The organism is Singulisphaera sp. GP187, assembly GCF_900129635.1.
Classification (GTDB): Bacteria; Planctomycetota; Planctomycetia; order Isosphaerales; family Isosphaeraceae; genus Singulisphaera.
Genome location: NZ_FSRB01000003.1, coordinates 980,417 through 1,038,087 on the forward strand (window position 1 = coordinate 980,417; position 57,671 = coordinate 1,038,087).

41 protein-coding genes (1 of these 41 cut by a window edge) are annotated in these 57,671 nt (G+C 62.6%); 16 read left to right on the top strand and 25 right to left on the bottom strand.

Translation table 11 applies throughout. The annotated features are described in order from the left end of the window. A protein-coding gene (locus BUS42_RS39920; RefSeq protein ID WP_159452359.1) for an FG-GAP-like repeat-containing protein crosses the window boundary here: on the bottom strand, positions 1-1,984 show its 5' end (the start). The gene continues 5,399 nt to the left of window position 1, outside the view; the window shows 1,984 of its 7,383 coding nt (coding positions 1-1,984); it begins with the start codon at positions 1,982-1,984; the stop codon falls past the left edge of the window. A 1,141-nt stretch (positions 1,985-3,125) separates the two neighbouring features. Beyond that, on the bottom strand, positions 3,126-4,061 hold the full coding sequence (gene ribF / locus BUS42_RS39935; protein ID WP_074317186.1) for a riboflavin biosynthesis protein RibF: 936 nt from the start codon (positions 4,059-4,061) through the stop codon (positions 3,126-3,128). Positions 4,062-4,273: 212 nt separating this feature from the next. Here ribF and BUS42_RS39940 point away from each other — a divergent pair, with 212 nt between their 5' ends. The 3 genes from BUS42_RS39940 (at position 4,274) to BUS42_RS39950 (ending at position 6,254) form a co-directional block, all read left to right on the top strand. Continuing rightward, the gene (locus BUS42_RS39940; RefSeq protein ID WP_074317188.1) at positions 4,274-5,425 is read left to right on the top strand and encodes a Gfo/Idh/MocA family oxidoreductase; all 1,152 of its coding nucleotides are present in this window, start codon (positions 4,274-4,276) and stop codon (positions 5,423-5,425) included. Positions 5,426-5,575: 150 nt separating this feature from the next. After that, positions 5,576-5,845, top strand: a complete 270-nt coding sequence (locus BUS42_RS39945; RefSeq protein WP_074317190.1) for a ribbon-helix-helix domain-containing protein — start codon at positions 5,576-5,578, stop codon at positions 5,843-5,845. Then, positions 5,838-6,254: a PIN domain-containing protein gene (locus BUS42_RS39950; RefSeq protein WP_074317192.1), complete on the top strand. Its 417-nt coding sequence runs from the start codon at positions 5,838-5,840 to the stop codon at positions 6,252-6,254. Before BUS42_RS39945 ends, BUS42_RS39950 begins: the two co-directional genes overlap by 8 nt. A gap of 610 nt (positions 6,255-6,864) precedes the next feature. Here the strand turns inward: BUS42_RS39950 and BUS42_RS39955 are convergent. The 3 genes from BUS42_RS39955 to BUS42_RS39965 form a co-directional block, all read right to left on the bottom strand. After that, a complete protein-coding gene (locus BUS42_RS39955) occupies positions 6,865-7,887 on the bottom strand; it encodes a hypothetical protein (protein ID WP_074317194.1) in 1,023 nt (340 codons plus the stop codon). A 64-nt stretch (positions 7,888-7,951) separates the two neighbouring features. Further along, positions 7,952-9,847, bottom strand: coding sequence for a hypothetical protein (locus BUS42_RS39960; RefSeq protein WP_074317197.1), 1,896 nt, complete (start codon positions 9,845-9,847; stop codon positions 7,952-7,954). Positions 9,848-9,902: 55 nt separating this feature from the next. Further along, positions 9,903-10,889, bottom strand: a complete 987-nt coding sequence (locus BUS42_RS39965; RefSeq protein ID WP_143206692.1) for an AAA family ATPase — start codon at positions 10,887-10,889, stop codon at positions 9,903-9,905. Between the two features lie 218 nt (positions 10,890-11,107). On the opposite strand from BUS42_RS39965, the gene BUS42_RS39970 reads away from it, so the two are divergent. Further along, positions 11,108-11,881 carry a DUF502 domain-containing protein gene (locus tag BUS42_RS39970; RefSeq protein WP_074317199.1) on the top strand — a complete coding sequence of 258 codons (774 nt, stop codon included), beginning with the start codon at positions 11,108-11,110 and terminating at the stop codon, positions 11,879-11,881. 361 nt (positions 11,882-12,242) lie between these two features. Here the strand turns inward: BUS42_RS39970 and groL are convergent, their stop codons facing one another. From groL to BUS42_RS39990, 4 genes are all read right to left on the bottom strand, one after another. After that, complete coding sequence (gene groL, locus BUS42_RS39975) at positions 12,243-13,871, bottom strand: chaperonin GroEL (RefSeq protein WP_074317201.1); 1,629 nt, start codon at positions 13,869-13,871, stop codon at positions 12,243-12,245. 80 nt (positions 13,872-13,951) lie between these two features. Beyond that, positions 13,952-14,242, bottom strand: a complete 291-nt coding sequence (gene groES / locus BUS42_RS39980; protein ID WP_074317203.1) for a co-chaperone GroES — start codon at positions 14,240-14,242, stop codon at positions 13,952-13,954. 283 nt (positions 14,243-14,525) lie between these two features. Further along, entirely contained in the window at positions 14,526-15,551 is a 1,026-nt protein-coding gene (locus BUS42_RS39985) for a membrane dipeptidase (protein WP_074317205.1), read from the bottom strand. Positions 15,552-15,688: 137 nt separating this feature from the next. After that, entirely contained in the window at positions 15,689-17,221 is a 1,533-nt protein-coding gene (locus BUS42_RS39990; RefSeq protein ID WP_074317208.1) for a hypothetical protein, read from the bottom strand. Positions 17,222-17,462: 241 nt separating this feature from the next. Between BUS42_RS39990 and BUS42_RS39995 the strand changes: the two genes are divergently transcribed. From BUS42_RS39995 to BUS42_RS40005, 3 genes are all read left to right on the top strand, one after another. After that, complete coding sequence (locus BUS42_RS39995; protein WP_074317211.1) at positions 17,463-18,323, top strand: tetratricopeptide repeat protein; 861 nt, start codon at positions 17,463-17,465, stop codon at positions 18,321-18,323. 234 nt (positions 18,324-18,557) lie between these two features. After that, entirely contained in the window at positions 18,558-19,700 is a 1,143-nt protein-coding gene (locus tag BUS42_RS40000) for a hypothetical protein (RefSeq protein WP_074317213.1), read from the top strand. Positions 19,701-20,112: 412 nt separating this feature from the next. Next, entirely contained in the window at positions 20,113-21,414 is a 1,302-nt protein-coding gene (locus BUS42_RS40005; RefSeq protein ID WP_254054102.1) for a spinster family MFS transporter, read from the top strand. A 190-nt stretch (positions 21,415-21,604) separates the two neighbouring features. Here BUS42_RS40005 and BUS42_RS40010 read toward each other — a convergent pair whose 3' ends face one another. Together BUS42_RS40010 and BUS42_RS40015 are read right to left on the bottom strand one after the other, a co-directional pair. Then, positions 21,605-22,858 carry an IS630 family transposase gene (locus BUS42_RS40010; RefSeq protein WP_074317216.1) on the bottom strand — a complete coding sequence of 418 codons (1,254 nt, stop codon included), beginning with the start codon at positions 22,856-22,858 and terminating at the stop codon, positions 21,605-21,607. A gap of 1,043 nt (positions 22,859-23,901) precedes the next feature. Then, entirely contained in the window at positions 23,902-25,653 is a 1,752-nt protein-coding gene (locus BUS42_RS40015; protein ID WP_083670021.1) for an IS1634 family transposase, read from the bottom strand. A gap of 442 nt (positions 25,654-26,095) precedes the next feature. Here BUS42_RS40015 and BUS42_RS40020 point away from each other — a divergent pair, with 442 nt between their 5' ends. From BUS42_RS40020 to BUS42_RS40035, 4 genes are all read left to right on the top strand, one after another. Next, a complete protein-coding gene (locus BUS42_RS40020) occupies positions 26,096-26,386 on the top strand; it encodes a hypothetical protein (RefSeq protein WP_074317217.1) in 291 nt (96 codons plus the stop codon). 211 nt (positions 26,387-26,597) lie between these two features. Continuing rightward, positions 26,598-26,957 carry a hypothetical protein gene (locus BUS42_RS40025; RefSeq protein ID WP_074317219.1) on the top strand — a complete coding sequence of 120 codons (360 nt, stop codon included), beginning with the start codon at positions 26,598-26,600 and terminating at the stop codon, positions 26,955-26,957. Then, complete coding sequence (locus tag BUS42_RS40030; RefSeq protein ID WP_074317221.1) at positions 26,957-27,247, top strand: hypothetical protein; 291 nt, start codon at positions 26,957-26,959, stop codon at positions 27,245-27,247. The genes BUS42_RS40025 and BUS42_RS40030 overlap by 1 nt, the downstream gene beginning before the upstream one ends. 375 nt (positions 27,248-27,622) lie before the next feature. After that, positions 27,623-29,641 (top strand): recombinase family protein, encoded by a 2,019-nt coding sequence (locus BUS42_RS40035; RefSeq protein ID WP_074317223.1) that lies wholly within the window; start codon positions 27,623-27,625, stop codon positions 29,639-29,641. 350 nt (positions 29,642-29,991) lie between these two features. On the opposite strand, the gene BUS42_RS40040 is transcribed toward BUS42_RS40035, so the two are convergent. The 5 genes from BUS42_RS40040 to BUS42_RS40065 all read right to left on the bottom strand — a co-directional run bounded on the left by BUS42_RS40040 (position 29,992) and on the right by BUS42_RS40065 (position 35,137). Continuing rightward, positions 29,992-31,041 carry an IS630 family transposase gene (locus BUS42_RS40040; protein ID WP_074311863.1) on the bottom strand — a complete coding sequence of 350 codons (1,050 nt, stop codon included), beginning with the start codon at positions 31,039-31,041 and terminating at the stop codon, positions 29,992-29,994. Positions 31,042-31,124: 83 nt separating this feature from the next. Further along, the gene (locus BUS42_RS40045) at positions 31,125-31,568 is read right to left on the bottom strand and encodes a hypothetical protein (RefSeq protein WP_074317226.1); all 444 of its coding nucleotides are present in this window, start codon (positions 31,566-31,568) and stop codon (positions 31,125-31,127) included. A 769-nt stretch (positions 31,569-32,337) separates the two neighbouring features. Further along, positions 32,338-33,039, bottom strand: a complete 702-nt coding sequence (locus tag BUS42_RS40050; protein WP_074317229.1) for a Shedu immune nuclease family protein — start codon at positions 33,037-33,039, stop codon at positions 32,338-32,340. 12 nt (positions 33,040-33,051) lie between these two features. After that, entirely contained in the window at positions 33,052-33,327 is a 276-nt protein-coding gene (locus BUS42_RS40055; RefSeq protein WP_074317231.1) for a hypothetical protein, read from the bottom strand. A 238-nt stretch (positions 33,328-33,565) separates the two neighbouring features. After that, the gene (locus BUS42_RS40065) at positions 33,566-35,137 is read right to left on the bottom strand and encodes a HEAT repeat domain-containing protein (RefSeq protein WP_254054103.1); all 1,572 of its coding nucleotides are present in this window, start codon (positions 35,135-35,137) and stop codon (positions 33,566-33,568) included. Positions 35,138-35,426: 289 nt separating this feature from the next. On the opposite strand from BUS42_RS40065, the gene BUS42_RS40070 reads away from it, so the two are divergent. Together BUS42_RS40070 and BUS42_RS40075 are read left to right on the top strand one after the other, a co-directional pair. Continuing rightward, positions 35,427-36,266, top strand: a complete 840-nt coding sequence (locus BUS42_RS40070) for a hypothetical protein (RefSeq protein ID WP_074317236.1) — start codon at positions 35,427-35,429, stop codon at positions 36,264-36,266. Between the two features lie 116 nt (positions 36,267-36,382). Further along, positions 36,383-37,006 (top strand): hypothetical protein, encoded by a 624-nt coding sequence (locus BUS42_RS40075; protein ID WP_074317238.1) that lies wholly within the window; start codon positions 36,383-36,385, stop codon positions 37,004-37,006. Positions 37,007-37,038: 32 nt separating this feature from the next. On the opposite strand, the gene BUS42_RS40080 is transcribed toward BUS42_RS40075, so the two are convergent. Continuing rightward, positions 37,039-41,121 carry an AsmA-like C-terminal region-containing protein gene (locus BUS42_RS40080; RefSeq protein WP_074317240.1) on the bottom strand — a complete coding sequence of 1,361 codons (4,083 nt, stop codon included), beginning with the start codon at positions 41,119-41,121 and terminating at the stop codon, positions 37,039-37,041. A 321-nt stretch (positions 41,122-41,442) separates the two neighbouring features. Here BUS42_RS40080 and BUS42_RS40085 point away from each other — a divergent pair, with 321 nt between their 5' ends. After that, complete coding sequence (locus BUS42_RS40085; protein ID WP_074317242.1) at positions 41,443-42,261, top strand: FkbM family methyltransferase; 819 nt, start codon at positions 41,443-41,445, stop codon at positions 42,259-42,261. A 77-nt stretch (positions 42,262-42,338) separates the two neighbouring features. Here BUS42_RS40085 and BUS42_RS40090 read toward each other — a convergent pair whose 3' ends face one another. From BUS42_RS40090 to BUS42_RS44030, 4 genes are all read right to left on the bottom strand, one after another. Beyond that, a complete protein-coding gene (locus tag BUS42_RS40090; RefSeq protein ID WP_074317245.1) occupies positions 42,339-43,247 on the bottom strand; it encodes a PP2C family protein-serine/threonine phosphatase in 909 nt (302 codons plus the stop codon). 545 nt (positions 43,248-43,792) lie between these two features. Next, complete coding sequence (locus BUS42_RS40095) at positions 43,793-45,373, bottom strand: GMC oxidoreductase (protein WP_074317247.1); 1,581 nt, start codon at positions 45,371-45,373, stop codon at positions 43,793-43,795. A 51-nt stretch (positions 45,374-45,424) separates the two neighbouring features. After that, the gene (locus tag BUS42_RS40100) at positions 45,425-46,813 is read right to left on the bottom strand and encodes a metallophosphoesterase family protein (RefSeq protein ID WP_074317254.1); all 1,389 of its coding nucleotides are present in this window, start codon (positions 46,811-46,813) and stop codon (positions 45,425-45,427) included. Positions 46,814-46,911: 98 nt separating this feature from the next. Next, a complete protein-coding gene (locus tag BUS42_RS44030) occupies positions 46,912-48,642 on the bottom strand; it encodes an alpha/beta fold hydrolase (protein WP_074317256.1) in 1,731 nt (576 codons plus the stop codon). A 734-nt stretch (positions 48,643-49,376) separates the two neighbouring features. On the opposite strand from BUS42_RS44030, the gene BUS42_RS40110 reads away from it, so the two are divergent. Then, a complete protein-coding gene (locus tag BUS42_RS40110) occupies positions 49,377-50,111 on the top strand; it encodes a glycoside hydrolase family 25 protein (RefSeq protein WP_074317258.1) in 735 nt (244 codons plus the stop codon). A gap of 457 nt (positions 50,112-50,568) precedes the next feature. Here BUS42_RS40110 and BUS42_RS40120 read toward each other — a convergent pair whose 3' ends face one another. From BUS42_RS40120 to BUS42_RS40135, 4 genes are all read right to left on the bottom strand, one after another. Beyond that, positions 50,569-51,054 carry an MEKHLA domain-containing protein gene (locus tag BUS42_RS40120; RefSeq protein ID WP_074317262.1) on the bottom strand — a complete coding sequence of 162 codons (486 nt, stop codon included), beginning with the start codon at positions 51,052-51,054 and terminating at the stop codon, positions 50,569-50,571. Positions 51,055-51,492: 438 nt separating this feature from the next. Next, entirely contained in the window at positions 51,493-54,657 is a 3,165-nt protein-coding gene (locus tag BUS42_RS40125; RefSeq protein ID WP_074317264.1) for an efflux RND transporter permease subunit, read from the bottom strand. A 362-nt stretch (positions 54,658-55,019) separates the two neighbouring features. After that, positions 55,020-56,342, bottom strand: coding sequence for an efflux RND transporter periplasmic adaptor subunit (locus BUS42_RS40130; RefSeq protein WP_074317266.1), 1,323 nt, complete (start codon positions 56,340-56,342; stop codon positions 55,020-55,022). After that, positions 56,332-56,964 (bottom strand): TetR/AcrR family transcriptional regulator, encoded by a 633-nt coding sequence (locus BUS42_RS40135; RefSeq protein WP_074317268.1) that lies wholly within the window; start codon positions 56,962-56,964, stop codon positions 56,332-56,334. The genes BUS42_RS40130 and BUS42_RS40135 overlap by 11 nt, the downstream gene beginning before the upstream one ends. A 213-nt stretch (positions 56,965-57,177) precedes the next feature. On the opposite strand from BUS42_RS40135, the gene BUS42_RS40140 reads away from it, so the two are divergent. Continuing rightward, positions 57,178-57,636, top strand: a complete 459-nt coding sequence (locus tag BUS42_RS40140) for a protein tyrosine phosphatase family protein (protein ID WP_074317269.1) — start codon at positions 57,178-57,180, stop codon at positions 57,634-57,636. The last annotated feature ends 35 nt before the right edge of the window (positions 57,637-57,671 follow it).

Here is a 57,671-nt window from a genome sequence, read left to right on the forward strand (position 1 = left end):
CCACACCGGTCGTGGGGTCGACGAGCCCCCGGATCGCGATCGGGGTCACCTGCTGCGCATCGAGGCCGGAGCGGGCCATCGAGAGCACCCTCAGCGAGGAGGGGTCGTAGGTGAACGTGGTGACCCGGCCCGTCGCGTCGTGGCTCGCGGTCATCAGGCCGTTGTCGTCGTAGGCGAAGGTCGAGACCGAGGAGGTCAGCGGGCCGGCGCCGTCGGGGTCGACCTGGGTGATCGACGTCAGCCGGCGGCCGATATAGCCGTAGGTGGTCACTCGGCCGGCGTAGTCGCGCATCGCCTGCAACAGGCCGCCGCTGTAGGTGTAGGTGGCGACCCGGCCGTAGGGATCGGTGGCCTGCCCGAGCTCTCCGGCTACACCGTCGCCGTCGCCGTCGACATAGGCATAGGTCGTCGCGTTGCCGTTGCGATCGACGCGCGCCGTGAGGAGGCCGCTGGCGTTGAATTCGCTCCGGCCGCCATCCTTGTGCGTCAGGACCCATCCGCCCGCTCCCGCGTGAGCCAGCCGCGAGGAGCTCCCCTCCGGGGTGATGTAGCCGCCCGCCCCGTCGTCGGCGAACCAGCCGGCGGTGGCGTCGCCGCGGATCAGCGCCACGCCGCCGGCGGCGGGGACGATCCGGTCGAGGTCGCCGATCCACCACCGATTGCCGTACGGGCTGTCGATCCGGTTGAAGATCTCCCTCGCGCCGGTGATCGTGTAGGTGGAGAGCTCTGAGCCGAAGGAGGCCTCGAGGTCGATCGCGTAGTCATAGTGGCCGGTGGGCAGCGCCGAGGCGTTGACCTGCATCACGAAGAGGACGGTCTGGCCGGGGACCAGGCCGGCGGTGCTGTAGTGGATCGGGGTGCCGACGATGCCGCCGAAGTTGAGCGTGGCCACGATCTTGTCGGGGACGGGGCCACTGTCCGGTAGAGTCCACTCGACGGAGACGATCGGATGGGGATTGGTGTGGTTCGAGTAGTCCGGTCGGGGGGCCTCGCAGAAGGGCTGGCCGTTGCCCGAGGGAGAGTAGTCCATCTGCCCGGTCTGCGGGTTGATGCCGGGGGTAGGACAGGGGGGGGCACCAATGTTAATCGGCGGCTGGTCGTAGGGCGACATCGGGCCCATGGGCCCATTGTCGCGATCGCGGTTGTTGTCCGTCGTCGGCCGGCCGCGGTTGCTATCGTTGTCGGCGATGGTGACCGTCGCCGGATTGCCGACCACGGTGTAGCCATAGCTGGGCCGCGGCTTGAGGGTCACCTTGACCGTCTCGTCTAACTCCTTCAAGGTGTCGTGCTTGGGAGTGACGTCGATCGTGACGCTGGTCTGCCCGACCGGAATGGTCACGGTGCCCGCCAGCGCGGTGTAATCGGTGCCGGCCGTCGCGGTCCCGCTGACGGTATACTCGACGGTCAGCGAGCTCGAGGTGTCGCCGGTGCGCGTGATCGTGAACCGGCCCTTGTCCGGATTGGCCTGGGTCGTGTTATCGGGCTCCGCCGCTTTGGGGTCGGTTGCCTCAATGCGGACTTGCGCCGGCTGTGGCTCCGACGTATCATTATCGTGGATCGTGACCGAGAAGCTCGGGGCGCTCGGTTGGACTAAATAGTCGTTGGGGCGATGCTCGATCGACAGCACGACAGTCTCGTCGTCCTCGTCCAATGCGTCATCGATCGGGGTGATCTCTACATATGCATCACTCGAACCGCCAGGAATGGTGACGCTACGTGCTATGGATTGGTAGTCCAAGCCCTCCGTCGCGGTACCGCTGATGGTATAATAAATCGTTACCGGGCCTTCTCCATTGACGATCCAAAAATGGAAGGCGGCGGTGTCGGCTGGCCCGGTTTGCGTCTCAGAGCCGTTGCTGTAGGGGCCGTAGTCTACCGTCGGCACCGTCAAGAGTTGCCGGACCTCCAAGGCCTGGATCAGGGGAGGAAGGCCATGGCGCGATCGGTCAATACGGCGGGAAGCCGGGCGGCGGGGGCGTCGCACAGTGCAGTCCTCACGTGGGGGGAGCCCAGCCCGGCGGCGCACAAGGGCGGCCCGGGGGTGGGACACGAGGGGCCATTTAGATTCGGTTATCGTCGATGAGGGAAATATTCGAGAGGTAGCCATATCATCAGGGGACCATCCCGGCTTGCACTGCCGGGATGGTCTTCGGACGATGCGGCTCCGCATCAAGGTCGGAGTTTAGGTGTGTCCCACGAGGGATTGCAAGATCCTCCCCGGTAGATTCGCCCTGATTTGGCCGAAATCGGGTGGGAAGCCGATTTGAAATGATGACCTAGTAGTTTCTTACATAATGCGCTTACGTCATTTATTGAACACCTCGAGTCGAGTGAAAAAAAATCCTTCGCCATCCCTGGGAAAAATCATCGTCTTCGCCGGGCAGACCGTCGTCCTTCCACCGGCAACCCCAGGCACGACGGATGCTCACCCTCAAGCCGGCGAGGACGGCCGCTGGCGGGGACTCGGCGCGATGAGCAGGTGTGCCCCGGCCGACGCCAACTTGCTCGGAAAAATCAAAATGGGACGGAGCGAATTTAGACCGGAGTTCCTGACCGATTTTTGACGCAACCTGCTTTTCGTGAAAGACTTCACTGCAGTTTCAACTTCAAATTGTAGCCAAAAACAATTTACAGGAACCCTTGACGCCACTCGGGGTGACTCGTAATCCTTCAGTATGGTACACAAACCACACACTGTTCATGTCGCCAAAATCACGAGCACCGTCAAAGGTGTCACCTCTACCAACTATTACCTCCGACGCACATTTCGACAGGACGGCAAGGTCAAACACGAGACCCTCGGCAATCTCTCCGATCTACCGGTTCCGATCATCGAGATGATCAGCCGTTCCCTCAAGGGCGAGACCTTCGTCCCCGCTGCAGACACCTTCCGCACGCTTCGCACCCGCCCTCATGGCCATGTCGAAGCGCCGTATAGGCGTCTGACCACTCCTTTACCACGACCGGGGATGATCCTCGCCTAAACCGAGCCGCGGACGCAGCGCAGTCAGCGTTCTGGCCTCGTCGGGCATCACGGCACCTCAATTTGCAAGCACTGACTCCGCTGCGCTGCGTGCGCGGCTCGGTTCAAATAACGCTCAGTCCGTCCGTGTTTTCGGTGGTGATCACTCTGGCTCCCCACAGATCCGCCGCGTCTGCTCGACGTCGGCCCGGATCTGGGCGAGCAGTTCTTCCAGGTTGGCGAAGGGGCGGGTGGAGCGGAGTTGCTGGAGGATGTCGAGCTCGACGGTCTGGCCGTAGAGGTCGCCCTCGAAGTCGATGATATGGGCCTCGACCTTGCGGATCTGCTCGCCAAACGTGACGTTGGGTCCGATGTGGCAAGCGACGGGCCAGGTTCTCGGCTGGCCCTCAAGGTGGGCCAGGGCGGCATAGACACCGTCGGCCGGGATCAGGGTATCGACTTCGTCGAGGTTGGCGGTCGGAAACCCGAGCCCGGCGCCTCGGCCCGCGCCATGGGTTACGAGTCCTCGGATGCGATGGGGGCGACCCAGGAGATGGGCGGCCTCATCGGCGCGTCCCTCTTGCAAGCAGCGGCGGATCCGCGACGAGGAGACGAGTTGATTGTCGACCTTGGTCGACCCCGCCATCGAAAAGTCGAGGCCCGCCGATTCGCACCAGCTCGCGAGGAGCGCGGCATCGCCGCCTCGATCGCGACCGAAGGCGAAGTTGGGGCCTTCGACCATCCCTCGTGCGCCGAATTGTCCGACGATCACGCAGTCGAAAAACTCGCGAGCCGTCAGGCCGAGCAGCCAAGGACCGGTCTTGAAGACGCCGACCTCGTGGGCCCCCGCCTCTTTCAAGAGCGCGACCTTGCGTTCGATCCAGACCAGCGGGATCGGGGCTTGTTCGGGACGGAGGAGGGCGACGGGGTGGGGATCGAACGTCAGGGCGATGGCGTCGGTTCCCGCGGCCTCGGCCTTGGCACGCAACTGACGGAGCAGATGCAGGTGGCCGCGATGCACGCCGTCGAAATTACCGACCGCGAGGTAGGCGCCCCGAAACCGCGTGGCGACCTCGGCGAAGTTCTCGAGCGTGATCACCGACACAAATCCTCTGCCATGTGGCGTTTCGGACACAAGCTCGCATGCGATACGGCGACCGCCGTGCCCGGGCTTAGCCATTATCACCGCGGCCGATCGGTCCGGTCAATCCCGCCTGGTTCGGCCCATGTCAACCTCGGGGCGTCTCGGCTATGATGAGGACCATCAGACCGAGGCGGCGAACCCGGGTTCAAGCGGATGCACATGAAACGATGAACTTCCTGATCTTGGGAGATGGGGCCGAGGAACAGGCCTGGGCCAACGCGATCGAGCGCCAGGCCGAGCATCAGCTCTGGGCCGCCTTCCCCGGCTTCGATGAGTTCGCGGACGTGACCCGACCACGCGACTTCGACGATGCGCTCGCATTGGCCGGGGTCGAGGCCGTGCTTGTGGGGGGGGATTTCGAGGTCCGGGTCGAGTGGCTCCGTCGAGTCGCCGCGGTCGGGCTCCCCGCGATCTGCCTCCATCCCCCGGGCGACGACTCCGAGGCCTATTACCAGGTCGCCCTCAGTCGGGCAGAGACCGGCGCGGTGCTCGTTCCCGACCTCCCCGCGCGGCTCCATCCCGGGGTCGCTCACCTTCGCCGCGCCCTCGAGAACCGCGAGCTTGGCGTCTTCCGAGGGATCCGCCACGAGTCGTCGGCCGGACCCGGCGACGGCGATCTCACCCGCCACGTCTTCTCGCGAACCGTCGACCTGGTTCGGTCCCTGCTCGGCGAGGTCGAGGCCGTGACCGGCACCGGCGATCCCCCCGGCCAATGGCCCGACCAGAGCCTTGTCGTCCAGCTTCGCGGCCCCGAAGCACGCCGCGCTGAGGTTCGGATCGTGGCCGGCCCGGCCGAGCCCGCGCGGCTGATCGTCTCGGGCGATCAAGGGTCGCTCACCCTGGAATATGAGTCGACTCTGACAGGACAGGCCCGCCTCATCCGCCGTAATTCGGGCGGCGAGGAGCGCGTGACCGAACTCGACCGTTGGGATCCGCACGCCGCGATCCTGGCGGTCCTCGAGCGCTTGATGGCCGGGAGCGACGCCCGCCCGAACCTGCTCGACGGCACCCGGGCCATGGAACTCGCCGAGGCCACCACCCGCAGCCTCAGACGCGGGCGGACCGTCGACCTCCACTATGAGGAGATCAGCGAGGCCAACAACTTCAAGAGCGTCATGACCTCCACCGGCTGCATGCTCCTGCTCGGGATCATGGTCGCCTTACCCGCCGCCCTCACGGGCCCGGCCCTGGGCTGGAACTGGACCTTGTACATCGCCTATGCGATCCCGCCGCTCCTGGTCCTCTTCATGCTCATGCAATCGCTCCGATTCGCAGTCCGGGAGTCGAAGCCACCGGCGACGGAATCCAAGGACGGTTGAGCGAAATGGGAATTGGCACGCCGTCTCTCCAGTCATTAATGAATTCTAGAAAGAGAGCAACGGCGTCCGGATTGTGGCATGCGTGCATAGCGACGGCTTGGCAAATCTTGCCGATCGTGACAATCTAGACGTTTGAAGGGAGCCGCCACCATGACCATCCAGTTGCCCAAAGAACTCGAATCCTCGATCGAAGCCGCCGTCCATAGCGGGCGTTTCTCATCGTTCGACGAAGCGATGGCCGAAGCCGCCCGCTTGTTGCTGCGTGACCTTGAGAACCGCCCCCAGCACGGATCCGCCGATTTTGACGACGATCCGGTGATCGGTTCAATGCGCGAAGCCGCCGGCGAAATGGACGAAATCGTCGCTGACGCCTACCGCAAGCGGGGCGAAGAGAATTGGCGGGACTTACCCGTTGAATAAGGCCCTGATCGACACGGATATTTTCTCCGAACTCGGCAAAGGAATCGACCCCGCTGTCATCGGCAACGGCAGGACATACCGCCGTTCCTTCGGGCATTACTCGATTTCCTCAATCACCGTCATGGAAATCGTCCGGGGTTTCCAGCGAACGCTCTCTACCCGCAGGCTCCAAACCTTCCTTGCGTCCATCGCGGCGCAAGAAATCCTCCCCTTCGATCAGCCCGCTGCTGAGTTAGCTGGCCGTATCGCTGGCGACTTGGAACGCGCCGGGCAGTCCATTGGCACCGCTGACCCGATGATCGCTGCCATTGCCCTCAATCGCGGCCTGGAGCTGGTGACGGGCAATACCGCCCATTTCCAGCGCATCCAGCAGCTTGGCTATCCACTCACCCTGATCAACTGGCGATAACACGCCAGCAGGCGTGCCGTTGCCTGCCTCAGGCAACCCGGCTTTGCCGGCCGAGTGCTAACGCTCCGCTTCGCCACGGTCGCCTGCGGTGACGGTTTGCAGCCCCAAAACGACCGCTGGAGCGGTCGGCGCCGGGCGAACGGCCCGCCTGTGTGTAGGTCGCTGCGCTCCCGCCATGGTTACCCAGTTCGCACAGCTATGCGTGCTGGCGATCCTACGCGGTTTACCTCTCGCCAGTCTTGACGGAAAACTGAAGGCAGCCGCCAACGCCGTTGGCGTCAACCTCTATCCAGTGCCCTGAACTCGGACTGCTGATCCGCCACGACAGTTTAGTCCTTGAGGGTGAGCGATCACCAACTCACGCCAACCCGTCGGCCAATCGGCCAATCGGCCAATCGGCCAATCGGCCAATCGGCCTGGTGGACGATGCCCAATGGGAATATGCGGCGGTGTTAACCTTGGAGAGACGGCTTCAGACCGCCGTCCCTCGAGGTGGTGGGTGGCAGGTTGAAGTCTGTCCTTCGAGAAAAGGCGTGGTGGGCCGTGCCCACCCTACAAGAAAGCATACGTCCTAGGTGATTGGTGATTGCCATTCCTGGGGGAGGAACAATCAGGACGACTTATCGGCTGCCGCGGGGACGCTGCCGGGGACTTCACCGAAGCTGTCGAGGCTCTTGCGAAGCGCGGGGGCGAGGGCGTCGAACCGTTTGGATTCGAGGGTGTATTTCACCTCGTAGTCGAACCGGCCGCCACGGAATCGGCGTTCGAGAATCGTCATCGAGAACGGGCCGCGCTGGGTGCGAACCACGGTCTCCAGCGCGTCGAGCTTCCCCTGCTTGACGACTTCGCACGAGAGGACTTCGCAATTGGGCTCGACCTTGCGGAGTTGATCGGGCACTTCCTTGACCAGCGTCTGGAGATCCAGAGCGCCGTGCGGCTGCGCCACGACGAGGGCGTTGTCGGACCAGATCCCCGTGGCCGGCCCATTGGCGAAGAAGAGGGCCACTTCGCTGGGGGCGAGTACCGGCCGCCAGGCTTCAGGCAGGTCGATTGCAAACTTGAACTCACGCTGAACCCAGCGGTTGGTCGCTTTTTCGAGCAGGTCGGCCCCGGTGTTGGGCGCGGAGAGCTCGATCGAGGCGACCAAGGCATCGAAAAGCGGCCGGGCGGTCGCGTAGGTGGCGTCGTCCACGTTGAGCGTAAACGTATACATTTGCCGATTCGCCAAGATCCGCACGCTGAGCTCGCGCCAGAGGCCCCCCGAGCGCGGCCGGAACTCCCAGATGGTCTCGAGCCGGTCCCGCTTCGGGTCCTTGTCTTTGACGACTTCGTTGCGCGCGAGCTTGCGGCCGGCCGGTCCCGCGCGTTTGGCGTTGCCGTCGATCCGGGTCCGGTACTCGTCGAGGTTCTCGGGGGCCAGGCCGAGCTCGCAGGCCACCACGCCCGGGCGCTCGGGATCGTCCTGGCGGATCAAGGCGACAAAGACGCGGTCTTCCTCCTCGCGAGCGGCGATCGGCCAATCCTTGGGGATCAGTGCCTTGACGCCGTACTTGGGCGCCTCGAAGGCGACCGTCGCCGTTCCTGGTTGGTCGGCCAAGGCCAGCAGCGCGAGCAGCGGGATCAACGTCGTCATCTCGGCGGTCCTCGCAGTCCGGGTCAGTGGTCGGTGGGATGCGGCCGATCGATCGATCCATCCATCAGGAATCGCGGATGAAGTCGGCCGCGAATGAGCGGACGGTCTTACCGTTGAGCACGTGGAACCGGCGGAGTTGCTCGATGAGCTGGCCGCCGAACCGGTGGAGCGGGAGCGGGACGATCTTGCGACCGTAACGCCGGGCCAGCCGTCGCCAGGAGGCCAGCGGCGGCCGCTCGCTCACGACCGCGACGTGGCGTTCCTTGCTATGCAGGAAGGCCCCGGCAAGGAGGCGTTCCTCGAGCGTGTCGGCGAAGTTGAGCCGCGGGTCGTCCCAGATGTCGACGATCGGGCGCGGAGGGAACAGGAAGAAAGCACCGCCGTACTCGGCCTGGGCGATCCCGGGGCCGATCATGTTCTTCATGTGGTCGGTGGCGTAGAACGCCAGCGTCGATTCCGCGGAGTGCTCGGCGTACCAGGTGGCGCGATTGGTGTAGATCTGTGGATCGGCCGGCACGTCGAACAGGAAGACGACCACCTCGATCGTCCCCCGGCTCGGCGGGATCACCTTGACATAGAGGTCGCCGGTGTGCCAGTTCCTGAGGGTCTCGCGGATGTCGATCCCGTCCATCACGCTCGAGGTGAACTTCTCCGACCGGGCGAGGTCGGCCCCGAGGATGGCCCGGGCCTGGTCGCGGACGTGGCGGTGGAAGCTCTCGATCCGATCGTCTTCCGGGGGCCACGAGCACATCCCAAACGGGTTCCAGCGCTGCTTCCACGCTTGTCGGTCGCGTTCAGGCGGGCGCGGGCGTAACTCGCAGGACCGCCAGCTCAGGGCTTGCCCCGACAGCCGACTGACCATCCGCGCGGTGCCCCAGCCCGGCACGTCCGCCTGGTCGACTCCCATCCGCAACAACCCGCCGGTCTCGGACGACGAGCCGGACTCCGATCGCGTCACCTTGGCGTTCGCGGTCATGTAGGGATATTCACGTGCCGTCTCGGCCAGCGCCAGGGCGAAATCATCGCCGGCCGTCTGCTTCGCCGCGATGATCAGCGAGTAGAGGTCGGGGGTCAGCCGACGCTCGATCAGCGAGAGGTTGCGCACGTAACGGAAGAAAATCGAGAGCAACTGGGGCGTCACCCGTTGCGCCACCTTGGGCAACTGCACCTTCAAGCGGTCGCGGGCCTGGAGCACCATCTCCTTGACGCCATCGACCGAGAGATTATCGTCGGGCTCGAGCTCGCGACGGCCCCGCTCATAGAGACCAGTCAGGAACGGCAACTCGCCGAGCAGAAAAATCAAGGTCGCCGGGTCGGCGGCGAAGGTCTGGACCGGCGAGAAGAAGGGGTCGGGCTCCGGCGTCTCGAGGCCGCGTACGTAGGCATCCCGAATCCAGGGCCAGTCCAGCAGGGACGTGACGAACAGGATCGAGCGATGCCTCGCTTCCAAAGCGCGAAGCTCGCTGGCCATCCAGGCGATCCGGTCGGCGTGCTGGCCGGGGGAGGGGGGTGGGATCGCGGGCAACATGGCCGCCGCGAAGCCCTCGGGGCTAACCCGTTTCAGGGCGTACGGGTCGGGGAAGACCCCGGTCTTCGCCTCGAAACGAGGCGTCTCCATGTCGATGAACGCCCGCGCGATGCGCTCGCCGATCGCCACCCGAAGCGCGGCGATCACCCCTTGGCAGGGGTCGATCGGCACATAGCTAAATCCCTGAGTGGCGTCGTCGGGATCGGCGTCGAGTTGCGCCACGACCGAGATGGCGGGGAGCCGCTCGATGGCCTCCTCGACGTCATCCTGAAACGAAGGGGGCAGCGGCACCGCCACGCAGTCGTAGTGGCGATTGAGCAACTCCTCGCGGACCCGGATGGCGAAGTCGCCCGAGCCGTGGATGATCGGCAGCACGCGCACGCGCGGGCCGATCCGCAGGAAGTCTTCGGACGTGGGTCTGGGTGGCGTCATGGTCGGCGAGCTGGCTCAAAATTCCAGAGGGTGAGCAGGCCCACCCCGCATCGAATCAAAAATCCTCGTCTTCGTCCTCTTCCTCGTCATCCTCGTCATCATCATCCGCATCGGGGTGGAGCGGATCCTCGGGACCGAAGAAGAGGTCGCCAAGGCCCATCGGCGCGTGCTGGCCCCCCATCGCGCGGCGCTTGCGGCGGGCGAGGTCCTCGAGGTCGGCGGCTTCCTCTCCCAGAACGCAAACGAGGGCCTCGCGCCAGGCTTCGTCCCGGCCGAGGGGGTGCGTGGGGTCCTGGGCCATCCGCTTCAGGGCGTAGCGGAGCAGGTTGATGCCGTCGCGCGGTGAGAAGTCGAGCTTGAGGGCGTGCGCCTGCTGGAGGAACTCGACGGTCAGGGCGAGCAGTTCGACCTGGGCGAACGGCAGGTGATACTTGAGGATCTCCATCTCATCGTCACGATTCGGGAAGCCCAAGCTCAGGGTCGGCTGGAGCCGCGAGAGGATGTAGTCGGGGACCTCGTAGGTGGACTCATCCTCGTTCATCGTGACGCAGGCCCGAAAGTCGGGGTGGGCGGGAATCATCACCCCGGCCACGACGCTCTCGACGTAGCGGCGGTGATCGAGCAGGGGCGCCAGGCTCGCCCACGACTTCTCGTTCATCCGGTTCCCCTCGTCGAGCACGCAGACACCACCGGTCAGCATGGCCGAGACCAAGGGGGACGCGTGGTAGGCGATCTTGCCGCTCTCGGCAAGGACCGGAGTGATCAGGAGGTCCTCGGGCCGGGTGTCGGCCGTGCACTGGTTGATGTAGAGCGGTTGCTGGCGGCGCTGGGCGGCGGCCATCGCCAGTGTCGTCTTGCCGATCCCAGGGGGGCCGAGCAAGCGCGGCGAGAGGGGTCGGTCGCGCGGATCGACCACCAGCCAGCAAGCCAGCAGTTGGTGGAGGATCGCGTCCTGGCCAATCCAGCCCTGCTCGGTGGTGTCGGGATTGCTCAGGTGGAGCGTCACGCCCCCGATCTCGACCGTTTTCGTCTGATCAGACATCACATCTCGGTCCGGTTTCCGTATTGGTCTCGAGGGCCCGGTTCGAGCCACAACGCGAGCGACCACCACGTTGGATCCAGTGTAACCATTCGAGGCCCACCGGGCGAGCGCCCGCCCAACGCGGTTGAGTTCGCGTGGCCCGATTGTCAAGCGAGGTCGGGGCGACTAACTTGTCACCATAGTCCGAGCAAATCGTCCTGATCCCGGAGCCGAGACTTATGCCCGTTCCCCCGCTGCCTGAAGCCAAGAACGACCACCTCAATGAGATTGGGGCAATGCAGGCGATGGTCAAGGCGATCCGGACGCGCGTCCTCACCGGCCTCATTCTGGCCCTACCGATTGCCCTGACCCTCTGGATCGTCTACTGGCTCTATTCGACGATCCAGGGGATTGTTCTGCTCCCAACGGGCAGGCTCACCGCCAAACTGTTTCAAAATGGCCCGCCGCCGTTCTGGTGGGAGAACGTGGTCGCCCCTTTTCTCGGGGTCGTCGTCGTCCTTTGCTTCCTCTATGTTCTGGGACTGCTCGTCCACTCGTCCTTGCTCCGCGCAGTCGATTGGGTTCTGCTCCGGGTACCGGTCGTCACCACGATCTACAAGGCGCTGACGAACGTGGCCCAGTCGCTGAGCAACCAGATGCAGAGCAGCCCGTCGAAGCGGGTGGTCCTGGTCGAGTTCCCCCACCCCGGGATGCGGGCCCTCGCGTTTGTGACGAACACGCTGACCGACCCGACCACCAACCAGACGATCCTCTGCGTCTGCGTCCTGACCGGGGTCATGCCTCCGGCCGGGTTTACCTTGCATGTTCCCGAAGAGTCGGTGACCAACCTCGACTGGTCGGTGAACCAGGCCTTGCAGGCGATCCTCTCGGGCGGGATGACCTCGCCGGGGGTCATTCATTTCTCCAACGGGCTCCACGTCGCCGCGACCGGTGGCCCACTCATCGACCCTCACGGAAATCCGATCGAGCCGGAGCACGCTGCTGAGAACTGAAGGCTCCGACGACGATTTCCAGCGGCTGGCCGCGATGGGAGATCTGTCTCCATTTTCGATTTCCAGGCGAGCGGGGAGTGTGAGCTCCCTTTCGTTGGGTCGACTCCATCGCGCTTCCCCTGACAGGGAGCGATAAGCTCCCCTCCCTGGGACCGCGGGCGACCCGCCCGCGGTCCCAGGAAGCTCCTGCCGGGGTGCAACAGGGAGCGGCTTCGCCGAGAGGGACAGGGAGCGATAAGCTCCCCGCTCACCGTTGAGGTGAGCGGGCTGGAATCAAACAAAAAAAGGGGAGCCGGACGAATCCGGCTCCCCTTTCTGCATTCGGTATTGTCGACCCTGCTTGGTGAAGCAGGGGTTCGGCTCAATACATGTCGTCGTAACCGCCGTGGCCGCCGCCGGCCGCGGGCTTCTTGTCTTCGGGGGCGTCGGCGATGAGGGCGTCGGAGGTCAGCAGCAGGATGCTGACGCTCGCGGCGTTCTGCAGGGCCGAGCGGGTGACCTTGGTCGGGTCGATGATGCCGGCCTTGACCAGGTCGGTGTACTCGTCCTTGAGGGCGTCGTAGCCAAAGTTGCCTTTGCCTTCGGCGACCTTGCTGACGACCACGCCACCGTCTTGCCCAGCGTTCTGAGCGATCTGGTGGATCGGAGCCGAGCAGGCGCGGACGATGATCTGGTAGCCGGTCTCTTCGTCGGGGTTGAGGCCGGTCGACTTGACCGTCTTGGCGGCGCGAAGCAGGGCGACTCCGCCACCGGGGAGGATCCCTTCTTCCAGGGCGGCGCGAGTGGCGTGGAGGGCGTCCTCAACGCGCGCCTTCTTCTCCTTCATCTCGCTCTCGGTCGCCGCGCCAACGTTGATCTTGGCGACGCCGCCGGCGAGCTTCGCCAGCCGCTCTTCGAGCTTCTCACGATCGTAGTCGCTCTTGGTCTCGGCGATCTCACGGCGGATCGCTTCGATCCGGCCCTTGATCGCGTCGCTCGTGCCCGAGCCTTCGATGATCGTCGTGTTGTCCTTGTCGACCTGGACCTTTTTGGCCTGGCCGAGGTCGGTCAACGCAACGTTCTCGAGCTCGAGGCCGAGGGCCTCGAAGATCGGCTTGCCACCGGTCAGGACGGCAATGTCTTCGAGCATCGCCTTGCGGCGATCACCGTAACCGGGGGCCTTCACGGCCGCGCACCGGAAGGTGCCACGAAGCTTGTTGATGACCAGGGTCGCCAACGCTTCGCCTTCGAGGTCTTCGGCGATGATCAAGAGGGGCTTGCCCGTCTGGGCGACCTTCTCGAGCACCGGGACGAGGTCCTTGACCGACGAGATCTTCTTCTCGTAGATCAGGACGTAGGCGTCTTCAAGGACCGCCTCCATCGTGGTCGGGTTGGTGACGAAGTAGGGGCTCAGGTAACCCCGATCGAACTGCATCCCCTCGACCCACTCGACCTCGGTCTTGAGCGACTTGCCCTCTTCGACCGTGATCACGCCGTCTTTGCCGACCTTCTCGGTCGCTTCGGCGATCATCTTGCCGACCTCGGTGTCGAAGTTCGACGCCACGGTGGCCACCTGCTCGGTTTCCTTGGTGCTGGAAACCTTGGTGCTCAGCTTGTGGAGTTCTTCAACGATGTCGGACACGGCCTTGTCCATCCCGCGCTTCATGAGCATCGGGTTGACGCCGGCGACAACGGCCCGGAGGCCTTCGTTGTAGATCGCTTCGGCCATCACGGTCGCGGTGGTGGTGCCGTCGCCGGCCACGTCAGAGGTCTTGCTGGCGACCTCCTTCACCATCTTCGCGCCCATGTCTTCATACTTGTCTTCCAGCTCGATCTCTTTGGCGACGGTGACGCCGTCCTTGGTGACCGTGGGCGAGCCGAACGACTTCTGAATGATGACGTTACGGCCGCGGGGGCCGAGGGTCACCTTGACCGCGCGGGCCAGCTTCGCCACACCGCGCTGCATCGCTTGCCGGGCGTCCTGATCGAACGCGATCATCTTGGCAGCCATGAATCAGTCACTCCCTCTCAGGATATTTCGATTGGATTGGGTCACAGGTCTAGGAGGTGGGTGCTTCCGCGGTCCGTCAGTCAGTCAATGACCGCCAGGATGTCGTCTTCACGCATCAGGAGAACCTTCTGGTCCCCTTCAATCTTGAACTCGTCCCCCGCGTAGGACGTGAACAGGACCTGATCGCCGACCTTGACCTGCAGCTCGCGGCGTTTGCCGTCCTTGGTGATCCGCCCATCTCCCACGGCGAGGACCTTCCCCTTCTGCGGCTTGTCCTTGGCGGTGTCGGGCAGCACGATCCCCCCGGCGGTCGTCCCCTTCGCTTCTTCTCGCTCGACCACCACGCGATCGCCCAACGGCTTGAGATTCATCGGTCCGGTCTCCTTGCAGTGCAACCTAAAGCCTCGGGCAACCCCGAGAACCCTCGCAACCGACACATCCGCCCACTAAAGCAGGCGAATGCAGGCGCTAGATGACATGCCCGGGAGTATGCAAGCGACGTGCCTTCAGAAAAATCGATTCTCAACTCATTGATGACCAATGAGTTAGGACGTCCGCCCCAGGATTCGACTCGCCGCTTGGTCTGCCGATCGAGACACCCTGGCCACGGCTGGCTGCCATTTAGGCAGGGACCTCGGTGAGGCGGGCACGGGTTCAGTCCCTCGGCGTTGCGCTCACGACCCGGGTCAGCAGGCCCCACGCGTTCCCCTGGATCAGCGCGGTGGCGGTGTCCGCGTCGAACGAGGCGGTGAGCCAGGCGACGATCTCGGCGACAGTCCCCAGCCTCGGCAGGGTCTGGTCCACCCCGAGGAAGTCGGTGCCGATGGCGATTCCGTCAGGGCCGGGTCGGCCCTGGAACGGGATCGACGCGGTGGTCTCGATCACCGCCTTGATCTGGTCGGCCGCGGTGAAGAAAGGGGGACTGACGCTGATCCCGACCACTCCCCCCAACGCCCGGAGCCGGGTCAGATTCTCGAGGGTGATGGCTCGAGGACTGTCATAGGCCGCGTGCCACAACGTGCCGTGGCTGTAGACCGGGAGCAACCGCGCGGCGCGTTCCGGGTCGGCCTCGAACCAGGCGAGCACCTCGGAGGCCGCCCTCGGGTTGAGATGGGCCAGGTCGAACACCGGGCGGGGGCCGCTCGGCGCGGCGGCCAGGTCGGCGAGGGTCTGAAGAAAGGTGCGTCCGAGGTCGGTGAGCCCGCGCTCGTCGCCGGGGGCCGACGACCCGGCCAGCACGCTGGTCGCCGTGTAGACCGGCTGAAACAGCCGGACCCCGCGTTCGAACAGGCGAGGCAGGCGGCCGAGATCCTCCGGGCCGCGCACCAAGGCATCGAAGCCCTCGATGCCGATCAGGCCCCAGCAGAGGCCCTCCGGATCATCGAGGCAGCGGGCCAGATCCTCGGGGCCGATCAACAGCCGGCCCGGAAATTCCGCCTCGATCCGCGTGAGCAAGGCGTCAAGAGCCCCCCAGGGATCGGTCTGGCTCGCCCAGTCCTCGGCCTTGCGGTAACAGGAGAGGATCGCAACCCAGGTCCCTTGCAAGTACCCCTCGGACTGACCCAGGCGACCGAGCACGCCCGGGTAGAGCGCGGGGTCGAAGACGGTCGTCTCCTGCGCGTACTGCAAGATCCAGTCGGTATGGAGGTCGATCAGGCGCGGAGGGGTCTTCGATTTCATCGTCTTTCCTGATCGGAGCGGAGCGGGCGAAACGGGCAACGGGCGTCACGTCGTTCTCAATCAGATCGAACGGTGGGGCACTTGGTCAACTCCGAAGGAATCCTCAGAGGCTACCCTCGTGCCCAGTTCCGATCGGCTTACTGCGCCGCGCTCGACGGATTCACGAACGTCTCGAGCGGCACGCGTTCGAGGAATTGCTTGACGACACTCCGAAGCCCGTCCCAGCGGACGACGTCGCGCGTCACCTTGGTCTCGTTCCGGCCGACCCAGGCGACCGGCGGGGCGTCCGCGAGCAGCGGGTTGCCGAGCCGGCCGGGCCAGACGGCGCCCACACGGTGCGACGGGAGGGTCCCCCAGAACGCGCGGACCGTGGTTCCGGCCGACCGAGCGGGATCGTCCTTCGCGGAGAGGCTGGCCGCGAGCGCGGGCTTGCCCCACCCGAACAGAAGGGTCGACCCGCGCTGGGCTAGCACGATCGGCTGATCGAGCACCATGCCGAGGAGTTGCCCCTCCTCGTCGCGCGGCGCGAGCTTCGATCCCGTGGCGACCGACACCACGCGCGGAACGAATTGCGTGGCGAGCCGCTCGGCGATCTGAGCGTCGGCGACGTGGACGGCCAGGACGATCGCGGCGACGTCCCCGTTCGGACCGGACGTGGCAAAGGCGGTGACCCCCCGAACCTGGGGAAAGAGGTCGACCTCGGGCTTCACCCCGGTGCCGAAGGAGAGCAAGTTCAGCCGCGTCCGCAACGGCGCGACCGACTCGTTCCCCGGCGCGGCGCGTTCGACGCGATCGGCCCAGGCAAACCGCGCATCCCAGGCTTGCGGACTCGAGTCAATCGAGAAGACGCTGGCCGCCATCACCTCCGAGGCCGGAATCCAGTCGAGCCAACTGGGCTCGATGATCGAGTTGCCGAGTGGAATCGTCAGTTCCCCCGTCATCGCGACTTCAACCGCCTCCCCCTCGATCCCGGCTCTTCCCTCCAGGCTTCGCCAACCGCTTGCCCGGATCGCTTCGAGGATCCGACGCCCCGTGGCCGACCCCGCCAACGGGAGCGCCTCGGGGTTGAAGTTGACAACCCAGCCGGATGCCGTCTCGGAGGGTTCGGCGTCCCGGATGACATTGACGGCAGCCAAGGCCGACGGGAGGTCGGCCCGCGAGCCCGCGATCGCCACTTTGCCCGGAATCCGCAGGGCAAGGGGGGCACCCGGCCGGCCGAGACGGTCGACCCGCATGTCAAGATAAGGAGAATCGGGACCGCCGTCGGTCAGGGTCATCGCGGTGGTCAGTGCGGCCAGGGCCCCGTCGTCCTTGGGGGCGACGACATACCAGCGGAGGTGTCCGGCTTCCGGGTCGAGCCCCAGGCCAATCTGCGCGCCGTCAAATCGGCGAAACTCGCGGATCATCCCCGGATTGAGCGCGGCGATCGCGGCCTCGCTCGCCTTGGCGAACCCTTGAAAGTCGCGTGTCGCCCGTTTCCAGGCCGCCAGCGCCGCGGCGGGGTGGGGGACGCGCGCCCCTTTGAAGAGCGCGAGCAGCCGTTGGAGCTCTCGGTCGGGATGCACCAGCCGGATCGTCAGGACCTCGGTCGGCTCGGCCGCCTGCGTCAAACTCGCGCCGACGCTGAGACTGGCGCTCATGATGAGAATGACTATTGCCTTGTAGGCCATCACCGCTCCTGGGTGGCGAACGCGGGTTCGCCTTGGTTTTTTACGAGATGGGGCCGGCGCGATCAGGATGGCATCGACCGCCCTTTTTTTTCCCTTCACGACCACCATCCTGCAATCGGCGTCCGTCGCTCCCGCCGCGGTCGGGCGCGCGACGCCGGTGACTTGATCCCAGAATTCCGGACAGCGTTCAAGACCGCTTCACACTTATTCCCCGCCGCTCTGACTTGGTAGACTGGGATTCATGAGCACAAACACGCCTTACGTCATCGACACCACTCCCGAGACCTTCGAGAAGGACGTGATCGAGCGTTCCTCGGAACAGCCGGTGGTGGTCGACTTCTGGGCCGAGTGGTGCGCCCCTTGCCGCACGCTCGGACCGATCCTCGAGCGGCTGGCGGCGGAATACGACGGGAAGTTCCTCCTGGTGAAAGCCAACACCGAGGAATTGACCCAGGTCGCCTCCGCCTTCGGCGTCCGCTCGATCCCCGCCGTCTTCGGCCTGGTGGATGGCCGGGTGCGAGACTCGTTTGTGGGGGTCTTGTCCGAATCCGCGATCCGAGCGTTCCTCGACCGCCTGATGCCGACGCCGGCGGAAGCCGCGATCAAAGAGGCGAAAGCGCTGGAGTCGACCGATAGCCAGGCCGCAGAGGCCAAGTATCGCACGGCCCTCGAAGCGCTCCCCAACGACCCGGTGATCAAGATCGGGCTGGCTCGGACGTTGCTTGCCCAAGCTCGTCTGGACGAGGGGCGAGCGCTGATCGCCGACCTTGAGCGCCGGGGATTCCTCGAGCCGGAAGCCGAGAAAGTCAAGGCCGAGCTCACCCTCCGCGGTCAAGGCCAGGCGACGGGTGGGGTCGAGGCAGCCCGCGCCGCGGTGGAGGCCAACTCCAAGGATCTCGCCCTCAAGCTCGCGCTGGCGGAAGCGCTTGCCGCCGACGGTCAATATGAAGCGGCGCTCGACCTCTGCCTCGAGTTGGTCGAGCGCGACCGCAAGGGAGTCGGGGAACCGGCCCGAAAGACCATGCTCGCGGTGTTCCAACTCCTCGGGTCTGCGGAGATCGTGGGCGACTATCAGCGGAAATTGGCCACCGTCCTCTTCTGATCTGACCCGCCGCGTACGCGTCGGCAACCGGCGGATTGCTCTTGAGCCAAAATCCATCCTTTGCTAAGGTTCGTTTCGCCCGGTCCCCTGACCTGCGCAACCGGTCAACTCAAAGGATGGGAATCGCCCGATTGGCGTGCCATCCGCCTCGATCGACGTCGCTCGAACGGATCCGACTCGACTAAACTTGACTTGAACTTGCCCCGACGCCAGCCCGGCAAGGAGGCCACTGGCATGGACCGCCGCTCGGCCATGTTCCTGACGCTTCTGGGAGGCCTCGTCCCCCGGGGCCTACTTGCGCAATCCCCCAAGCGACGCACCTCGCCCGCTTCGACCAAGGGCCGCGGCACGGCCCTGGAACCGGCTCCGCTGAGGCGGTCGCGCACCGATGATCAACTCGACACCGATCCGGCGGAGGAGGAGGTTCCTCCCAACCTGCCCGCCGAACCGGGCCAACAGTGGCGAAATTATGATATCTCCCACTACACCAGCTTGGCCCACAATCAAAACAGCCCTCAAAACGCCATCATCGAATGGATCTTCCGGCGGACGACCCAGGCGGAGTGGCACGGCGACAAGATCGCCGTTCTGAGCGCCAGTCGAACCCAGGTGCGCGCCTACAACAACGCCAATGTCCTCAAGAAGGTCGATGAGGTCATCGAGCGGTTCACCAACGCCGAGCACGACATCCTCTCGATCCGGGTGCGGTTCGTCGCGGCCGTCGACAGCCGCTGGCGGTATGCGGTCTACTCACGGCTGACCCCCGTCGGCAGCGGCCCTCAAGGGCAGCAAGTCTGGACCCTGAAGTCAGAGGATTCCGCTTTCGCCCTGACCCAGATGCAGGTCTACCAGGGATTCAAGCTCCTCACCGACCAAAAGGTCGACCTGGTGAACGGTCAGACTCTGGTGGTCAAGACTTCCGAGTCGCGCGGCTATACCGGCGGACTCCAGCGTGAGAGCGCAGCGGGGCTCGGCTATCAGCCGCGCACCGAGCAACTCGAGGAAGGGGTCACGCTCAAGCTCAGCCCACTACTCACCTACGATGGGGACACGCTCGACGCCGCCATCGAGCTCACGGCCAATACGGTCAAGAACTTCCATCGCACCCGGGTCATCGCCCCGCGCGAGGTCGGACCGAGCGAGCTCACCATTGACGTCCCCGAGGTCACCGAGTCCCGCCTGAATCAGACGGTCAAAAGCTGGCCCCTGAAGCAAACCTTGCTGATCTCGGCGGGGATCCAGCCGGGCATCCTCCAATCGAAGAGCGGCCTGTTCAACCTCCGAATTCCCGGCACCGTGCCAACCGGCACCGAGTTGCTCGTCTTCCTCGATGCCGAGGCCCAGGGACGCCCGGCCTCCGCCCGCGACCGTGAATAATCCAGGCTCCCGCTCGACGCTCGCTTCCTTGCCGATCACCCGCCCCCCTCAAGGCTCGGGTTCGCCTCGGCAAGGGGGCGACGAACTGTTAACCTTTTCTTGCTTCTGAACCAACTCGTGCCCCGCTCCTCGCCGTCACTCATTGCTTTGCCTCGGAACTGAGGGAAATTCCGTCCCCTTTGGCTTCCGGGTCCTCGAAGCAAGAACCGGCATTCGCTCCGGGGGCATCCGGTCTCGCCACTCGGTGATGATGCGGGTATAACCAACGTGTCACCCATGAGCCCGTCCCTTGAGAGGCCCCCGCGTCATCATGCAGTCTCCCATGTCTGGCCCGGCGGTGGCTTCCGATCAGCACTCTGGCATCGTTCCAACCCAGACGGGAGCGAGATTCGCCCTCTGGGTGCTGTTCAGCATGAACCTGCTGAACTACATCGACCGCTACTCGTTCTTCGCGGTCGGCACCCACGTCAAAGACGCGTTGGAGATCAACGACTTCCGGCTCGGGTTGCTCAACTCATCGTTCATGATCGTCTATACGATCGCCTCCCCCCTGGTCGGCTGGTTTGGCGACCGGTATAGCCGTCGGATCATGCTCGCACTCGGAGTCGGGCTCTGGAGCGTGGCGACGGTCGGGACCGCCTTCTCGCAATCTTATCAGCAGATGTTCTTTTGGCGTTCTCTCCTCGGCGTCGGTGAGGCGACCTACGGGGTCATTGCCCCCGCGCTGCTGGCCGACCTGTTCCCGCCGAAGGAGCGAGGGCGGGTGATGGGCCTGTACTTCCTGGCCTTACCGCTCGGCGGCGCGCTCGGGTATGGAATCGGCGGCTGGGTGGCCGATGCCTGGCACTGGCGGGCCGCGTTCTGGGTGGTTGGTCTACCAGGGCTGCTGGTGGCACTTCTCGGCCTGGTGATTCGCGATCCCGGGCGTGGTGCCTCGGAAGGGAAGACGCACGCCGGGAAAGCCGACCGCCCGAAAATTCGCGACTACCTCGCTCTGTTCCGGAACCGGACGTTCCTCTGGAACACGGCCGGGATGGCGGCCGTCACGTTTGCCAGCGGGGGCTACGCCGCCTGGGGTTCGACGTTCTACCAGACGGTCCGAGGGATGTCCGCCAAGTCGGCCGGGCTCTGGATCGGCGGTCTGACCGCAATCGCCGGGCTGCTCGGGATCGCGTGCGGAACCTGGTTCGCCGACTTCCTGTTCAAGTTCACCCGCCGCGCCTACCTGCTGATGGCCACCTTCGCCGTCCTGATCGCGACGCCATTCGCCTTGATGGGGATCCTCGACCCCGAGTTAACCACCTCGCTCAGCCTCCTGTTCGTCGCGATGGTGATGTTGGCCTCGGTGCTCGGCCCATGCAATGCGGTCACCGCCAACGTCGTCCCCTCGAACCAGCGGGCCGCGGGATATGCGCTGAGCATTTTCTTGATCCACCTCCTGGGCGACATCAGCTCCCCGATCCTCATCGGCACCGTCTCCGACATGTTCGGTAACCCGAGCGTTGCCTCCTCGGCTCTCGGCGAACTGTTCGCGAGCCTCGGCGCCAAGCCGGTCCGCGAGAGCAACCTGATCGTCGGAATGCTTTCCGTCGTCCCGGTCATGATCCTCGGCAGCCTCTTCTTCTACTTCGGCTCGCGTCATCTCCCCGAAGACCAGGCGCGGGCCCAACAATTCTCCTCCGACGATTCGGCGGACCTGATCCTCGGCCACTGACCGCTCCCGCGCAGTGCAAACGCCTCCCTGACCGCCTCACTGGCTTCGCTCGCCGGCAAGGCGAGCGGGGAGCCTCAATTCTCTGTCTGGGAGAATCGGACTTCGACATCCTCATTTGACTAGACCGACTTTTCGTTTTTGAAGGCTAATGAAGAGGCCAACATCCCGGGGCCTCCCATCTTCTCTGTTTTTACGCCGCTGACTTCATCAGCGGACGACCCGTGTAGGTCCAGCGAAACGGCTTCGCGAATACCTTGTTGAAATAGGTAAGGAAGTTCAACAGCTTTGATTGCAGATCATTCACCGACGTGAACGAACCGCGACGAATCACCTTTCGCATGATCACTCCGAAGATCACCTCGATCTGGTTCAGCCACGAGCTGTGCTTCGGAAGATATACAAATCGAATCCGATGACTTGTGTCCGACAAGAACGCTTGCCGGCTCGCCACCGACTTCAGCACCCCACGTTTACCTTTTTTGCCCAATTCCAGGGGGATTTCACACGCCACGGCAATCTGATTCACCAGGCTTTCCGTGCAATGAATGTTCAAGTTGTCCGCTATAAATACCCACGATCCCTCCGGGTCCAGAGTCAACGTCTGCTCGATGTGACGGACGAAGTCCGCCTCGGTTCGCGTCGGGCCAATCGTTTGAGTGAGCATCTTTCCGGTCGTTACTTCGAAGTTGCCGATCAGGCATAACGTCCCGTGTCGGATATACTCAAACTCGATCCGTTCGCACTTCTCTGCGATCATCCCCTTGGTGGGAGCGATCCGCTCCAGCGCCTGGAGACCGGTCATCTCATCAATGCAAACGGTGTGGGTCGCATCGTTCCGCTCCCGCTCCGACGCCATGAGGTACGTGACACAGACCGTCTTGACTTGCTCCTCAAAACGTTGAGGATCCTTCTCCGTGGTGTTGAGCCAATACCGGCTCTTGTGGGGCTGCAAGGCGGCCTCATCCAGGTAACGGCTCACCTGGGACGATGAGATCGATACCACAATGCCGCGTTTGACGACCTCATCGGCCAGTTCCCGAGCGGTCCAGTGGGTGATCGGTCGGCCCGACTTCTCAGGCGGCTCACAAGCGATCGCCAAGATCTGGGTGACCTGCTCTGGGGTGAACTTGCTGGGGGCGCCGGGGCGTGGTTCGTCGGTGAGGACGGCTTCAATCGCATGGCGCAGTTTGGCGCGAGTCTCGCAGCATTCGATGTTGATCAGTTTCTCCCAAGCGTTGGCCCAGCGTCGTCGCCAGCGTCCGACCTGGCGGTGGACCAGACCGACCGCCTCGGCGATCTCTTGATTGCGAAGGCCGTCGAAGCCCATCAGGATGATCGAGGCGCGTTGCCGGAGTCGCGAGGGTGCCGTGGTGGCACGGGACAAAGTCCGAAGGATTTCCTGCTGGCACTCGGTAATGGTGATCTTGGCCGCCTGGCCCGGCATGACGTGTGAACTCCTGGTGGCTGGTAAGTTAGTCCATCCAGGTAATTTTGGGGTGTTCGTCAACCCCTTGGGCTATCGAATACGAAAAGTCGGTCTAGGCGCAAACGCGTCGCGAATCAAAGCAAGGCCATGCATTGCAATGACTGGATTGCAATGCATGGCCTTGCTTTACGTCGAACGCATCGCGGGACGAGTGATACCAACGTGTGACGTCAGGGCCGACGAGATGGGTGCGAGCAATCGTCATTGCTGGGTCTCCTGGGTGAATCTAAAAAATCTATTATATTTGCCCACAATTATCCATCTTTCAGTAAACGTCATTATTCATCAAAAATCGCAGCATGGCCCGGGGTAAAAGCTCCGCGGCAGTTGGCGGGTCAATCGGGTGCCCCGTCATTCGATCGGGCCGCGCCATGTTTTCCGGCCGTCACACCACGAACGTCGGTCCGTCATGTTTTATGCCGTCCCATTCAGGCAGTTAGGAGCATCGCATGCCAGACCTCGACCCCACGGAAATCACCGAGCAGATGCGCACGTTCCACGCACAGGACGTGGCCGAGCAGGATGCGTGGAAGCTACATAGCCCGATGTGGCGGACGATCTCGGCGAGATTCTACAACTTGCACAGCATCGACCTGCGCAAGCACGTTAAATCGATCATCAAGGTAAACCCGACGATCAACGCCGGCTTCGACTTCGTGGCGGTCGATGCCGAGAAATGGGCCGACGCGCTGCAGCACGGGGGGTTTCAGCCGGACTCGCGTGAGCGGATCCTGGGCATCCTGCCGTCGGTGGGCAGCATCGCGGCGTTGGCGACGCATGGGCAGGGGTATCGGGAGAACTCGGAGCCGAGCCTGCATTGCGCGGTTGCCAAGGATTACTGCAACGTTCACCTCGACAATGTCGGCATCCGCCTGGGCAGCTACAACGCCAATGCGCCGCAGCACGTCGCCGACGAGCTAATTTGGCAGGACAAGATCCTTCCAGCCTACGTTCCGCACATCTCTGGTTCATTATCTCCGAATTTCCGGCGGCCTGCAATTTCAGCGATCGTAGGCCGTCGCCATGCCAAGCAGGTTCAGAATCTGGCGTTGCAACTTGGAGAGCTCGGTCGTGAATTCCACTGGCGCTTGCCCCTCCACGATCAGCTGATGACGCTGCACCTCCTCGAACAAATCAATCACCCGACGTGCCGTCGGGCGATGGCACGCTCGACCTTCCGGGTACAGAGGCACACTCTTCACACCATCGCGTTTCATCGCCGCACGCAGTTCCCGCTCCAGCAGCGCCTCGGTCAACAGGGCCAAGAAATAGACGCAAAGCAGCGACTGGATCCGCCCCACGTTCTGCAGGTACACGGGAGCCACTTCGAAGTCTGTCTTGAGTTGCGAAAACCGCTTCTCGATTACCGGCTGACGCTTGTATGCTAATAGCAATTCTTCCTCAGTAAGCAATAACTCGTTGGTGATTAGGGGAAAGACACCGTCGACGCACATTTCCGCCGCGAGAGCAACATGGTCGATGCGGTAAGTCAATGCGATGCGAACGGTCTCCTCTTTCACGTAGCGCGTCTTGTCGTTGGGACGGCCACGCCCCTCCTGACGGTAAGTTTCCTCCCGTTTTTCCACGACTTCGACTGTGATCCACCGGGCCAAGTCCCGCGGCTCCAGGATGGCCGCGACCGCCTCCTTGACCTTTCCGAGTTGGCGATAGCGGCTACGCGGCGAGCTGAGTTTTAACCGCAGTTCCGACAACGCCAGCAACGCACGCTCCACTTGCTGATGACGTGATGATGCGTCGACTTCCGCTTTCCGTGTGCTGTGACACCAGATCAGACGGTAGCCCTCGGCACTGAGGGTCGCCTGGTCGGCCACGCTGTAGCGTTCCAGGAGAACTCCCTTCTCATCCCGCTTCTCATGGATCGGCTTCCAGGTCACCTGGTCCTGGTACAACAACGCGCGGAATTCGCCATCTTCGGAGCGGGTACGAGGCAGGATGCTCAGGAATCGGCCGCCGTGCTGGTGCAGGTAAGCCATGTTCTCGGCGGTGGCGAGCTTGCAGTCGGCCACATAGAGAAAGTCCCGTCGCCCGGTCAACTGGCACAGCAGGTCCCAGGTGGCACGATGAGTGCGGTCGTCGGTGGTATTCCCGCTTTCGACGCGGAAGTGAACCGGTACGCCGCCATCGCGAGTGACGGTCAGGACGTAGAGCAGTTGTTTGAGGTCAGGGCGATGATCCTTGTTGTGCCCCCAGGTAATGGCCTGGGTCTTCTGGCCCCGCATCAGGTCCTCTTGGGCCGCCTCGCGATAGTCGCCGTGGAAGGTGATTGTGGTCGAGTCGTTATGGAGTTCGTCCAATGCGACGTTGAACTCCGCCACGGCATGGGTGGCGACGGCCAGGGTGAACGAGGGGACATTGGCGTCGAAGAGTCGGTCGAGACAACGTCCGACGCGGTCGTCGTTCCAGTGGGGCAGTTGGGCCGGGGTCAGAGCGAACCACTCGGCGGGGTGGCGACTCGCCCATTGGCCGACGCCATACATGGGTTCACGGGAGACGAGAAGGTTCTTGAGCAAGAGAAGGAGGCCGGTGGAGGTGGCGATCTTTTGGCGGGCATCCTCGGGGGGAAGGTATTGGCGGAGGAAGTCATCCAGTCGAAGTCGGCGGATGATCCGATCGAGGATGGGAAGGGCGCCGAGCCGGAAGGACTTGAGGGACTGACCGCCGGTGTGGGCCGCCTCGCCGGGACTGAGATCGGGAGCGGGATTCGACTGGCGCGGTCGTTTTTGTTCTGGCATGGACCATGGCCTCGAGAGGGATCAAATCGTCCTCGACATGCCCGCGATTGGCGACAGGCGTCGGGTTGTGATTCCCGTCGGCATGATTGTCCGAGAGTCGAGCGGGTCAAGGTGGAAAATTTTGTTGACTTGCAGAAATAATTACGCCTTGACGTAAGTCTAGGCCCGCAAGACTTACGTCAAAAGCGAATCCTCAAGTTTGACTCCGAAAGGAGGCAGGGAACGGTTGGGACATTGCCTTGCATGGGAAACAAGCGAAGAATCGATGGGGAACGATCACGATGGGTTGGCGGGACGAGGAGGCGTGATGTGAGCAAGTCAGTGGCGGAGATCATGGAAGGAGCGGGTCGCGGGAGCCAATACATCAGCGTATGCCAGAAATAGCAGGAGGTGAAAATTCCGAGAAATTGCAGGCGAGATGTGCGGAACGTATGTTCCAGCGATGCTAAAGATCGGCATTTCGCCGCACTTCGTCGACCTCCTGCGCCGCGCTCACCCAGTCGTTCCGAACCTCCGGCAGGTGACGGCGGTGACAAAGGAATGGCAACCGCGCGTAGGGGTCGAGCTCGACATCGCCCGCGTGCGCAGCGAGGACGCGTCGAAGCAACTGCGGGTCTACCTCGACTTCTCGCACGCGTGCAGCAACTCGACGTGCAAGCTACTCAACAATATGCAGGGCAAGACCTACAACGACGATCGCTTCATGTTCACGATCGAGGTGACGGGGCTGTGAACATCGATTGCCCAGGTCACAGCGGCGTGGGTTTGGGTATGAATTAAGCAAGTGGCCGTGGTGGCTCCCCGTCCCACACGAGCCGCCAGAGCCGAAGTGAGCGGTTCAAGCCTCGCCCACTTACCCTACGGACTGATGAATTTGCCCCACCACAGGCTCTGATTGACCAGAAGGCTGGCCAGCGGGCCGATGACGATCCAAGCAAAACCCAGTGCCCGCCCCCACCGGTCCACTCAGCTCCGCTCATGGCGCCAACGGCCAGTGGACCGAAAAACAGAAAAGCAATGACATTCCTCTGGAATACGGCCGGGATGGCGGCCGTCACGTTTGCCAGCGGGGCTACGCCGCCTGGGGTTCGACGTTCTACCAGACGGTCCGAGGGATGTCCGCCAAGTCGGCCGGGCTCTGGATCGGCGGCTTGACCGCGATCGCCGGCCTGCTCGGGATCGCGTGCGGAACCTGGTTCGCCGACTTCCTGCTCAAGTTCACCCGCCGCGCCTACCTGCTGATGCGAGCAAGAGAAGAGGACATGCATTGCGATCCTGAGATCGCAATGCATGTCCTTAGCTGATGTTCGGAGGATACCGCCTGCGCGGCCACGCTCCCCGACTCGGCGGCCTTGAGCGTCTCGACACGCCCCTGTTCCTCAACGTCTTCGACCCGCTGCTGGATCGAGGTGTGCTCACCCGCCTCCGGCACCGCCATGAGGCCCGCCGCGACCGGGTTCTGGTCGATGTACGCGCAGGTCGCCAGCAACGCCTCTTCATCGAGGATCGCCACGCTCTTGTACCGGCCCTCGAAGAACGGCCCGACACAATACCCCCAAAATCGCAGATTGCCGATCAGGGGCTGATGCGGTAGTTGTCTCACTTACGGCGTTACAAAGGCTCGCCGCGTGGCGACGGCAACGTCAGCAGGGTGTCGAATACGGAACAGAGTCATGTTTATCAAACATTCTGTCGGTGCCCCCCCCGCGCAAAGCGTCGGCCAAACAGGTCGAACTGACACGCCTGTGGACGGTGATGCCGGAGCAGGTGCAGCGGAAGACGCTCCGCTGCCTGGCGAGAATCGTCGTCGGTCACCTCGCGCGAAGGGAGGTGCACGATGAGCGCCGTTGAACGGTCCCCAGTCACGTCCCGCAAGGCTCGCAGTCCTGTCTTGGCCTCGACCACGGCCGTCCCATGGGGGTCATCCAAGACGAGGCCGTGCCACTTTCAACACAAGGCAAATGTCTACATGCGTCAGTCAAATCCCCTCCAGATGGTCGAAAACGGCGAGTCGCTCGCGCGGCAATACGCGCTGCGGGACCGGGCTGTGGACCTGGGCTGGCCGGCGTCGAACGTCGTGGTGATTGACCAAGACCTCGGGCTCAGCGGCCGCGGTTCGGAAGACCGCCACGGGTTCCAGCGGTTGTTGGCCGATGTGGCGCAGGACCGCGTGGGGCTGGTTCTGGCCCTGGAGATGAGCCGCCTGGCGCGGAACAGCCGGGACTGGCATAATCTCTTCGATCTCTGTGCTGTTCGCGACGTGTTGCTGGTCGACGAAGACGGCATCTATGACCCCAGTGACATTAACGATCGCTTGATTCTTGGAATGAAAGGTGTTATGAGTGAGATGGAACTCCATGTGATGAAGTTGAGGCTGGAACGGGGCCGGCGAAACAAGGCGGAGCGCGGCGAGCTGTTTCATTCCGTGCCGTGGGGCTACGTGCTCTTGCCGGACGGCGCCGTCACGCTCGATCCCGACGAGCAAGTCCGTGCCGCGGTCCAACGGCTCTTCGATGCGTTCCTGGAGTTGGGGACCGCTTACGCCGTGGTGCGGGACCTGCGGCGGCACGACGTGAAACTGCCAAAGCGCGACAGCGCCGGCCAACTTGCGTGGCGCACGGCCACGGTGACGATCGTGAGCACGGCGCTGCATCATCCGCTCTACGCCGGTGCGTACTCATGGGGACGGCGCCAGACGCAGACCCACGTCGATCCCACGGGTCGGATGACCCAGGGCCGCCACCACTGCCCGTCCGAGGAATGGACCGTTCTGTTGCACGACCGCGTCGCGGCTTACATCACCTGGGAGCAGTATCTGGCGAACCAATCGCTGATGCTCGAAAACCAGCGCCGGCCGATAACGAAGGGAACGCCTGGCGGCGGCTCGGCGCTGTTGGCCGGCTTGCTCTTCTGTGGGCGCTGCGGCCGCAAGATGCTGGTCGAATATCGAACGATCCGTCAAGGTCGCTACTCCTGCACGCGACGGCGATTCGCGGCGACTGACGAAGTCTATGGCGGTCTCCCTGCGCGGGGCCTCGACGAACTCGTCACCCAGCAGCTTCTGCAAGCGCTATCGCCGGCAGCGATCGAGCTCAGCTTGTGCGCCATCGAGCACGCCAGCGAGCAACGCCGGCAGCACGGGACGCAACTGCGGCAGAACCTGGAACGTGCCACCTACGAGGTAGAGCGTGCCGAGCGTCAATACCAGGCGATCGAGCCAGAGAATCGGCTCGTGGCCCGCACCCTGGAAGCGAACTGGGAAGCGGCCCTCAAGCACCAGAGCGCGGCCCAGGATGCTTGCGATCGGTTGGAGCACGAGGAGTTGATCAAGTTAGGGGCTGTGGAGCGGTGCGTGCTGGAAGCGTTGAGTCATGATATCCCCATGCTCTGGCACGCGCCGGAAACGACTGCAGGCGAGCGGAAGGAGATGTTGCGCTGCCTGATCGAGCGGGTTGAGGTCACCAGGCGTAGCACGGGGCAGCAGACAGCAGTGGCGATCCGATGGGCGGGAGGCTTTGAGAGCCGGCACGAGCTATGCCGCGCAGTGTTTGCATATGAGCAACTCGACAATTACGAGGAATTGCTGGCTCGCCTTGGTGCGCGGCGCGGGGCCGGTTGGCGGGCGCCGCGGATCGCCGAGCAGCTCAATGCGGAAGGCTTCCGGACGCCGAAACAACGAGGAGCGTTCACGGCCGACGTGGTCCGCTCACTGTTTCCGCGTCTGGCGGGGCAGGCGGAAGGCGAAAACGCGTCGGGCCCACAACCGCCGCGATGGTCGGCGGACGCGCTGGCAGAGCGGCTGGGAATCCGGGTGAAGAAGTTGAAAGATTGGGTACGATGCGGATGGGTGCAGGCGCTTGAGCGGCCGTTTGACGGCGTGTGGATTCTTCACGCTGACGAACGGGAACTGAAACGACTCGAATGCAGGGTCGCGTTGAGTCGCAAGGGCCGGCACTATCCTGCTGACCTCGATGGAGAGCCCGTTTGAAGGCTGGAACTATTATCAGCATTCTTAAATACTGTGACTACTCAATTCGGCCGATAGTTGTTTTGCCGAGGCGCATCTCTGTGCCAGCCCGAGGCACTGGTGCCTTTCAATTCGTCAAACAAGGAGAATGGAGGTAGTATGAGCGACCCTTCAAGAACGCCCCGCGCGCCCCTTCCTCGCGATTGACCAGGCGCGTCAGCGGTTCCTTGAGGGGGTGTCGTTCGCGTCCCCCCCCCCCCCCCCGGGGCCGGTGCAAGATCTATTATTCTACGGCCTCGCACAGCGGCGCATTTCAGACAAGCATCCGCATCAGCAGAGCCTAAATAGCTCCTCTCAACAGGGAAAGTAATTCAAGCGGCCTGCTGATAGACGGAGCGGCCCTCGACCTTGAATGGGTTGCGACTGCCGAGCCAGGTGAAGGTCAGTTCCAACAACTCCTCCATGGACTTGCACTGATGGTTGCGGGTGATCTGGTCATGCAGATTCCACCACACCCGCTCGATCGGATTACAATCGGGGCTGTAGGCCGGCAGGAAGTGCAGGTCGATCCGCTCGCGGTGCTCGTACAAATACACCGCCACATCGTTGCTGGCGTGGCACTTCGCGTTGTCGCAGATGATGTGAATCTTGCGGTAGCGCCTCAGGCAACTCCGAAGATCATCCAGGTGCTTCAAGAACAACGCCGTGTCCCTCCCTTGCTTCGGGGCGCCCTCGGTCAGAAACACCTGCCCCGTCCGCCAGTGGATCGAACCGCTCAGATAGCGTTTCTCGTTGTTGCCGGGTGTCTCGACCTTCGCCTGGTGGCCCTTGACCATCCACATCGAGCCGATCTTGGGATTCGTGTTGATATCGACCTCATCCTGGAAGACCACCGTCTCGTCCTCAGGCAATCCGGCGATTAACTCGCGGAGCTTTTCCAGCTTGGTTTCCCGCTCCGCGTCGGTCGGCCCGACCGTGGGACGCGGGCGACGATAGACCAGTCCCCCCTGATGCAGCCAACGACGAACGGTCTCGCGAGAGACCTCCAGGTCAAATTCTCGAAGCATCAGCAGTACCACGATCTCGCAGCACCAGCGGCTGCGGAGGAAGCCGAAGTCGCGGGGCTTCTGGGATTTGACCCAGTCCACGACGACGGCGACCCACTCGGCGGCGAAGCGAAAGGGGCGGCCTGGTTTATGCCCGCTCAGACCCTCCACCCCTTCGGCGTGAAACCGCTTAACCCAGCGGTCGATAGTCCGCGAACTACAGAACAAGAGCGTGGCGACGGTGGCCCAGGTGTGCCCATCGTCCAGGAGCAAGAGGAGATGCGATCGGAAGCGGACCTCGGGGTCGTGGTCCTTGCGATATCGATCGAGCAACGCCCGGCGCTGCCCGTCGTCGAGGGTAACGCTGTGTGCCATGGGTGTGAATCTCGGGGACTGGACATGAGTGACACTACCCAATTGTACAGACCCCGTCTACTTTCCCCGTTGCGAGGAGCTATTTAGTAATGCGTCTGGACGACAAAGAATCGTCGCGACCGATCGCTGGCGTGCAAGAAGATATCATATCTCAGGTCCTCATTATCAGCGGTCTTAACTTGCAATCGATACACGGATCTTTTGCCATCGAGTGTACTTGGATCCCACCATGAAGGAGGCTTGGCAGGGCCAGCCCCATAGTCATCGCTCGACACTCCTGTAAAAGCCTCGTCCTCGAATTTCTCGCTGACAATCGCTGACTTCAAAGCCTGAATGTCAACCGCCTCAAACATAAAAAATCCGACAACAGCCAAAGCCTTAAAATCGTAAACCTTTTGATAATTCAATTTTTTGAATTGTTCTTGTTCGCCGAAGATGACTTCCGAGGAGCGATAGGGCGGCTTGTTGGGCCCGCATCCATCAATCGCTACAGCCGCCACGCAGAACACGGTGATGAACAGTTCCATAGATGCATGCCACCCCTGGGTTTTGTTGTGCCAATATCTATCTGTGATGTAGATGGCCGTCTCAAGCCATTCGTCGCTCGTCCGGCATGAAGCCGTTGGTGCATCCTTGTTTCCCTGCTAAACATCCACTGTCTTGAAGGCGCCACGCTCGATAGTCCGCTGCAAGATCGATTTCTACAGGGGTTCAAAAATACGAATACCAGCATCACAGAACTCTTCAGTCCGAGAAGCCCGGAGGGCATTCTGACGACTTGGCTTTCCCCATCGCAATTGACGCATGGTTCCTGAAGGTGGACGATCCTGAATGCCGCAACCATACCTATAGGCTTGATTAATCGAGCACTTTCGACCACAGCAATTGTCGACAATGACATCAAAAATGTAAAACTGCTCCCAGTTGCCGCCTCTGCTTCCTCCGGATTCGGGCCCTTGATCGCGTTCATGACGTACAAAAATACTCTCAACGTCTACGGGAACCAGACCGAATGTGAGCGACTATAAGAATGGAAAAAATGGCTCCCTTGCTTTCACACCCTGTCCTTGCTTTCACACCCTGTCCTTGCTTTCACACCTCTCCGCAGCCGACTTGCAAGGCTCAGGCAATCGGGGACCCGCGAACGCCCGTTCGGTGGCGAGGAGCGGAGTCGACAGACGGCGCAATCGCTCGCGCTCGAGTCGACCCTCTGGAACCGAGGACGGCCGCGGAAATCGTAAATTCGCTCCGTCCCTTTCTTCCGCCCCACGTTAAGCTTTAAATCGTCAACCGGCGTTACACCGGCCCGACTCCACCCGTCCCCTCGGTTGGAGGTGTGTTCGGCGAATCGGACAGCAGTTTCTCCAGCGATGCCGCCGCCCTGTACAGTGCATATCGCTTACGGAGGATCTCGTGAACGTCGTCGAACGTGACGCAGTTGATTGCGTTCGAATCGATAATCACCTTGTTGGAACGCCACCGGAGCCGGGTGCGCTTCATGTCGTCCAGGCTTGCCGACCGCCCGATGACCAGCAGGCCGGTAAACGAGACGTGCCCGTAACCGAAGGTCTTCGTGAACCCATGACTCTTCTTGTAGTCGTCGAGGTTGAAGAACCAGTCCGTCAACTGACTGAATCCGTGCTCAAACCTCGCGCTCCACTCGGGGTTGGGCCGATTCGGCTGTTTCTTGAAGATACTATCAGGTCTGCCGTCCTCGAACTCGACCACACAGAAATGGGCGGCCGACTTGCTTCCCACGAGCAGGTCGGCCCTGTAGTCGCCGAAAAATGGAAACTCGTACGCCAATTCGGTCGCCGGTCCGATGTCCGGGGCGAAGGTCCCAAGGAACGCCGACAGATGCCGGCTGGCCTTGAACAGCGGCTGGATGTCGTCCATCTCGGACAGGTCGACCTTTAACGCCAGGAGGGTTGCCAACGCGCTCAGTTCTGCCTCGAACAGGGCGTGGTCGAACGTGATCGACTCGAGTACAGCACCCACTCGCGAGTCCCTCTAGTGGGCGGCGGTCGTCATGATGGATTGCTTCTTGGCGACGTCGAGGACTGTGATCGTGTCGCCTTCGATTGTGAAGAAAATCCTGGTGTCCGTGCTCGTCCGGAACACGTGGACACCGGGTATCTCAGCCAGGGTGTGCGAGTTCTCTCGCACGAACGGGTCGCCGTCCCAGTTAGCAAGGTGATCGAACCAAGCGTGGACCCGTCGGACCTCATCGGGGCCGAGTGTGCGCAGGGCTAAATCGACCGCAGGTGTGGTGACAACATTCTTCATAATCTTATTCTACACCGCCGCTGGCCGACTGCCAGCCCCAAGAATTACGGGGTGCACAGGCCAGGCACCTAGAATCTTTGTAGCGGCGGTGTGGGAGCATGTTACCGAAGCGGACGAGTAACCAGGCATTTCAGCGAAGCAATCTGGGGGCTTTAGAAAAAACCAGCAGGCCAATTCTGACGACGAGCAATCCAAAGCCCCCCCCATTCTCTCTGGCTTACTCTCCTTGAATACCAGACTAGACGGGAACGGAAACGGGGACAGGCTCGAGTTGCTCCGCGACGGAGTCCCTGAAATCATCGTGCCCGACGCTGGACTCCGCGAGTTGGGGGCACGAGGACCGGCCGATCCGGTTTTTCAGGAGATTCCGCGTCTCCCCTGGCTGAAGATCGTCCCCACGCCTCCGACACCGCCGCAAGTGCTGGTCTGGAACCTCGGTGCTGGCGAGAGTTCCGTGCTCTCGGTCACGCTGCCCGCCTGAATGGCGAGCGAGCAGAGCGAGACTCAACTCCTGGCCGACTTTCCACCCCATGAAAAAGAACGACGGCGGCCCGATTCCTCGATCGGGCCGCCATCGTTCCCTGAATGATTCGCTGCCTGTCGACTCGTCACGACCCGAGCCAGGCTCAGTTCGCCTTGGGGGCCAGGCTCGGGGAGCCGGGCAGGGGGGGAGAGCGACCGTCTTCTCGGTGGCCGCGGGCACGATCTTGCTGGCGGCTTGGCGAACCTGGGGCGACTGATCAGAGGAGGCCATCTCGGCGAGTCGCTCACGCACTTCCGGGGAGAGCCGGCCGGCCAAGGCTTCGACGGCGCTGGCGCGGACCGAGGGGTCGCTGTCGCGAGTCAACTGGAGGAACCAGACGACCGGGTCGATGTCGGTCCGATCGCGGAGCAAGGGGATCACCGAGACCCGCAGCGCCGGCTTGGGATGGTAGATCATTTTGCCAAGGCTGATCTGCTCATCCGTCAGGCCGCGCGTCTTGAGAATGGCCTCAGCCGTCTCGGGAACGCCGGGCTCGGGATCGTAGAGCCGCTTCAGAAGCGATTCTTCGGTCAGCAGAGCGCGACGGGCGGCGAACGAGATCATCACCTGGCGGCGGACCTCGCCGGCCCCTTGGCTCATGTCTTCGAGATAAGGGATCGCGGGAGCGGCCGCCGAGTTGATCGGCAGGGTGCCCAGGCAAGCGACTGCGGCCAACCGAACCTTGGGGGCGCGGTCAGCCAGGGCACGAACGACCGGCGTGTGCAAACCCAACTTCCAGTCGGCCAGCAGATCCTCTTCGACGGGCGTGGGCGCTCGGCCAGGCAGCCAGCCCCAGAGCCGGCTTACTTCGGAGAGGGCCGAGACCCGAACGTTGAGGTCGGCATCGGCCATGCCCGAGGCCAGAATGTCGTGGACCGGCGGGAGGACCTTGGGCCAGGAGGCCGGAGCTCCCTCAGACGAGACCGAGAACCGATTCAGGATCTTGGTGGCCACGTTCAGCGCCGTGGCTCGGCCGTAAGACCCGTACTTCCGATAGCCCGCCCGAACCGCCGCCAAGGTGTCGAGCCACTGCGGCGTCTCGTCCTCGTTGATCCCCGGCTTGTTGGCAGACACCTGCTCGTAGAGGGCGGTCAACGCTTTCGCATCGCCGTCCCGCAACGCCGGAGCCAGCACGGCGAGTGGGGAGTTCGCGTCGAGCTTCACCGCGATCGGTCGAGCCACCGGTTTGCGATTCACCCACCGGTATCCACCGATCGCCAACCCCGCCACAACTCCCAAGCTCAGAACGCCCGCAATCCAAACGCCCGTTTGCCGTCGCTCTGGCATGGTTGCCTCCGTGCAAAGACCGTAATCCTCCCAATCCATTGGAGCGGCATCATAGTGCGAATCCGAGATCCGGCAAGATCATTTACTCAAGCCTTCCAGGCAGGACAATCAAGCTGCCTAAAACCCCTTGCTTCCCAACAACCCCGAAAATTGCCGCAATCGGGGGAAGCTCGATCAGGTCTCAGGCCGGTTCGACCGATTAATAAGCAAGGTGAACGCGAGGGCTACGGGGGAGGAGACCCCGACAGCTCCCCTGGCGTTCCGCGGCTTTTGCCTCAACGGAGTTGCCATGAATTCCCCCGTGGATCGCCGAAGGCTGGCGACCTGGACGATCGCGCTGGCAGCGTTGGCGGCCGGGATCTGGAACGGGTCCCCCGCCTGGGCCGGCACCTCGAAGCCGGATCCGGCGCAAGTCGTCCCGATCGACCAGATCGCGCCAGAGTTCCGCGAGAACGTGTCGGAGGTCATCCGCGACCATACGTTCCATCGCAAGGGCGCGCCCGAAACGTTTCCGTGCAACCCACGGATCTACCTGAGTCTACTCAACGAGCCTGCGCTGACGCTGGCTCTCTGGCAAGACCTGAGCACCTCACCGGTCCAGCTTCAGCAGATCGGTCCGAATCGCTACCAGGGGAATGACGGCAACGGGGCGAAAGCGTCCTGGGAGTTCGTCCACCGCTCCCCCAAGCTTCACGTGCTCTTGTGCAACCTCGACTATACCAGTCCGCGGGGTGCGGCCCACCTTCAGGCTCGGATTGTGCTGATCGTGCACTCGGGCTATTATCGCGAAGTCAACGGCGAGCACTGGGTCCAGCACGACGTCGAAGCTTACGTCAAGGTCGATTCCAAAGGGTGGAAAGCGGTCGCCCGCACGATTCGCCCGCTGATCGAAAAGCTGCTCGAAGACCAGGTCCGCGAGGCGGGTTGGTTCGTGTCACTGATGGGACGCCTGGTCGGAATGTACCCCAACTGGGCGTGTCAGGTCACGATGAAGCAGGATCAGATCCAAGTCGACACGCGCGAACGTTTCCGTGATGTGGTGATCCAGACCCGACGTGCCGGGGCCTTCACTGGTCGGCCAACGCTGGTCGACAATGTTCCGGCGGACCCGGCGGTCAAGCGTCGTTGATCTCAATCGGGGCCGTTTTTTATTCCCACTCCCTCGGTCGAAATGGATTTCGAGCGAGGGAAGTCTGTGGGAACGGAATCGAATTGAACCGAAGAGCCTTCAGACGAGGGGCCAGGATGCACCCCACTCTGCGACACTGCCTGGAGGCGACGTCCCGCGTCGTCTCCCGCCTGTTGCCTCAAGGATGCCGACCTCCGCAACCGAAAACGCGGCGCCGGGCCGCGCCCGAGCTGACGGCGCTGGAAGACCGCATTCTTCAGTACTTCAGCGTCGACGCCACGGTCGTTCCCTCGACCCTCTGGCCGCCGAACGACCGTTATGTGCCGGTGACCGTCACCGGCACCGCCCGCGAGTTCACGGTCGTCAATAACAAGCAGGTCTTCGAGGAACTCGGCGGCCCGAAGCGGGCGACCTTCCAGGTGACCGACGAATACCGCCGCGACGAGCCTTCCGGGCCGCTCACGCTCGAAGACCAGGGGGGCGGCAAGTTCACCTTCTCCGTCACCTTCCACCTCCAAGCCCGGCGTGCCGAGCAATTTATCGCCGGTCGCCGTTATTATATCAACGTCGCGGCGCGTGACATCGACGGCTGGGCGGCCAAGCAAATCGCCGTCCAGGTCCCTCGGAGCTTGGATGACCGAGGGCCCGGCCCGCTCCAAGATTTCCCCTCGCGTAAGCACGTGAAAATGACGGCCCACGGACATCCCAAGGCCCCGAATCAGGGCCGACTGGTGAAATGACCGAAGCGGGGCGATGATCGATGATCCGTCGATCATCGCAAGACCCCGAGCGGCAGCTTGAGCACCCCCGCGAAGAACGTGACGGCGGTCTCGGCCACGAGGATCGACGCATCAACGGCGACCGACGGGTTCTTGAGCGTGCCGGTCACGCGTAGCTTCAAGAGCCGGTTGGAAAGATAGCTCCCAATCCGGGCGATCGCCTGCTCGCTCCGTCCCAGCACGTTGCTCAGACCGGGGATCCGTGAGACCAGGACCAGGCCCGTCTCGGGGATGATCTTGTTGGTATTCACCAACACTTCCAGATTTAACTGAGTGTCGAAACCAACCGTCCCCGTGATATGCAACTGCACGAGCCGTCCCTCCAGGGCGAACGACTCGATGATCAGTTGCCGATTGGCGATCGTGCCCACCAGGTCACCGTCCTCGAACAGGCCGCCACGCGCGGACCCGAGAAACCGCTCAACCTCGCGGAAGACGGGAATCGAAAAAAGGGCAGCGTCGTCGAGATCAAGATTCACCTTACCTCGATAACGCTCGGGCAAATTCAGGTCGGTCCCGGACAGGGAAATCTGCCCTGAGATCCGGCCGGTTGCCAGCCGGTTCGAGTCGGAGCCGAGCCGGTTGAGCGTGTGGAGGTCGACGCCGGTGAGCTGGACCTGCCCCTGAAACGAGCGATCCGTACCGACCCGGAACGAGCCGTCGCCACGGACCTGCCCCCCCGCGACCCGAGCAAAGCTCGGGCGAATCTGGACCGTGCCGGCTCCACTCGCCGGACTGAAGACGACAACGACCGGCGCTTGGAACTCACGGATCGGCAGCCCGGCAAATTGGGCCTGATCGACGGTGAGCCCCACATTGGCGCGGAGCTCTTGGTCAAACCGACCCGAGCACTGGAGCGTCCCGAGTCCACTGATCTGGCCGGCCAGCATCGGAGCAACGACCAACATCCGCTTGAGGGCCGCCCGTTCGATTCTCAGGTTGAAACCGACCTCGGGATTTCCTTGGGCCGGGGTCGTTCCCCAGAAAAGGCCACTGGCCAGCCCTCCCATCAACTCACCGTTCAATGGTTCGACACGCCAGGTCGTCGGCGTCTTCGCGACCACCCCTCGCAGCCGGCCCACCGGCTCCTTTCGGTCCCATTTGAGGTCGTCAAGGTCGAGGAATCCGTGCAACCAGACGCCCTTCGCGACCCCCTCCAGGACCCCACGGAGGTTGGCGTCGATCGCCCCTTGACCGGAGAGGAGCGCGGGGCTGCCCGTGATCTGGAACGCCTTCCAGATTCGATCGAGCGAGAACCCGACGAAGCGGAACTCGCCGTCGGAGGCTTGCCCCAAAGGCGGCGGCGGAGCGGAGCTCAGGGGGACTTCGCCCAACGCCTTGAGTTTCCCTCCCAGGCTGTCGGCGGTCACCTCGTATTTCAAAACGCCTTGATCGGTGCGGATCGAAGCGTGGACCTGCTCGGCCGGGATCCCCTGAAAGGTCAGGTCGGGGGACGCAATCCGCACCTTGGCTTCGATGCTCTTCGCGTTGGCGGGAACGACGAAAGCCACGCTGCCCTCAGCGCGTCCGGTGAGCTTGAGCCCCTGCCCGGGTATCGAGGCGCTCAGTTGAGCGGTATCGATCTCGCGAAACGTAAGATTCCCCTCGGCCGCCCCACCGCCGGCCACCGGGATGGTCGCCTCGGCCGAGAGCCGCCCGCCGAACGGCCGCGCCTCGACGTCCGAGATCAAGACCGCGGCGTGATCGGTCATCCAGCGAAACGGGACGTCACCGAGCGGCACCGGCCCCGCCTGGAAGTGACCGATCCGGCCCTTGCCGTCCGTCGTGATCGTCCAGGGGGACATTGTCCCCTCCGCCTCGGCCTGGGCGCTCAGCGTGCCAGTCACCGGCGAAGGCTGGGGCGCGTTCGGCACCCAACTGGCGATCGACGCCAGGTCCCAATCTTCGACATTCAACGTGGCCTGATACTTGAGCGGTGGCCGCAAGTCGAGCTCCCCCTTGACGGTCAAGGGGTGTCCGGCCATCTGAGCCGTCAGGCTCGGAAGATCGAGGCGGCCCTCCTTCAACTGGAACTGGAGCGCGACCCGGTCGAGGGTCGCGCCTCGGTATCTGATCTGAACGCTCTCGGCGTTGCCCAAAGCGGTCCAAGCGGCGGGATCGCCGGCCTTGGCGAGGTCGCTCTTCGCCTCGACATTCATTGAGGCGAGTCCGCCGAGCGGCGTCGGCCGGGGAAAAAAGGGCGCGGAGAGCTCGCACAACGGAAGCTGGTTCCCCTCGAACCGTGCTGAAAATCCACCCGGAGGCGCAATTTCCGCGCGAAGGTTGCCGCGGAATCCGCCGGGGGGCAACGGCCCTTGCGCCGGAACGAGCGGCGCCGACTCCCTTGGCGGATTGTCAGGGCCTCCGTCGGGCCGAGCGACCAGGACACCGCGCAGCTCCTTCAGATCGAGAATTCCGTTCTCAAGCGCAAGGCGGGCGGTCAGAAGCGTGAAGTCGACCTTGAAGACCGAGGCCTCCTTCAGAGTCACATCACCATGAAAAAGATACTGTTTAATGTCGCTAAGCTGACCGAGCGGAAGGGTCGCCTTGGCCTTCAGGCTCAGCTTCCCGGTGATCGGGATCGGAAACGGGAAGGCCGTGACGAACTGAGCTTTGGCGATTAATTCAGCCACATCCACATCTTCCAACTCGATCTCGGTCGAGATCGTCTTGGGTAATTGCACCGCGAACTTGCGTGGTTCTTCGGTCGGGGACGCCGGCTTCTCAGGGTCCGTCGGCGCCTGAACTGCAACCAGCCCCTGGGCGACAAGTGCCCCCCCGATCGACTTCAAACCGAGCGCGGGACGCGTGAAAAGCGACGCTGACAGCCCTCGGAAGAGCCGCTCCACTCGCGTTTCACCGGGCGCCTTGGTGTCGTATTCCAGTTCGGTGCCGTGGGCCCGCATCGCCAAGCGAAGCAATTTGACGGGGATCCCACGGATGCTCGCGTGCTCCACGTTGGCTTCGCCGGTCGAACCCGAGAGGTCGATTCCCGATGGGTTCAGCACCGCATGAAGCGCGACCTTCCCGGTCAGCAGTCCGGTAATCCCGGACTGATCCAGTTGCCAGAGTTTGGGCGTTTCCTCGACCTTGATCTTCCTCAGTTCGAGGTTGAGATGAATTTGAGGGGGAGAGCGACCAAAATCCAGCGTGCCGCCGCCGTCAACCTGCCCTCCGAGCGTCTGCCCCTGAACCCGGTCGACCCGGACGAGGGCGCCGTCGACCCGCAACCTGCCGGTGGTCTGGGCCGCCGCCAGCTCCAAGGTCGGAAACCGCGCCGAGGTACCGAGCAAGGTGACCTCGGTGTTCACCTGCAACTCCGGGGTTCGGTCGGTGGTCCAGTCGAGGCGAACCTCCAGGTTGACCGGCCCGCGGGGGACGACGTGGGTCCAGATTTCCGAAGGAATGAACGGCACGCGCGCCAACATCTTCGGATCGGCCTCGACCCGGGCCCCTTTCAGAAGCACGTCACCGCAGCGATCGCCCGGCGCGATCGCTCCCGACGCGGTCCATTGGCCCCAGGTCGGGTCATGGGTGCGTCCGGTAAGCGCCAGGACGCGTCCGCTGGCATCAGGCTCGAGCTGGGCGGCCACTCCGGAGACGACCATGTCGTCAACGTCCGGAGTCCCCGCGCGATGGAACACGACCCGCGCGTCCTTGACCGAAATCGTCGGGAGTCGAAGCGCCTGACCCTCGATCCCCTTCAACCCGGGCAAGTTGAGAAACTGGCCGGCGTCATCGACCCGGAGCGTGATCGCGGGCCGCTGGAGCACGATCCGAGCCGGAAAAAAATGGCCGCGGAGCAACCGCCAGAGCGAGAGGTCGGTCGACACCCGTTCGACCGAGGCGAACAGGGCGGAATCGGCGGAGGACTGTTCGTGGACGGCGAGGCCGATCACCCCCGCCGATTGGCCATTGAGCCACCAGTCGCGAATCGTGGCCCTGCCTTCGAATTGTCCTTGAATCGCGCGGACGATCAAGGCGGGGACCACCCAGCTCCGAACCACGACGAACGCAAAGAGGGCCACGACCAACCCGCCCCCGAGCGTTTTCCAGACCTTGGTTGAGATTGGCATCGACGGGGTCCCTCTGGATTCGCGGGTGGGCCAATCAATCGACAATCCGCCCATGTCTCACGATGCAAAACTCTTACCGCCCAACGGCCAATAGCAATGTTGGGAACCAACTTCCGTGTGGAATCGGCGAATTAACCTGCACAAAGGGGGGCAGGGGAGCAACGAGTCCTCGAGAAACCGGAGGACCAGGGAGAAACGGTAACGGAATCGTGGCCGCAAACTTGACCTTCCTGGAATCCCGCAAACCCTCTATAGTTTGCACGACCTATCTCGACATGATACCCAGGACGATATCGTCGCTCAGACAGACAAGGAGGTCTGATGAGTCACTCGTTTACCTTTCGGCCCGACACGTGCGATGAAGAAGTCTTCAACGCAGTCAACGTGTGCAACGAATACCGACTGCCCGACTCGTTCCGGCCCGACGACATCATCCTCGACATCGGCACGCACATTGGCAGCTTCTGCAATGCCGCGCTCGAGCGAGGAGCCCAACACGTCTACGGGTTCGAGGCGTTCATCAAGAACTTCGACTGCGCCCGGAGAAACCTCTCCTCCTACGGCGACCGCGTTTTGATTCAGAACAAGGCAGTTTGGCGCTCCGATAAACCGGTCAAGACGTTGACCTTCTCCTCGCTTGAGGATCAGAACAACGCCGCCGGCCACGTCATCGGCGCCCAAGGGGGAACCGGCGTCGATGCGGTGGCCTTCGACGAGATCGTCATGAACGTGACCCGCAACGGTCGCAAGCGAGTGCGCCTGGTAAAACTCGACTGCGAAGGGTCGGAATACACGATCCTCTTCACGTCAAGAAAAATCCACCTCATCGATAGCATCATCGGTGAGTATCACAACTTTAGCGACAACTACAACAACGGACCGGGCGAAGATCACTTTTTCCACAAGATCCCCGACCACGCCAAGGTCAACGGCCACGATCGCTTCATTCACGAAGACCTCGATCTCTTCCTGACGCAGGCCGGCTTCGACGTGACGATCGTTCCCCACCCGGACATCCCCAACCTCGCCGGCTGGTTCTTTGCGCATCGGATTGCGCCCCCGTCCCAGATCCGCGATCGGATCCAGTGGCACTGGGACGGCGTCCGGCATAAGCTCGAACGGCTCCGCAAGGCGGCCTGAGACCGCCCGAGCCCCCCGTTGACGTTGCCTCGGGCGGGCCGGGGCCGAGTCCATTGCCGACCCGTCCACCCGCCCGCTCAACTCAAGCGATAGCGAACGACGACAGCGGTCACATTATCGGGGCCGCCCCGTTCGATCGCCCGGTCGATTAGCCGTGAGCAGGCCGCTTCGGGACGTTCGGAATCGGCAAGGATCTCGGCGATCGCCTCGTCGGCCACGGGCTCGGTCAACCCGTCGGAGCAAAGCAGCAGGACGTCGCCATCGGCCACCTTGAGTTTGTGGATCTCGGCGAACACCCCTTCGCGAGGCCCACCGACCACGTTGGTCACGATGTTGCGGTTGCGATGCCGCTTGGCATCCTCGGGCGTAATCGCCCCCCCTTGAACCAGGACCTGCACGAGGGTGTGGTCGTTGGTCAACTGCTCGAGCTCACCATCGTGAAACAGGTAGGCACGCGAGTCACCTGCATGCACGATGAAGAGGTCGCTCCCCACGCTGTAGGCGATGGTCATCGTCGTGCCCATGCCGTGCAACCGGGGATCGACGCTGGCACGCTCGATGACGTCCCGGTCGGCACGCTCCAACCCCTGACGGAGTTGCGTGAAAAGCGCGTGCTCTTCCCGACCCTCAAGGTGGAGAAACCACTTGAGCGTGTCCAGGACGTACCGCTCCACACTCTGCACGGCCACCGCGCTCGCATGCTCGCCCGCCGCCGCCCCCCCCATGCCATCGGCGACGATCATCAAGTAACCTTCCAGCTCCGAGAGCCGAGTTCCCTCGGTATCGGGCAGACTGGTCGCGCAGATCGTCATCGACTTCGCCATCCGCGCGATCATGAAATGGTCTTCGTTCTTGGTCCGCACCTTCCCCTTGTCCGTCATCCCGGCAAACTCGACCCGGACCGTCTGCGGTGATTCCCGACCGGGGACAGGCCCAGTGCCAGGCACTTCAAGCGATTGCGTGGAAGGAGATTCCAGACTCGACATGGGGATCCTCACTCCTGGCGCAACAGGGGGACCGCGGGCGATCTGGAGAAACTACCACGCAAAATCAGGGCCAGATCTGATTTCGAGACGAGAATAATCCGAGCGAGCCCGCGTGTCGAGATCCGAAACGCCTCACCCTAAATCCTTCTAATCCACCAAAACAGACAATCAGCAGATTCCGCCCATTCAGACGGCTCCCTGCAAAACTCGGCCCCGGAACGAGATCGCGGACTCGATGCACGCTCGCGTGGTGCGCTGCAACCGCGGCAGCACCACCACCAAGGCTGTCAGCTCCCGTTTGGAACCAGAGTTCAGTCCTGGGACCCCGGGCGCCCCACCCGCTCTTAAATCCAATTCACATCAACAAAACACAAAAATTTAAAATCTAAATAATTTAATAGATTTTCAGTCGTAATGCCCGCGGCCCCAGGGGGGGGAAGAGGAACGCCCTCGCCGGTTTTCGTGCCAGCAGGGCGGACCAGGACCACACATACAAACACGCTGTTATTATCCGTCATCAATCTGACGGGAGAGAACCGGAGGGCTCACGGGTTGACAATCAGCTTCGCGGTGCGTTCCGCGATGGCGCCGATGGTTCTGGAGGGATTCACGCCGAGCGCTCGAGGAAAGACCGCTCCATCGCAGACGTAGAGGTTGGGATAACCGAAGACTTCGCATTTGTGGTCAACGACGCCTTGCCCTGGGCCGCTGGCCATGGCGCAGCCGCCGAGGGGGTGGGGCGTGATCAACGACTTGCCGAGCGTCCACATTGGCGGCACCAAGGGCATCCCGCCCGTGACCGTCGAGAGTTTCTTGTGCATCGCGATGATCGTGTTGATTGCCGCTTCGCTCTTTGCGGAGTCCCAATCGAGGTAGAGTTTCTTCGGACCGAAGAAGTACCAAGGGCGCTTGAGCCGGAACGTCCCGTTGCCGGCATCGACGCCCTGGGCGAACCAGGGCATCACGCCTTTCGCCGGGTCGACCTGTTGCAAACCGAGGCGAATGCCTTCGACAAGGCCTTTGAGCACCAGGTTGCGAACGTCCGTCGAACCGGTTCGCAACGCGTCGTTGACCAGGTTGGGCCAGCCGCCGTCCTCGATCCAGAAGCTCTGGTTGTTGACGCTTCGGTCCAGGAAATCGATCGCGCTGGTGATCGTGGGACCGATGCTCGGATCGATCTCCCGCGACGGGTAAATCGCCGGGGTCAGGAAGTCTCCGTTGCTGCTCCAGTTTTTACCCAGGAACGGGCTCAGCCTGGGGAGCGATCCGGTCCGATCCCGACAATTCAAGAGGAGGTCGGTCGAACCGAGCGAGCCGGCCGCCACAATCACCTTTGCACCCGTGACTTGCCCCGAGACGCGCTGGCCGGAGACGATCCGGTCGTAAAAGACACGATAGCCAGCGCCTTCCGCAACGATGTTCGTGACGATGTGCAATTCGCGAACGTCGGCCCCATGTTTTTCAGCCCAGGGGATGTAGTTCTTGTCGAGGGTGTTCTTGGCATAAACCTCACATCCGATATCACAATTACCGAGATGAACGCACGTTCCTTGCGATACTCCCTGGGCGTTGGTGAAAGTCTTGCTGTCCGCGACCCGCGGGGGGTTGTCCGGATCGAGAGTGAGGTCCGGGTCGAACGAGACGGCCATTTCGATCAGCTTGAAGCGATCGCCGTAGCCGGCCTTCTCGGCCGCCTCTTTTATCAGCCGGGTGCGCGGAGTCCACTGGGAGACCGGGATGGTCTGGACGTTCATGAACCGGGCGACGGTGTTGTAGTGGGGCTTGAGCTCCGGATGGTTGATCTCGACCGGCCAGCCCTGGTCGAACGCATGCGGAGGCGCTTCGACGGAAATGCTGGCGTAGATGAGCGAGCCTCCGCCCACCGCCGCCCCCTGGGCGATCGCCATCTGGGGGAACACCCGCATGTCGATCCAACCGTTTTCTCGCTCGGGGGCGTCGTTGTCCCAGAACCAGGAGTCGGTCGCCTTCCTCGGATAGGTTTCCTTGGACCAGCGCCGGCCGCGCTCGAGGACCAGCACCTTGAGATTCGCCTCGGCGAGTCGGCAGGCCGTGATCGCGCCACCGAACCCGCTGCCGATCACGATCAGATCGAAATCGAAGCCCATGGGAAACCCTCTCCGGAAAGGCGAGCCGTAGTCAAAGCAACGACATGCGGATCAGTACGACTCCTGCCAGAGCGGGTCGGTGTCTCCCTGCCGGTAATAGGAAACGTTCGCGCTCTGTCCGTTCAGGGTCATGATCGCGAAGCCGTGTTTGAAGATCCCGTCCGCGGCGCCCATGTCCAGCGGTTTTCCGTTCTGGTGGAACACAGGAACGCCCGCGAGTTTCGGTGGATCGCCGGTCCCGTCCGCGAAGACCGGGACCGCCGCATGGCCGAGACAACGTCCTCGCTGGAGATTCTGGAAGGGGTCGTAAACCCCCAGCCGGTGTTCATGGCCCCAGAACCAGGCGGTAACTTGGGGGAGCGAGTCCTGGATCTGGCTCAACAGGACCGGATTCAACGACGAGCCGCCGATCGGGTCGTACGCTGAGAAGAGGGGATGGTGCGACAGGAACACAACCTTCTTGTTCCCCTTGTTAGCAACGAGCTGGTTGACCCAACTGGCCTCGCTCGACATCAAGAAGGTCGCCGATGAACCGCCCTGAATCGGGTCGAAGTCATGCACGCCGGTGTCCATCGCGATGAACAGCCAGTCGTCATTCTGGATCGCAAAGTAGCTGGCTCGCTGATCGAGCTGGTCGACCAGCCAGTAGTAACCCTCGCCGCCCGAATACATGTCGTGGTTTCCGGACAGGCTAAATCGCGTCGGCATCGACGCGCCAAACACGGATTCGCAGACATCCAGGAACCGCTCTTGCATCTCGTCCTGAGTGCCCGAATAGTAGACATCTCCCAGGTGCATCAGAATATCGGGCTTGAAGCCTTTGATCTGCTGAAGCAGGTCAAGCGCGTCTTGCGTGCCGGTGCCCCAGTCGCCAAACAGCGCGATCGTGGCATTGGCGGATACGGGGGTGGGGAGAAGGTTGTCCAACCCTGCTCGGTAGGGAATCTTATCTCCGTTTAATTGAAAATGTGTCACATATTCATTAACACATTTAACCCAGAACGGGTCACAAACGTTAAAATCAAATGCGTTCTGAAGCACCTGGACCTGTCCATCGGTTCCGAACACCTTGGCCTTGGCGATTTGGAGCGAGAGCGAGGCACAACGCTTGGCAGATTCAAGACCGCTCACCATGGGAGTCGCCGCGACGCCACCAAGACTTCTCGCCGCCCCTTGGGGAGCCAGTGCGAACGACTCAGGGATTCGCCCCTGCGCCAGTTCGTCGCGATCGAAAACCTGAGCGTTCGCCGCTTCGACCATGGTGTCGAGGTGGGCCTGCAGAGCAGAAGGGGCCGATGGAGCGGGCGCCTGCATCGCCGTGGCGGCGCGATGCGCGACGGCCGCTTGTTGCGCCTCGCGCTTGGCCACTCTCTCGACGACGCTCTGCCAGACCGAATCACGCGGATCGCGGACAGTCACAATATGGCGGTGTTTGGGCATGGGGATCCCTGTTCGTAATGAGTACCAGCGAGCGATTCACACGCGGGATGGGCCGTGATTTTCAGCGAAACGTCCGATGTTGGCCGATCGTAATTCGATCAGTTGCGATGCTTGTCGAGAAACTGCAAGAGTCTCGGAAAAATGTCGACGTGGACGTTTTTACCCATAAAAACATCCTGATGTCCATAGTTTGGAATCACAACCAGTTCGTGACGTCCGGGGACGATCTTTTCCAGCCGTTGATGGCAGACGATATTCGAGTCGAGAAACACGTGATTCTGCTCACCGGTCATGAACAGGACCGGGGTCTCGATCTCCTTGGCGAACGTCAGGTAGTCGTCGGGAAGCGTCTGAAACCGGGGATCGCCGGGCCTGAATTTCACGGCCGTATTGTGGTTCGCGACCATTTTCCGAACGTGGCGGTAATAGTTCATGCTCGTCCCGCCGTAGAGGTCGCCGCCACGCCGGTGGGTGACGTCGAGCAGGTTCTCATGGCTGTAAAGTGCGGGGAACCCCGCCCCCCACATGAAGCTGAGCATGTGACATTCGGGAACGTCGCACTCCCGATGAAACAACGAGACCGCCGTGCCGAACGCTTTGCCGATCGTCAGGCCGGGCTCGCGTCGCCAGTAGGGGTTAAGGTACTCCATGCCCAACACATACTCGGCCATGAACGGCCCGAACCCGAGCTTGAAGCGTGACCAGAGGGGGACCCTCGGCGTGAGCGAGACGCTGTTGGAGATCACGCTCCGAATTCCCGTCACGGCCTTGCCGAACAGGCTCATCATGAAGGAGACGGAGCCCAGACAGTGGCAGATCACGTGAATCCGCCGGTTCGGGCCGATCTGCTCACGAATCGTCGCCAGCGCCGGGGGGAAATCGTAGAGCGCGACGTCGTCCATCGTGAACGAGTGGCGCCTGAGGTTGTAGGGAAACCGGTTGCTCATCCGGAAGTCGAGCGTCCAGACGTCAGTCCACCCCTTGTCGAGCAGATAGGAGACAAGGTTGGTGTGTTCCGGCATGACATACATATCCGATGATGTAGTCAGCCCGTGAATGATCACGACCACGTCGTCGGAAGGCTCGCGGAGAAACCTCAAGAGACTGAGGCCGAGCTTGTCGGAGGTTGAATAAGGGTGGGTCGAGATCACGGCGTCCTTCACGCCTTCGGTCGTGTAGAGCGGAATCTCACGCTCGAACGGGGCCATCTTGGGCATGCAGGAGGGGCCGTAAACGTCCCAGAGACTTCCCAAGAAGAGCCGACCGAACTTATCGATCGCGGCGGCGCGGTCGGCCGAGTTCGGGCCGGAGGCGCGCATCGTTGTCAGCTCTTCCAGAAAGTCCATGGGCTCGATATGGATGATCCCGGTCGCGACGACGGTTGCGGACGCCTCTTGCTCGGCCGTCAAGTGGCCTTCGAGGATGTTCGTGTAAAGGGTCGTCGTCGCCGGCCAGACCGCGTTGCCGAGCACATCCTGCACGTCCTTGAACCCACTGAGCGTGAGCGGGCGGCCCTGGTCGTCGTGGAAGAAGAGGCGATACTTCATCTTCTTCCGACGGTTGTCGGCCGTATCGACGAACAGGTTGAACACTCCGGTCTCAACAGTCCGACGCCCGCCCAGTTTGTCGCACTGAACGTAACCGATCGCCTCGGCCTGGTGCTCCGGCGACGATACGAAATGATCCACATCGGCCGTTCGAATGGTGAGGTGGAACATCAGGAAATTGCCGTCGCGTCGACCCTGGTCGAAACCGTCCTGATAATTTGTTGGACCGAAGGTCACGTACCCTTTCATGTCCTCCGTGAATTCGAAACCGGTCACGGCCATTTCTCGGTTCCTTTCTTCCCCCGGGATCCACTGCGCGGGATATCTTCGTCAAAGATGAACTTATCATCCTCGTGTACCGAATGCGACAAACCAGATTATGATTTGTTTCAGGACAAAAGTGAGCGACGCCTCAATCGAATCGCACGACAACTCGACAAGAGCCGCCCCACGCGAACAAAACCCCTGCACCATCGACACGTCTTTCGCAAAACCCCCAATTAACAGGCGCCACCTAATCGCCTGGGTCTCCGTTTCTCACCGCTGCGGCTCAAGGCTCACTTGTCGCCCACGGGGTTCGGCTCCCGCTCCCGGTCGAAGCCGATCCGTGGTGAGATCGGCCGCCCGCACCCTCGTTCGATTGATACGTCCCAGCACCCGTTCAGCTAAATCAGGCTTGCTTACCTTTTCTTCCACGGTGAAATTCCAGTCGCCCCCTCACACAGACTTCGTCTCATCACCTACAGACTACAAGAGGATTCCGATCCAATACAAGTTTGTTTTCCGTTGAATCGAATCGGTTAAAACAGCGTGAATTGCGGGAAAATTCCAATCATAAGCCTTGACGCCAGAAGGCGCCGTGTGACAAACTCGGCCGTCGTCGTCACGCTCCGGCCACGTCAACCTGGCCCCGGGGTCGCCGCGCAGCCGGGATCCGCCACGACGATCGCCTGTCCGATCTGTGAAACATTAAACCAGTTCAAGTCGCCGGGGCTCACGCCTGAGGAGACCGAACCATGGTCACACGCAGACGAATTCTCCGTTGGCTGGCGGGTCCGCAACTCTTGCTCCTCGGAGGTTTCCTGACGGTGCCGGAGGTCGAGGCGGCGCACCTCGCCGGGATTGACGTGTCGCATTACCAGGGGGGGATCAACTGGTCGTCCGTGCACAGCGCGGGGACCACGTTCGCAATCACCAAGGCCACGGAGGGAACCGGCTACACCGATCCGTACGTCTACCAGAACATTGCCGGAATGAAGCAGGTCGGGATCATCCCGGGCGCGTACCACTTCGCTCGGCCCGGGACGGACCCGGTCGCCCAGGCCAACTACTTCACGAGCGTCGTCTACAACGCCAATGGCGGAAGCTTTTCCGGTCTACTGCAACTGGTTCTCGACCTCGAAACAACAGACGGCCAAACACCAGCTCATGTCTTTGCGTGGACTCAGGCGTTCGTCGCTCGCGTTCTGGCGGTGACGGGCCGGCCTTGTATCATCTACACAGGCTTTTACTTCTGGCGTGACAACGTCGGCAACCCAAACAACAACTTAAATTGCCCGCTCTGGCTGGCCGCCTACGTATCTGAAGCGCAAACAGCCGCGCTGACCCCTCAGGCCTGGTCAGGGGTGGGTTGGGCGTTCTGGCAGTACACGAGTTCGGGGGCTGTGCCGGGGGTCGCGGGAAACGTGGACCGCGATTATTTCCGGAACTCGGGGAGTTACCCCAACATCAACAACCTGCGAATCCCATAAGATTGGCCCGTTCCAGACCAACCAGGCCTTGGGTCAGGATCGAACCCGCCTGACGGCAAATGCGCCGTGATCGGAAGCCGTTGAATGACTGCGGCGACGACTTTGACTTCCCCGCTGCTCCGAGGATCGCCAGGGCGGGGCGGGTAAAAGTTCAGCCTATGGAAAACGCGACGGCTGCCGTCACGGCGATGGATAAAATGCTCGACCAACTAAGCAGCGGAACGCAAATCACTTCCCGATTTCAGAACGATTCACGGACGTGCCACCCAGGCTACAGCGGTTTTCCGTCGGATCGCGCACAGACCTATGGTGACTTTGGCATGCAATGCTAATTTGTTTCTTGCTTGTTTGAATTCAGCTCGAACGGGGCGGGCCAAGGAAGCCCAGGCAACGCCCTGACGCTCCCTCGACTCCCGATCACCGAACTCCTGAAATTCTTTCTCCAGAATGGCGCAAGTCAGTCCACTTTGCCGTCGAACCAGATCAGGGCTGCCTGCCCAACTACATCGCCGCCGTCGAATTGCCAAACCGTGCCGTCTCGAATCCGGAACGGGCATCCGGACCGATCCACGCGGACATCGGCATAATTCTCAGCGATGCCGCGTGCGCGAACGATCTCGAGGAAGGCCGCACGCGCCGCCCGCCGGTCCTCCGATGCGCTGAGGCGTGAAGGCAGGCCGATGAACTCGTCACGGCGATAGCCGAACATCCTTATTGCCGCGTTGTTGACATAGATGAACTTCGGATCGCTTTCGGCATTGTGTGCCAGAACTCCGAAGGGTGCCGAGTCGTTGATCCAGGCCAGGCGTGCCCATTTGTCGCCTCGTTCGATCTCGACCGGGCAGCAATTCGTGCCGAGTCCCTTGCCGGTGTGGTTCGCATAGGCGGCATCGATGGCTTCCAGCAGGATCAGGTGCGGTGCTTGTGCGTCGTTCTCGCCCATGAACTTGCTCCGCTTCTCAGAGATTGTGCGCTCGGGGATTGACAATTGCATGGGATCGCTGGGCGTACGGACGAGATGGGAGCGTCCGGTTCCACGCCAGTGCTCGTCCAGAATCGCATCCAGCGTTTCCAGTCCGGGCGTCAGTTCGCTGGCGGTCCAACCGCAGGCGCCATTGAGGCGTCATCCAGTCGTGCAAGACGGGTGTGTCGACGGGAACTTTCTAGGTTCGGGATAATGGCCGGAACACCCTGCTCGACAATCGCATATCCTTCCGGGCCGCGAGCCCTTTTCGTTCGGATCGCACCCAGGCGAAGCTCTTCGGGAGGGTTCGCTTGCCCGGGAGATTTCGCTCCCCCGAACCGCGGGCGAAAACGGAAAACAGGGAGCTCGCGCTCCCCGTTCGCCGCCGACGAAAACCAGAAGACAGGGAGCCCGCGGTCAGACGTACTTCTCCGAGGCCTCGCGCAATTCGAGAGGGGTCTCGCCCGAGTACGGGCGCGGGACCGGGTTCGACTGCACTGAGAACCGGATCCCGATCCGCTTGGTGAAGTTCACCCACATATCGATAATCTCATAAAAAACGGGCGTCACCAGCAGGGCGAGGACCAGGGAGAGCATCTGGCCGCCGATGATCACCTTGGCCATGCTGGCGCGGGCGCCTGCTCCTGGGCCTTGGCCGAGTGCAATCGGGACCATCGCGGCGACGAGCATGACGGTCGTCATCAGGATCGGACGGAGCCGAGTGTGGTTGGCTTCGATGATCGCCTCGCGCCGGGGGACCCCCTTGTCGCGGAGTTGGTTGGTGGCATCGACCTGGAGAATTCCATTCTTCTTGACGATGCCGACCAACATAAACAGGCCGAACATTGCATAGATGTCCATCGGCGTGCGGAACAGGACCAGCGAGAGCAGGCCGAAAGGCACCGTCACCGGCAGCGCCATCAGAATCGAGATCGGCTGCGTCCAGCTCTCGAACTGGGCCGACAGGATCATGTACATAAACAAGATCGAGAGTCCAAACGCGATCATGAAGTAGTAGCCGGTCTCTCCCATCGTCTTCGCCTGGCCGGAGAAGATGTAGGAGTACTGCTTGGGCAGATTCATTTCCTTGAGGATCGCGTCGGCGCGAGAGACGGCCTCGCCCAGGGGGATCCCTTCGGGGTTGCCCAGGACGGTGACGATCCGCTCGCGGGTCAATCGCTCGATCTCGGTCGGCCCGCGTTCGTCGACCAGCTTCGCCAGGCTCGAAAGGTTGACCAGACCGGCGGTCGTCGACGGGAGCTTCAACTGGTAGAGGTTCGCCGTTGAGGAACGCTCGGTCGCCTCGGCCCGGAGCCAGACGTCGTACTGTTCGTCGCCGTCGCGGAACTTCGAGATCGGCATTCCACCGACCAGAACGCGCAGAGTGTCAGCGATCGTGCCGACCGGAATCCCGAGGTCGCTCGCCCGCTCGCGATCGACGATCACCTGAACCTCGGGCTTCCGCAACGAGATCGAAGTGTCGATGTCGACGAGGCCAGGCTTCTCCTTGAGCTTTCTCATGAGCTGATCGGCGTACTTGGAGAGTTGATTCAAGTCAGGACCGGCCAGGTTGACCTGGAAGGTTTGCGGGCGCCTGCCTCCCTGAAACGCCGAGACGTCGTTGACGCTGGCGCGCAGGTCGGGGTAATCCAACAGCATCTCCCGCGCTTCCTGCTGGATCGCGAACTGGGTGTACTCGCGTTCTTCAAGGTCGTCCATGCTCACATAAATCGTGGCGCGAGTCACATCCCCTTGGCCTTTGACCACCCGCCCACCGCTCGACTGACCGATCGTCGTGAACAGGTGCTTGGTCCCCTTGAGCGTGCGGAGTCGGCCTTCCAGCTCGTTACAGATCCGGCTCGTCCGCTCCAGGCTGTACCCTTCGGGCGTCGTGATCGTGACCTCATATTCGCTCTGGTCGTCACGTGGGATCAACGACATCCCCATCATCTTGCCGATCGGGACCGTGCTCATGATGACCAGGATGGCCATGACGACCACCAACGGCTTGAACCGTAAGGCCCCGCGAAGCACCATCCCGTAACTGCCGTCGACGAATCGGTAGATGAAGCCTGACTTGCTGCCGGCATGTCCGGCTTCACCCGGCTCGAGCTTGAGGAACCGGCTGCAAAGCATCGGGGTCAAGGTGAACGAGACGAACAGGCTCATCGCCACCGCGAACGCGACCGTAAGGCCGAAGCTCGAGAAGAAGCGGCCGATGATCCCCCCCATGAAGGCGATCGGCACGAAGATCACGATCAAGGAGAGGCTCGTCGCCAACACCGGCAACGCGATCTCACGCGTGCCGATCCGCGACGCCTCCATCGCGTCCATCCCATCCTCTTCCATGTGCCGAAAAATGTTCTCGTGCACCACCACCGCGTCGTCGATCACGATCCCGATCGCCAGGATCAAACCGAGCATCGTGATGTTGTTGAGCGTGAACCCCATGTAGCTCATGAACATGAACGTCGGAATGATCGACGTGGGGATCGCCATCGTGGCGATCACGGTCGTCCGCCAGTCGCGAATGAACAGCAGGATCGTCGCCGACACCAGGACACCGGCCAGCAGCAGGTGGAACTTCACCTCTTCAATCGACTTCTTGACGAATCGGGACTGGTCGCGAATGATCTCGGTCACGATGTCGGCGGGCAGGGCTGCCCGCAAGGTCTCGAGCCGAGACTTGACGTCTTCCGAGACCTTCACGGTGTTGCTGCCCGACTGCTTCTGGACGACCAGGCTGACCGCGCTCAGGCCATCGAGCTGAGCCAGGGTCCGCGGCTCCTCGTAAGCGTCCTCCGCGCGACCGATGTCGCGTATCCGGATCGGGTAGCCGTTGCGGTTGGCGACGATCAGGCCATTGAACTCGGCGGCCGTATTGAGCCGGCCGAGGGTTCGAAGCACGAGCTCGCGCGGCCCCTGGTCGACGCGACCGCCAGGCACCTCGAGGTTCTGCCGCGTGAGCGCCATCCGGACCTCGTCGACCGAGAGTCCAAACCCGGCGAGTTTATCGGTATCGACCACGACGTTCATCGCGCGGACCCGGCCGCCGACCAGCGTCACCGCACCGACGCCGTTGACCGTCTCGAGCCGCTCCTTGATGCGCTTCCGGGCGATCTCGGTCACCTCGCGAAAGTCCCGTTTGCCGGAAACTGCAATCGTCAGCACGGGCATCGAGCCGGTATCGAACTTGTCGATAATCGGCGCCTCGGTGCCGTCGGGAAGTTCGGCCAAGATCGTGTTGACCTTGTCGCGAACCTCCTGGGTCCCCACGTTGCCGTTCTTGGAGAGGTCGAACTGCACCGTGATGGCCGAGACCCCTTCCATGGTGGTCGACCGCAGTTCCTCGATGCCGCTGACCGTGTTGATGATGTCCTCGATCGGCTTGGTGACCGAGGTCTCCATCTCCTCGACCCCCGCGCCCGGTAGTACGGTCGTGACCGTACAGACCGGGAAGTCGACGTCGGGGAACAGGTCGACTCCAAGACTGCCGTAGGAGACCAGGCCAAGCACGACCGGGACTGCGATCAGAACCCAGGTGAAGACCGGACGTTTGATGCAGATATCGGAAAGGGTCATAGGAACGACCTTATCCTGAAGGTGAACCCGAGACTTCCTGCATCTCGGCCAGGGACCACATAACGATTGACCATCATCTTGGCATGACAACGCATTGAAACTTCCATCCGGCGACCGTGCCGAAGGAGGGGCCAAGTGGCCAGGAGCCAGCCCAGCTCCAAGAATCATCGCGTTTGATTTGAGACGGTAGCCAGGATACCGGGATCTCATTCCCACGCTCTGCGTGGGAATGCCGTCCGCGACGCTCCGCGTCGTCTTGTCTTCCCCGGCGGGTGGGGCCGCAGAGCGTGGGAACGAGTTTCTCCCGCGAATTTCGGCCTCCGGGGCAGACAGACGGCCCGGTTTCCTTGCGACAGTGTCGGTTATTTTTGGGATTCATCGGGATTGCCGGCCTTCGAAGAGGTCACTACCGGAGCCGGTGTGGCCACCTCGGGCTTGCGGACGGTCACGATGGTGGTGTCGGCCAGTTGCGTCTGACCGGTCGTAACCACCTCTGCGTTCTTGGGCAGTGCGCCGATGACCTCGATCCATCCCAGGCCCTCTTGCCCGGTCTCGACGTTGATCGACCGGGCCTTCCCCGCCTCGACGACGAAGAGCTTGGTCACACCCGCGAACTTGACGACCGACTCGATCGGCACGATCGAGGCCATCGCGGTTCGGTCGATCAGGATCGACGCCTTGGCAAAACCACCGGGGCGGAGCAGGCCACGGCTATTGGGAACCGCCACTTCCACCTGAAATGTCCGGCTGACCGGATCGACCAACGGGTTGATTCGCGCGACGGTCCCCTCGAAGGGCATCGCGGCATGTGACGCGATGTTGACCCGGACCGTCTGCCCGACCTGGATCTCGGCGCTATGGCGTTCGGGCACATTGGTCCAGAGCCGGAGCGGGTTCTCGATCACGAGTTGCAAGACGGGGTCGCCCTGCTTGAGCATCTCGCCTTCCGCCACCGACCGCTTTGCCACGGCGTACTCGATCTCGCCGGTCACGCCGGCCGGCCGGGCGTACGGCACCGGGGCAAGGATCATGGTATCGGCCTTGGCCTGCAAGGCGACGTCAACCGCCGCGCGAGTGGCTCGGGCGTTGGCCAGAGTCGCCTGGGCGGTGAGAACCGCGTTGGCCAGGGCGGCCGTCGTGGCCTGCTCATCATTCTCGGAATTCTGCAGGTCTTGCTGGGCACCCGCACCTCGACGGTTCAGGGACCGTTCCCGCGCCACGTTTTGCTTGGCTCGGTCGAGGGCCACTTTCGCCTGGATGACCGCGGGCAGCCCGGTGACGTCAAACTCCTTGGTGGGCAAGTCTTTGAGCCCGAGCTTGGCCAGCTCGGCCTGCAACTGGCGTTGGGCTTGCTGGACCGACAGATTGGCGTCCACCGGGTCGAGCTCGACGAGCAGTTCGCCCGGCTTGACCCGGTCGCCCATGTCGTGGTGTACCTTGAGGACGCGTCCCTGGCTCTTGCTGCCGACGGTGACGTCCTCCCAGCCATTGAGCGTGCCGACCACCTCGACGGTCCGTTCGACGGGCCGTTGTTCCACCGGGGCGACCGTCACCGCAACCGGCTTGGGAGCCGTCTCGGCCTTGGTCTTGGGCTCCGCCGCGGAGTGACCGCATCCGGCCATGGCCAATGCCAGAGGCGCCGCGCCGCTCCATCCTAACGCGAACAACCAGCGACTAACCGCCATTGTCATGACTCCCCGCCGGGCCAACCGGCTTTCGAAAACCACCCAGAAGATCACTCACCAGGCGTGCCGCAAGCCCGGGCCCCAAGTCTCGCTTCTTGTAGAGAAAGTCCATGATCGAGACGATGATCAACCCCCGGCAAGCGGTGCCAAACGCCTCGACCCGATCCGGGTCGACCACCCCGGCATTCGCCGCATGTTGAACGATCTCGCTCATCACACACGACATCCCCCCCTTGAACTTCTCCATCTCCGCCATCAGCCCGTTGGCCAGCGGGCCGAAGAACAAGGCGAAGATGAATCGGCTGCGGTCGGGATCCTCACGACACCAAGCAAAATGGGCCTCGAACGTCCGCTCGAGCATTTCCACCGGATCGCGGACTGACTCCAGGATCGTCCTCAAGTCCTGGTTAAGACTTGACATCGGGACGATCACCAGGGCCTGGGCAAGCCCTTCCTTACTCCCGTAGTGGTAGTAAAGCGTGGGCTTCGTCACCCCCGCCGCCTCGACGATCGTGCGAACCGAGGTCGCGTCGTACCCCTGAGTCGCGAAGAGATGCGCGGCCACGTGGGCAATGTGCTGCGCAACATCACTCGTCCCAGGCTTCACCGACGCGGGTGTCATCAGGTTCGATTCCTTTTTGCTCTTGTCAGCCTCAACTTCCGCTTCTATACCGAACGGTAGGTATCATAGATAAAGGGCGAAAACCGTCAAGTCGGATTCTGATGCGATCTCTGGCCCTGAAGCCGCGGGGGCGATAACCTCAGTTTTTGAGGCAGGCCATCTGGCCGTTGCTCGTTCGGGATGAGAGAAGCAAGCGGAGAGAGAGAGAACGCGATGAATGTCAAGCGACAGATCACGGCGACGATCGCGATCGGCGACCAACCGGGCGAGGCCGACCTCACGCGATTGAAAGCCGATGGATATGTGGGGATCGTGAATCTTCGGAACGACGGTGAGCCGGAGCAGCCGCTGAGCACCGCGGCCGAGGGGGAGAAGGTCCGTGCCTTGGGCCTCGACTATCTCCACTACGGCGTCGGCGCCGGGCCGCTGACGGCGGAGGGCGTGGAGTCGGTCTGCGAATTCATCGACCGACACACCGGCTCCGGAAAAGTCCTGATTCATTGCCGCAAGGGACCGCGGGCTGCCGCGTTGGTCTTGCTCCATCAGGCGAAGGCCCTCGGTTGGCAGCCCGACGAGGTGATCGTCAAGGCGCGGGGCATCGGCCTCGAGGTCGAAGGAGGATTGCGGCTCTTGGTCGAGACTTATCTCCGTGAGCATCCCACGGCGCCCTGAGCCATTTTTCCGGACGACTATCTCGGCGGCTCGAA

What these genes read in the sequence shown, in the direction of transcription:
- BUS42_RS40110 (WP_074317258.1), top strand. Translation starts at nt 49,377, where the DNA reads ATGGTCACACGCAGACGAATTCTCCGTTGGCTGGCGGGTCCGCAACTC.
- BUS42_RS40095 (WP_074317247.1), bottom strand. Translation starts at nt 45,373, where the DNA reads ATGGGCTTCGATTTCGATCTGATCGTGATCGGCAGCGGGTTCGGTGGC.
- groL (WP_074317201.1), bottom strand. Translation starts at nt 13,871, where the DNA reads ATGGCTGCCAAGATGATCGCGTTCGATCAGGACGCCCGGCAAGCGATG.
- BUS42_RS39965 (WP_143206692.1), bottom strand. Translation starts at nt 10,889, where the DNA reads ATGTCTGATCAGACGAAAACGGTCGAGATCGGGGGCGTGACGCTCCAC.
- BUS42_RS40015 (WP_083670021.1), bottom strand. Translation starts at nt 25,653, where the DNA reads ATGCCAGAACAAAAACGACCGCGCCAGTCGAATCCCGCTCCCGATCTC.
- BUS42_RS40005 (WP_254054102.1), top strand. Translation starts at nt 20,113, where the DNA reads ATGAACCTGCTGAACTACATCGACCGCTACTCGTTCTTCGCGGTCGGC.
- BUS42_RS40085 (WP_074317242.1), top strand. Translation starts at nt 41,443, where the DNA reads ATGAGTCACTCGTTTACCTTTCGGCCCGACACGTGCGATGAAGAAGTC.
- BUS42_RS40135 (WP_074317268.1), bottom strand. Translation starts at nt 56,964, where the DNA reads ATGACACCCGCGTCGGTGAAGCCTGGGACGAGTGATGTTGCGCAGCAC.
- BUS42_RS40030 (WP_074317221.1), top strand. Translation starts at nt 26,957, where the DNA reads ATGTTCGGAGGATACCGCCTGCGCGGCCACGCTCCCCGACTCGGCGGC.
- BUS42_RS40070 (WP_074317236.1), top strand. Translation starts at nt 35,427, where the DNA reads ATGAATTCCCCCGTGGATCGCCGAAGGCTGGCGACCTGGACGATCGCG.
- BUS42_RS40065 (WP_254054103.1), bottom strand. Translation starts at nt 35,137, where the DNA reads ATGCCAGAGCGACGGCAAACGGGCGTTTGGATTGCGGGCGTTCTGAGC.
- BUS42_RS39985 (WP_074317205.1), bottom strand. Translation starts at nt 15,551, where the DNA reads ATGAAATCGAAGACCCCTCCGCGCCTGATCGACCTCCATACCGACTGG.
- BUS42_RS39970 (WP_074317199.1), top strand. Translation starts at nt 11,108, where the DNA reads ATGCCCGTTCCCCCGCTGCCTGAAGCCAAGAACGACCACCTCAATGAG.
- BUS42_RS40055 (WP_074317231.1), bottom strand. Translation starts at nt 33,327, where the DNA reads ATGAAGAATGTTGTCACCACACCTGCGGTCGATTTAGCCCTGCGCACA.
- groES (WP_074317203.1), bottom strand. Translation starts at nt 14,242, where the DNA reads ATGAATCTCAAGCCGTTGGGCGATCGCGTGGTGGTCGAGCGAGAAGAA.
- BUS42_RS40080 (WP_074317240.1), bottom strand. Translation starts at nt 41,121, where the DNA reads ATGCCAATCTCAACCAAGGTCTGGAAAACGCTCGGGGGCGGGTTGGTC.
- BUS42_RS39940 (WP_074317188.1), top strand. Translation starts at nt 4,274, where the DNA reads ATGAACTTCCTGATCTTGGGAGATGGGGCCGAGGAACAGGCCTGGGCC.
- BUS42_RS40130 (WP_074317266.1), bottom strand. Translation starts at nt 56,342, where the DNA reads ATGGCGGTTAGTCGCTGGTTGTTCGCGTTAGGATGGAGCGGCGCGGCG.
- BUS42_RS40020 (WP_074317217.1), top strand. Translation starts at nt 26,096, where the DNA reads ATGCTAAAGATCGGCATTTCGCCGCACTTCGTCGACCTCCTGCGCCGC.
- BUS42_RS39945 (WP_074317190.1), top strand. Translation starts at nt 5,576, where the DNA reads ATGACCATCCAGTTGCCCAAAGAACTCGAATCCTCGATCGAAGCCGCC.
- BUS42_RS40035 (WP_074317223.1), top strand. Translation starts at nt 27,623, where the DNA reads ATGCGTCAGTCAAATCCCCTCCAGATGGTCGAAAACGGCGAGTCGCTC.
- BUS42_RS40140 (WP_074317269.1), top strand. Translation starts at nt 57,178, where the DNA reads ATGAATGTCAAGCGACAGATCACGGCGACGATCGCGATCGGCGACCAA.
- BUS42_RS40000 (WP_074317213.1), top strand. Translation starts at nt 18,558, where the DNA reads ATGGACCGCCGCTCGGCCATGTTCCTGACGCTTCTGGGAGGCCTCGTC.
- BUS42_RS40045 (WP_074317226.1), bottom strand. Translation starts at nt 31,568, where the DNA reads ATGGAACTGTTCATCACCGTGTTCTGCGTGGCGGCTGTAGCGATTGAT.
- BUS42_RS40075 (WP_074317238.1), top strand. Translation starts at nt 36,383, where the DNA reads ATGCACCCCACTCTGCGACACTGCCTGGAGGCGACGTCCCGCGTCGTC.
- BUS42_RS39955 (WP_074317194.1), bottom strand. Translation starts at nt 7,887, where the DNA reads ATGACGACGTTGATCCCGCTGCTCGCGCTGCTGGCCTTGGCCGACCAA.
- BUS42_RS44030 (WP_074317256.1), bottom strand. Translation starts at nt 48,642, where the DNA reads ATGGCCGTGACCGGTTTCGAATTCACGGAGGACATGAAAGGGTACGTG.
- BUS42_RS40090 (WP_074317245.1), bottom strand. Translation starts at nt 43,247, where the DNA reads ATGTCGAGTCTGGAATCTCCTTCCACGCAATCGCTTGAAGTGCCTGGC.
- BUS42_RS39960 (WP_074317197.1), bottom strand. Translation starts at nt 9,847, where the DNA reads ATGACGCCACCCAGACCCACGTCCGAAGACTTCCTGCGGATCGGCCCG.
- BUS42_RS39990 (WP_074317208.1), bottom strand. Translation starts at nt 17,221, where the DNA reads ATGGCCTACAAGGCAATAGTCATTCTCATCATGAGCGCCAGTCTCAGC.
- BUS42_RS39995 (WP_074317211.1), top strand. Translation starts at nt 17,463, where the DNA reads ATGAGCACAAACACGCCTTACGTCATCGACACCACTCCCGAGACCTTC.
- BUS42_RS40010 (WP_074317216.1), bottom strand. Translation starts at nt 22,858, where the DNA reads ATGCCGGGCCAGGCGGCCAAGATCACCATTACCGAGTGCCAGCAGGAA.
- BUS42_RS40100 (WP_074317254.1), bottom strand. Translation starts at nt 46,813, where the DNA reads ATGCCCAAACACCGCCATATTGTGACTGTCCGCGATCCGCGTGATTCG.
- BUS42_RS40040 (WP_074311863.1), bottom strand. Translation starts at nt 31,041, where the DNA reads ATGGCACACAGCGTTACCCTCGACGACGGGCAGCGCCGGGCGTTGCTC.
- BUS42_RS40125 (WP_074317264.1), bottom strand. Translation starts at nt 54,657, where the DNA reads ATGACCCTTTCCGATATCTGCATCAAACGTCCGGTCTTCACCTGGGTT.
- BUS42_RS40120 (WP_074317262.1), bottom strand. Translation starts at nt 51,054, where the DNA reads ATGGGCGAGAACGACGCACAAGCACCGCACCTGATCCTGCTGGAAGCC.